The organism is Pandoraea pneumonica (assembly GCF_902459645.1).
Taxonomy (GTDB): domain Bacteria; phylum Pseudomonadota; class Gammaproteobacteria; order Burkholderiales; family Burkholderiaceae; genus Pandoraea; species Pandoraea pneumonica.
The window spans coordinates 114,127-171,797 of the sequence record NZ_CABPSK010000002.1 but is presented as its reverse complement, the minus strand read 5'-3'; the positions used below and the strand labels follow the sequence as shown (position 1 = coordinate 171,797).

The window sequence follows — 57,671 nt, the reverse complement described above, 5'->3', positions numbered from 1 at the left end:
GCAGTTCAGCGCCGACGTGGGCCTCGACGAGGGCGACGTCTTCCGGGTTGAGCAACAGGCGCGGTGAGCCGGTCAGCGGATCGTTGGCGAGCAGGTCGCGCACGATCGGCAACAGGGTCTCGGGGCGGATGGTCAGGGTTTGACGCAGCGCCTGACGCGCGATGTCGAGTGCGAGTCCAAGCAGCGGCTCGGCCACTTCACGGTCGATGCTATTCACGGCGTCGCCGAACGCATGCGCGATGTCGGCGAGTTGTGCGGCGCGGGCCTGCACTTCGCTTTGGCCTGCGGCTTGTCCGGCGGCGTAGCCTTCGGCGTGACCGGTGGCAAGGCCTTGTGCGTGCCCTTCGGCGCGCGCTTCTTCACGCCATGCGGCGATTTGCTCGACAAGCGCGGGATCGTCGAGCGGGCTCGGCGGTTTGGGTTGCGGAGGCGGCGGGGGCGGCGGCGGGTCGAACGAGGCCATCTCCCAGCGTTGCCAGGCGGAGAGGCGTTCTTTCGGGATGATGGTCGACATTCGCGCGGGCCCCGTTCGGTTACACGTACGCGTCGTCGCCGCGGCCGCCGATCATGATGGCGCCCTGATCGGCCAGGCGCCGCACCACTTGCAGCACCTTCTTCTGTTCGGATTCGACTTCCGAGACCCGGACCGGGCCGCGCGACTCCAAGTCTTCGCGCAACAGTTCGGCCGCACGGGCCGACATGTTCTTGAAGAACTTCTCGCGCAGTTCGACCGGTGCGCCCTTGAGCGCGATGATGAGCGACTCGGACTCGATTTCCTTGAGCAGCACCTGAATGCTGCGGTCTTCCACGTCGAGCAGGTTCTCGAACACGAACATCTCTTCGACGATCTTCGCCGCGAGGTCCGAGTCGTAGTTGCGTACGGCTTCGATGACCGACTCTTCGTGCACGCCGCCCAGATAGTTGAGGATTTCAGCAGCCGTGCGAATGCCGCCCATCGGGCTGCGTTTGATGTTCTCGCTGCCCGAGAGCAGCTTGGTGAGCACGTCGTTGAGTTCGCGCAGCGCCGCGGGCTGAATGCCGTCGAGCGTGGCGATACGCAGCACCACGTCGTTACGCAGGCGTTCGGTGAAGAGCGCGAGCACTTCCGAGGCCTGATCGCGGTCGAGGTGGACCAGAATCGTGGCGATGATCTGCGGATGCTCGTGGCGAATGAGTTCGGCGACGGCCGTCGAATCCATCCACTTCAGGCCTTCAATGCCGCTGGTGTCGCCGCCTTGCAAAATGCGCTCGATGAGACCGGCGGCCTTGTCGTTGCCGAGGGCCTTGTTGAGCACCGAGCGGATGTATTCGGACGAGTCGAGCGAGAGGGCCGAGTGTTGTTCGGCTTCGAGCACGAAGTCTTGCAGCACGTCGGCGATCTGGTCGCGCGTGACCTGGCGCAGCGAGGCCATGGCCGCGCCGATCTTTTGCACCTCGCGCGGGGCAAGGTATTTGAAGACTTCGGCGGCTTCGTCTTCACCCAGCGACATCAGCAGGATGGCGCTGCGTTGGAGTCCCTCAGCTGCGCTCATCGCCACCCACCCATGATTTCACTACCGTTGCCACGATCTTCGGATCCTGTCGCGCGACTTGACGCGCGTACTGCAAGTTGCGCTCGTAGGCGCTGATTTCATTCTTGGCGCCGGGGCCGTCTTCGCCGTCGGCACTGCCTTCGCTGCTGCCCGCGGCACCACCGGCCAGACCGGCCATGGTCGGCTCGGCAGGCGGGGGCGGCGCCAGATACTTGCGAATGCCCGGGCGTACCACACCAAACCACAGATACAGACCGATCAGGCTGATCAGAACCCACTTGCCGACCTGCTTGGCGAGTTCGATGTTCTGACGCTGACGCCACCACGGCAGGTTGGCTTCCGGATCTTCTTCTACCGTGAACGCGCTGTTGACGATGTTCAGCGTGTCGCCGCGCTGGCCCGAGAAGCCGATGGCTTCCTTCGCCAGATTCTGAATCTGGTCGAGCTGGGCTTGCGTGAGCGCAACCATCGCGGGCTTGCCCTTGGCGTCGTTGCCCGGACGGTAGTTCACGACGATGGCGGCCGACAGGCGCTTCAGACCGCCCGTGGCTTGCTGCACGTGGCGAATCGTGCGATCGACTTCGTAGTTGACCGTGGCGTCCTTGCGGTCGCTGCGCGGGCCTTGCGGGGCGCTGGCGGCACCCGGGGCCTGGCCTTGCTGCACGAACTGGTTCTGCTGCTGCGTGATCGGGGCGGTGGCCTGACCTGGCGGCTGGTTCGAGAGCGCGCCCGGCACGCCACCGGCCGGATTAGCACCGATTTGCGTGGCTTCGCTGCTTTGCTGGCTGCGCACGGCTTGTTCGCCTGCGTTCGGCTTGTAGTTCTCGGACGTTTGCTCGACTTGATTGAAATCGATGTCTGCGGTGACTTGCGCGTGCACGTTACCGGCGCCGACGATCGGGTTCAGGATCGCCTCGATGCGGCGGGCGTACGACTGCTCCAGTTCACGCACGTACTTGAGCTGGCTAGCGTCCAGGCCAAGCGCGTTGGCGTTTTGGGCCGACAGGAGGTTGCCGTTCTGGTCGAGGATGGTGACGTTCTTGACCGGCAGTTCCGGCACGCTGGAGGCCACCATGTGAACGATGGCGCTCACTTGGCCGTCGTCGAGCACGCGGCCCGGGTAGAGCGTGACGAGCACCGATGCGCTCGGCTTTTGTTGTTCGCGCACGAACACCGACGGCTTCGGAATGGCCAGATGCACGCGGGCGGCTTGCACGGCGGAGAGCGACTCGACCGAGCGGGCGAGCTCGCCTTCGAGGGCGCGCTGGTAGTTGACCTGCTCGGCAAACTGGCTGATACCGAACTTTTGGTTGTCCATCAGTTCGAAGCCGACCAGACCGCCCTTGGGCAGGCCTTGGGAGGCGAGGCGCAGACGCACGTCGTGCACTTGCTCGGACGGCACGAGAATGGCGCCGCCGCCTTCGGCGAACTTGTACGGCACGTTCATCTGTTGCAGCGACGTGATGATGGCACCGCCGTCGCGGTCGCTCAGATTGCTGTAGAGAACCTTGTAGTCCGGGGTGCGGCTCCACAGGAATACGGCGATCAGTAGCGCGACGAGGGCGGCACCGCCGATGAGCAGCGGCAAGCGCTCGCGGGAGCGCAACTGCGTGAGCAGCGGCGGCTTGGCGGCGACGTCGGCCGTCTGGGTGGCGGCGTTCATGCGCGGCTCCACGCCAGGGGCGTCAACAATGCGGTCATCGCGGTGGAAGTGCTCACTAACATGCGACAGAATTCTCCGGGTACGCGTGGCATCGTGAGCGCGTTAAGGAATGGAAAGGTCCGCTTCCGAGTACGCACGATGCCGATGGTCCTGATTATTCGACGCCGAATATGGAATCGTTTTGAGGATTAGGCGGGTGTTTTGCCGCTAATTAAGGTATTGGGGGCTTGCCACAGGGTGGTAAGCTCCGACGTGACTGATAAAAGGCAAACCAGTGGGGACTGCGCGATGGCGCGGGCGGCTGGCGCCAGTTAAGGACAAAAGACCATGGCCATTCCGGGGATCGAATCGGTATTGCAGAAGCTGGGCAGCGTTGCGTCGCAGGCAGCGGGCTCGGTGCTGGGCACGTCCAGCGCGACGGGCGCGGGTGCCTCGTCGGCGACTGGCGGCTTCGCGTCGGAGTTGGAAGCGTCGCTCAAGCGCGTGTCGGCTTCGCAGAACGGTGCCGAGGCGCAGGCCAAGGCGTTCGAGATGGGTGAGCCGGGGGTTGGGCTGAACGACGTGATGGTCGATTTGCAAAAAGCCAACATCGGCTTTCAAATGAGCCTGCAAGTGCGCAACAAACTCGTTTCGGCCTACACAACCGTGATGAATATGCAGGTGTGAGGTTAGGCGCGCGGGATTGCGTGTAGAGCGGTGGTTAGACGCTCACGTCGCGCTCAGGTTGAGAAAGGCCCCGTCGAATGGCGGGGCTTTTTTATTAAGAGTTGAATTCGAGAGGCTCCGATCGGCGACGCGCGACGTCTCCAATATGCTTCTCGATGCCGCCCAAATGGGCTAGGGAGAGAGCGCTCTCGCGCTCAATCGATAACGGGTGCCGTTGGTTAGTCAGCCGCCGCACATAGCCGTAGATCCGGCATGACTCGTTTCAGGAATTCATGGAACCGGGGCACGGTGAACGCCGCATCGCCCTGCGGGTCGCTGTAGAGCATGCCTTTCGTGATGAGATCGTTGCGGATGCGCTCAAGCGTATCGACGGGCTTGCCCAGTTCGGCGGCAACGTCATCCGAATAGTGCGGACCCTCGCCTAACTCGGCCATCGCACGGAGGTAACGTCTCTCCGCCACAGTTAGACGATTGAAGCGGAAACGATAGAAGCTCTTGTCCAACGCATCGATGGCTTCGCCTGACGCATTCGTGACATGTGCCGCCGTGATGGGACTCTGCTTCGCAATGCGCCAAGTGTGCTTTCCCCACTGTTGCAGGAAGTAAGGATAAGCACCCGTTTGCTCTACGATGGCGTCGAGTGCGTCCGGTGTTATCTCGACACCTTGTCGCTCAGCAGGTCCGGAGATGGCGTCGCGAGCATCGACCTCCGAAAGCGGCCCGATGTCGGTGATCTCGAACATCCGCTCCGCGTAAGACTTTGCGTCACCGATCAAGCCGATAAGCTGGGGAAGCCCTGCGCCGACGAGGATGACCGGCAATTGCAATTGGCCACATCGGTGGAGTGCGTAGAGGAGGGCCGCCATCTCATGCTTCGGCATGCATTGCAGCTCGTCAATGAAGATGGCAAGTACCGTTTTCGCGGAGCGAGCGGCGTGTCCCGCTTCTACGAGCAATGCGCGCAGGTCCGTTTCTAGATCGCCACTGTCAGCCAAGCCAGCTTCGGGTGCGTAGTCCAAGCCGACTTCGATGTCGCGATAGGTCACCTTCAAACCTGAAACAAAACCTGCCAGTGCACGAAGACCGCGAACGACGGCGTCTTTTGCTGACTGGACCTGACTCATTCTTATCAGGGCAAGGCGCAGTTCTTTCGTCAGCGACGCAGGCAACGATTTAAACTCCGGTGCCTCAAGATGAACGGTGATCGCGCCCTGTTGCTCGGTGTCGTACACCATGCGCTCAAGCAGTACGGTCTTACCGACGCCACGAAGGCCGATCAGCAATTGACCGTTGGAATGGCGACCGATGCGCAGGCGCTCGATGCAGTTGTGCAGATTTTCGCGAACAGCGTCGCGACCAGCGAGGGTAGGCGGCGGTGTGCCAGCGCCGGGATTGAACGGGTTGTGGGTGATTTGCATGGGGCGGCCCTATCAGCGAGTCATGTCGGAACGACGCGCGCTTCGGTCAGGCACCGAAACGCGCGAAAGACATGCTAGTGATGTGAGACGCGCCATGCCCAAAGGGCGGCGCTTAGGATTGACGGCGATGCAGCGGAAAGCCGCATGAATGCTCGTTTTGCGAGCGGTCGCTTTCTATCGAGAACGGAAAGAAATCGGACTGTTCACGATGCGCGCCGACCGGCGAGACGCATCGTGTCGCTGAACTCAGGCGTCGTTGCCGGATGTGGTTTGTGGTGCAGCGGGCGCAGGCGAGGGCGCAGCCGTTTCCGCCTGCGGCGGCAACATGCCCGGCGGCAACTGTGGTGGCTTACCACCGCGCCCAGCTTCCAGTTTGTAAAGCCACGCGAGCAGTTCCGCCACGGCCTGATACAACTGCGCCGGAATGCGCTGGTCGAGGTCGACCTGCATGAGCAAGCTCACCAACTCCGGCGACTCGTGCACATACAAGCCATGTTCGCGCGCCGTGCGCACGATGGTCTCCGCGAGCAAACCGTAACCCTTGGCCACCACACGCGGTGCCGTGTCCTTCGCGCCATAAGCCAGCGCGACCGCTGTGCGGCGTTCCGGTGGCAGCGTCATACCGTGCCTCCGTCGGTGGTCGACTCACCCGTCGATGCAAGCGGCACCGGTAACTCGGCGGCGCTCTCACTCGCCACTGCGTTCGCGTCTGAAACTGCCGCGCTGCCCGCCGAATCAGCCGCCGCTTGGGCTTCGATTGCCCCGAACGACAACTGACTCGCGATCAGCCCGACCGCCGCCAGCCGCTGCCGCAGATCCTCGCCTTCCCCTGCCAATGCCGAAGCCGAATCGTTGGAATCCGCCAGCACGCGTGCCTGCAACTGTTGTCCCGACAAGCCCAGCGTCACGTCGACCGTGCCCAGCAACGGCAGCGTCAGACGCAAATGCGTATGCCATGTCGACGGCGCAGCCGCTTCGCCAGGGGCTTGCTGCGACGCGCGCTCTTCCACTTGCCACTCCATCGGCGCGCCCGGCCACGCCATGCCATTCCACTGAAATTGCGGATTGACCAGCATGTCGAGTTGCTGACGGACCAGCGTCACGCTTTCGGCAGGGGCATTCGCCACAGCGGCAATCGCACCCGCCGGACCATGCGTTTGCGCGTTCGCAGAAGACGAATCGCCGCCGCTGGCAAGCAACGCATCGGCTTCGCGTCCCGTCGGCAGCACGCTGCTCGTCGTATGCGCCACGCTCGCGGCATGCGCGAGCGCGGTGGCGGTATTCGGCAAATTGGCGCTCGCATGCAAGCCACCATCGGCTGCGTCCGCCTGTGCGGCAACGCCCGGCTGCGCGGGATTAGTCGATGCGGCGGGGGCTGCCGCCGCCGTCGGCAATGACCCGACACCCAGCGTCGGCCAGCCAGTCGCGAGCACAGATTCGCCGCCAGCAGGACCCAGCAATCGGGTGAGCGGACCGGGGCCCGGCAACGTCGCATCGGCCCCTGCGGCGCGCAATTGCGCAGCGAGATTCGCGGAAGCGGGCCAGCGCAACTGCGGCTCGGCCTGCAACTGCTCGAACGAGCGGCTGCCCGATGCCCATTGCGCGAGATGCGACTCGTAGAAAAGCCCGCTCGTCGAGAGCGCTTCCTTGAGGGCGGCCGCGACCAACGGTGCCAACGCAGGCGCACCCGTGCCCGGCGCGGCAGGCCAAACCGGCGTGCCCGCTTGCACCGGGCCGGGGGAATCGGGGGCCAATCGAAGAATGGTGTCGATCGTGCGCGCAGCGGCCGAGAGCGTGGCCTGCTGCACCGGCGTAGGCACGCGCGAGGGCGTTTGCGCAGGCGCATTGCCGACGCCGACAGCACCGCGAGACGTTTGGGTAGAGAGATCGGCGGGCGCGGAGGTCGCATCGCCCGCGGGGGGCATGCCGGCCACGGCGCTGGGCGCTGCCGACGACGAGACGCCCTGCCCGAAGCCGAGCAGCGAATCGAGCCGCCGCGCGAGGGTGGCGGCGACTACCGAGTCGAGACCGGCCATGCCGTACTCCGTATTCCGTATTGCGTGTTGCTAAATGACAGGCGGAAGACGCCGCGAGGCGTACGTCAGGCGCCCAGATTCAGGCCGTAGACTTCGTGCAAGGCACGTTGACGGCGCGTGCTGTTGATCATGGCATCGAGATGCGCCAGACGCGGCACCGCGAGGTCGCGAATCGCAGCATCGTCCGCCAGAATCCGACGAATGATCGCATGTTTGCGTGCACGCTCGTCTTCGCTGAGCGGCAACGCGGCGTCGAGTTGCTTGATCGCGTCGACCTGCGCGCGATATTGCGTCTCGAGATCGATCAGGGCATCCCAGTCGCCTTCACGGGCGACGCCGAGCATCCGCTCGGTGAGGCCGGCAATGCTTTCGTAGCAGTTCAGCAAGGTCGTGGCTTCATTCATAGCGCACTCCGGTGCCCGCCTGTGCGGCGGGGGCACCCGTGCCGGCAGCCGGCGTAATTTCTCGCCAGGCCGATGCAATCGTGTCGAGCAGGGTGTCGACTTCTCGTACTTTGGCCACGTCGTTCTCGAGATTCGCCTCGAGCAGACGCCGCCCCATGTAGTCGTACAGATCGCCCAGATTACGGGACAGTTCCCCGCCGACTTCCATATTCAACCCGTCGCGCAGGCCGCCGATGATGCCGATGGCCTTCGAGAGCGCCTGGCCCCGATCGGCGATGCGGCCGTCTTCAAAATGCACGCGTGCTTTGGTGAGGGCCGCTTTGGCACCATCGAACAGCATCATGATGAGCTGGTGCGGACTCGCGGCAATGACGCCCGTCTCGAGCCCAACCTTGCGATACGCGTTGGCGGCGTTTTGACCGTACATGACTTTCTCCGGAGCGCGGGCGCGGTGGCGCGTGCCGTGCGCTTACTTCGAGGACGACGACGAAGACGACGAACCACCGAGCACCTGCTTGAGGTAGTCGCTGGTGTTTTGCAGCTTGGCCATCGTTGCATCCAGTGCCGTGAACTGGGCGAGATAGCGGTTCTGCATCTGCGTCATCTGGTCTTGCCAGTCGCTCTCCTGCTGCTGCACCTGCTTGATGCTGGCGTTCAGGTTCGACTGGGCCGTGCTGATCGCGCCCTTCGCGCTCAGGAAGTTGCTGACCTGGTTCGACAGCAACGATGCATAGCCTTGCGAAAAGTTGATCGTGCCGCGATTGCCAAGGTTCGTGCCGGTGACCTGGATCTTCAGGCCATCGGTCTGCGAACCCGCCGCGCCGGTCAGGTACTGACCGCTGCCCGTCGCAATCACGCCGCCGATCGAGCCGCCAACGTCCACACCATCGGTGCTCGGCGACACGCCGGTGCCGAACAGCGCCGTCATCGCATTGCCCGACGTGACGCGCACGTTCGAGGCCGAGCCATAACGGTTCGACGTGATCGAGAGAACGCCGTTGGTTTGCTTGACGGTCACCGACGATCCGTTGGTGACGAACTGCGAGTTCCCGTTGATGGCCGCTTGCAACGCCGATGCCATCTTATCCGGCGTGTAGATGCCGTTCGGGATGGTGATCGACGTGCTCTTACCGTCGACCTGCACCGTCAACGTGTTGTTGGTGCCATCGATGATGGTGTTCGCGCCAAGCGTTGCGTTCGACGTGAGCGTGCCCTGGGTTGCCAGGCGCGTAATCACCACGTCGTACTGACCCGGCTGCGTATTGCTGGTCGAGCCTTGGTAGCTGATCAGGCTGTCGGTGGTCGTGCCGTTGGTCGCCAGCAGCGAGGCGAGCTGAGCGAACCCGCCCGAAGCGATGGCCTTTTGCAGCTTGGTCGAGTCGACCGCGAGCTGGCCCGAGGTATCGGTGGCGCTGCCGGTGCCGTCGCCAGCCTGGAACGTCACGCCGATATCGGCCAGCGATGTCAGCACCGACCCCGAGACCCCCGGCAGCTTGCCGTTCAGGATCTGCTGGATCTGCGTGGTGATCATCTGCGTGGTCGTGTCGCCGATCAGCGGACCGTTGTTGTTCGAGGTGCTACCCGGCGTGGCGCTCGACTTGTCGAAATACGTCAGCTTGCCGATGGCCGATTGCAGCGTGTTGTACGCCGTGACGAAATCGTTGACCGACTTGCTGACGCCATCGCTGTTGTTGCTCACGCTGACCGTGGTCGAGCCGGTCTTGAGCAGCGTCATCGACAGACCCTGCACGGCGCTCTTCACGGTATTGGTCGGGCTCGATACCGCCAGACCATTGATGGTCAGGTTGGCGTTCTGGCCTGCTGCGGTCTGCGTCAGGTTCTGCGTGCCGGTCGGGTCGTACGCCAGCATGTTCGTGAGCGTGCTGTCGCCGCCTGCTGCGACGTCGACTTTCATGCTCATCGTCTGACCGGTCTGCGTCGACGTCAGCACCAACCGGTTCGGCGTGGCGCTGCCGTCGTTCACGATCGTGGCCGTCACACCGCCGTTGGCGGCGTTGATGGCGTCGCGAATGCCTTGCAGCGAGTTATTCGTGTTGGTGATCGTGACGCTAAACGGCGCCTGCTGCGCGTTCGGCGAGAAGCTGGCGCCGGTGTACGTGCCGTTGGTGAGCGTGCCGCCCGAGATCGTGCCGAAGCTGAAGGTCAGCTTGGTGGACGTGCCGCTACCGATCGAGGCGGCGGGGTCCGACACGCCAGACGTCGTCAAGCTCTGCGCTTGCGCCAACTGGGTCGTGTTGATCGTGTAGCTGCCCGCTTTCGCCGTGGTATCTGCCGACGCGGTCAGGAACGTCGCGTCGCCCGGCGTAGCCGTCATTTGCAAGAACGACGATGCCGAGGACAGCGCCGACAGCGACGTTTGGAACGAACTAAGTGCCGATTGCAGACTGCCGAGTGCCGATACCTTGGTCTGGTAGCTGGCCTCTTGCGACTTGAGCAAGTTGAGCTTTTGCGTGGCCGGCTGCATCAGACTGGTGACGAGCGCGTTGACGTCCAGCCCGGAGCCAATGCCCGGTGACGAAATAGAGCCCGTTGTAGAACTGCCGGTGGATGCCATAAATTGCTCGCTCTTTAAATTGGTTGCTCAACGCGCAAAACGCCGGCGCAAAAAAGATTGCCTTTGTAATGCTTGCGGCGACGCCCCCCGTGAAGGTGGCGCCGCCGGCGGCCCGGCCGAGTTGCCGCCGGGCGTTACACCATGCCAAACAGGCGCTTTACTGGAGAAGCTTCAGCACTTGTTGCGGCAGTTGGTTTGCCTGAGCCAGCATCGAGATGCCTGCTTGTTGCAGAATCTGCGACTTGGTCAGGTTAGCCGTTTCAGCAGCGTAGTCGGTGTCTTGCACGCCCGAACGCGCCGAGGTCAGGTTTTGCGTCGTGGTCGACAGGCTCGAAATCGTCGACTGGAAGCGGTTTTGAATTGCGCCCAGGGTCGATTGCAGCGTGTCGACGGTGCCGATGGCCGAGTCGATTTGCGACAGCATCAGCGTGGCGCTGTTGACCGTCTTCACGTCGGCTTGTGCCAGGCTACCGCTCGTAGCGTAAGTCGTAGCTGCCGTCGGCAGGCCCAGCTTGGTCAGCGTTGCCGCCGTACCGCCGCTGATCTGGAACGACGAACCCGAGCTCAGGTGCATCTTGCCGGCGGTGTCGACATACGCGTTCACGCCGCTGTTCGACGAGTTGATCGCGTTGGCCAGGTCGGTGGCGCTGTTCATCTTGCCGGTGATGTTGGTTGCCTTACCGTTCACGGTCAGGACCAGGTCGCCAGCAGACAGCGTTTGCGAGAACGTCGAAGCGACGGCGGTCGACGTGGTCGTCGAGCCAGCAACGCCAGCGGCCACGGCCAGACCCAGCGTGGTGGCGTCGGCGCCAGCAACGGTCATCGTTTGCGTCGGATCGGTGTTGGTGAGCGCGATTTCGCCAGATGAGTTGACCGAAGCGACGTTGCCCGTGAAACCGGCGCTTTGTGCAGCCGTGTTGATGGCCGTTGCCAGGTCTGCCGAGCTGTTGTACGTGCCGGCCTTGACGTTCACTGCCGTGCCTGCGCCCAGTTGGACGGTCAGAGCAGCAACGGTGAAGCTCAGCGGGTTCGTCGACGAGGTCGTTTGTGCGACCGAGCCGATGCTGGCGATGGTCATGCTTTGTTGCAGGTTGACCGAGATGGTCTGACCAGCGTTAGCACCCACTTGGAAGTTCGCCGTGCCCATCGAGCCGTCGAGCACGTTCAGGCCGTTGAACGACGTTTGCGTGGCCAGGCGGTTCACTTCAGCCAGACGCTGTTGAACTTCTTGGTCCAGTGCAGCGCGGTCCGAAGCCGAGTTCGTCGAGTTGGTCGACTGAACAGCCAGCGTACGGATACGTTGCAGGTTGTCGGTGATCGACGACAGGGCGCCCGCAGCGGTTTGCACCAGCGAGATACCGTCGTTGGCGTTGCGCTGAGCTTGCTGCGTGCCGTTGATCTGGGCCGACATACGGTCCGTGATCGCGAGGCCAGCGGCGTCGTCAGCCGCGCTGTTGATGCGCATACCCGACGACAGACGGGTGATCGAGGTCTGCAGGCCCGATTGCGACGTATTCAGGTTACGTTGAGCAACCAGCGAGAAGATATTGGTATTGATGACAGATGACATTTAGCCACTCCTTTCCCAAAATTTTTGGCTCCGGCTTAAGCGCCGTAACTTTGGCTCACCAGCCAATCGCCGAAAGCCGCCGTTGTAGGGGATATCGGACGGCCTTTGGGAAAATTTAGGGTGGTTTTGCAAAATGCTCTGCCGCCCCCCATCGACTGACCCTGTCGATGTCGGAAAAACGCTAGTAAGCCAGTCTACAAAATTCCTCCACGATTGATCCGACAAGGAAAGGGGCAAAGTGCCGCCTATTCATGTCCGGTAAGGCTCGGAGAGGTGACGGCCTGCGCTGCACACTGTGATGAGGGCGATGTGCTTCGCGTCGCGCGGCATCGCCGGGAATGGCGCGCAAAAATATTTTTCGGGGGGATGAAAAAATATTGCCGCCCGAGGGCGGCAATCGTGATGTGGCGGTTTGCGCTTACTAACTTAGGCGCACACGGGGCCCATTTCGGCACTGACCAGGCCGTGTTGCATCACGTAATACGTGAGCTCGGCGTTGTTGTTCAGTCGCATCTTCTCGAGCAGGCGGGTGCGGTACACGCTCACGGTCTTCACCGAGAGCGAGAGGGCGTTGGCGATGTCGGTCAGGCGCTTGCCCGAACCAATCATGCACAGCGTCTGGTATTCGCGATCGGACAAGCGCTCGTGCGGCGGCTGGTCGGCGTCGGGGCCTAGATAGTCGGCGAGCGTCTCGGCCACCATCGGGCTCACGTACTTGCGGCCTGCGGCGACCTGCCGCACTGCGGAGACCAGTTGCTGGGCGTTTGAACGTTTGCTCAGATAGCCGGCTGCGCCAGCTTTGAGCGCGCGCAAGGCAAACTGGCCTTCGCCGTACATGCTGAAGATCATCACCGGCAGGCGCGGGTGTTTGCGCCGCAGGGTCTTCAGAATTTCGAGACCGTTCGTGTCGGGCAGCGAAATATCGAGCAGGACGATGTCCCACTGTGCGGCGTCTGTCATTTCCAGCGCTTCTGCGCCGCAATCGGCTTCGCCGATGACGGCGATGCTCCCGCTATCGGAGAGCAACTGCCGGACGCCCTGGCGCACGATGGCGTGGTCGTCGACGATGAGCACTCTTAGCGTCATGATGCGTATCCGTGAAGGGCAAGCGATTCCGGGACTTCAAGACCGGCAGCGAGCGCCGCTGTCGGGGCCGACAGGATCTGGTGCCAGGGAAGACGTGCGCTCACGAGCGTCCCCGATCCTTGAACACTGCCAATGCGTAGCGTGCCGCCGAGCGCCGTACAACGCTCGCGCATGCCCACCAGTCCGAAATGTCCGTGCTTGCGACGCGCGCCGCGGGCTACGCCGCAACCGTCGTCGGAAATCGTAAGTTTGAGTGAACGATGACTGCTGTCGAGCGCCACGACCACGCGCGTTGCGCGTGCGTGCCGGGCGACATTGGTCAGCGCTTCCTGGGCAATGCGGTACAGCGCAAGCATCGCGTCAGGCGTGAGATGGGTGACACGCTCGCGCGTGACGTCGTCGCAACGCCAAATGCACGTGAGGCCGCCTTGCTCGCCGAACCCGCGCAACCAGGTGCGCAGCGCCGGGACGAGCCCCGCGTCGAGCACCGGCGGACGGTGACGGCCGACAAGCTCGTCGGCGGCATCTTGTGCCGCGTTGGCGGCGTGCTGAATCTGGGTACAGAGGGATTGCCATTCGGCGGCGTCGCTGGGGGCGCGCGTCGACAAGCGTGCGACCACCAGTTGCAAGGCCGTGAGTTGGGCGCCCAGCCCATCGTGCATCTCTTGCGCAATGCGCGTGCGCTCGGCTTCGCGGGCGGCGTCGATCTTTCGGGCTACCGATTGCGCGAGCGGACGTGCCACGGCAGCGCGCGCGGGTCGAGAGACCGGCTCGGGCGGCAACGCCGCGCCGCTTGCGGCGGGCTGATCCGATACCGGCGTCACGGCGCGCGAGTGCAACGCGTCGTCAAGCGACACGCGACGTCTCGCAGCCTGTGCGGCAGGATCGACGAGATACGGCATGGAGGCAAATCCCTGAGAGAAAAAGTCTCTTGCCGCAACCCACGCGGCGAGACCCACATTCAATTTAACAAACTTTACATTTCGTCACAATTACACGCGGCGGGCACCCACGTGGTTGACAGCGAGGTGTAACTAATTGATTTGGATCAAGAAGTTTCCACTTGCTTGAGGAGGATTCTGCGAAGACCCCAAATATATCAGGGTTTGTCCTAGCGCATCCAGTCGAGCGTATGTTTCAAACGACATGTTCGATCTAAACGATTGTAACGCCTTAATTTTCGGGGTGACTTCATACAGATGTTATTTTCTTTCAGCGATTCGCCCGGGTTTACCTGCGCCTTATCGGTAACGGCTTCGCCCTCGTGTCACCGATTAGGCGTTGCTTTCGGCCTCCGAACTGAGGGGTAGCGATACCGTCACGATCAGGCCGCGGCCGTCGTCGCCCGGGGCGAGCGTCACGGTGCCGTGGCTGGCGGCGACGATCTCCTTGACGATGGCAAGCCCGAGGCCGGTGCCCGGCTGGCCCGGCGGCGCGTTGCGGTAGAAGCGTTCGAATACGCGCTGGCGCGCTTCGGCGTGAATGCCCGGTCCGTTGTCGATGACGCTGAGTCGCGCGACGTTGTCCGCGCTGTCGATGGCCACGGTGACGCGTCCGCCCTCGTGGATGTAGCGGATCGCATTGTCGACAAGATTCATGACCATCGCATGAAAGAGCCCGCTATTGCCCGCCACCCAGACGTGCGTGTGGGCCGATTCGAACCCCAGATCGATGTTGCGCCGTTGCGCCAGTGCCACCAGTTCTTCGAGCACGCCCGCGGCCACGGCCACCAGATCGACGCGCGAACGCGAGAACGCCGGCGTGTCGGCGGCCTCGGCTTGCGAGAGCAGCAACAGCTTGTTGGTCAGATCGGCTAGCCCCTGGCTGCTGGTCTGCATGGCGGTGAGCACGTCGGCGAGTTGGGCGCGGTCGTCGAGTTGCGCGGCAAATTGAAGCTGCGTGTCGAGCAGCGTGAGCGGGGTGCGCAACTGATGGGCTGCGTCCGCCACGAAGCGCCGCTGCTGTTGCGCCTGCGCGGAGAGCCGCTGAATGCACAAATTTATAGCATCGACGATCGGGCGAAGTTCGGTTTGCAACTGCCCGGCGCGAATCGGCACCAGTTCCTGCGGCGAGCGTCCGGCCACTTCGTCCTTCAGTCGGATGAGCGGATGCAGTTCCACCGTCAACCCGATGAGCACCAGCAACGCGGCCAACGCGGCCATGGCGATTTGCCGATGCAGCGACGGCTCCCACAGTTCGGACAGCATCCGGTCGTGCGCGTACATCGTCTCGGCCACGACCACCGCCACGCGGTGCGGTTCGCCCGAGTCGTACATCGTGCGCACGAAGCTGATCACGCGCAGGGGCTCGTCGTTGAAGCGGATGGTCGAATAGCTGGGCACCGTGGCCGGGAACAGCGGCGGATGCGGAAAGTCGGGCGGCCCGGCGAGCAGTTGGCCGTTTTCGGTGATCACCTGATAGAACACACGGTCGTGTTCGGGCGAAGCGAATAGCTCCAGCGCCGACGGTGGCACGTTCGCGCGCAGGGCGCCGTCCACCCACGCGATCTGGCCCGCGATGACCTGCGCTGACGTGAGCAACGCCCGGTCCTGCACGAGTTCCGCGGTGTCGTGGGCGCTGCGATAGGCCAGCCAGCCGCTCGCGCCGATGTAGAGCGAGAGCGGCAGCATCAGCCACATCAGCAATCTGACGCGAAGGCTAAGCATCTTTTTCGCGCAACAGATAGCCCAGCCCGCGCAGGGTCATGATGGCCGCGCGGCTCGGCTCGAGTTTTTTGCGTAGGCGGTGGATATAGATCTCGATGGCGTCGGCGCTCGGCTCGTCGTCCAGACCGAAAACGCCGTCGACGAGCGCGCTCTTGGCCACGGTCTTGCCCTGCTTGCGCATCAGAATTTCGAGCACGGCGTGTTCGCGCGAGGGCAGCGCGAGCGGTGCCCCCGCAATCGTGAACTGGCGCGTACCGGCGTGGTAGCTCAGGTCGGCGCACACGAAGTCGGCGCTTTGCTCCGGCGCATGACGGCGCGCGAGCGCCTTCACGCGTGCGATGAGTTCGCGCACTTCGAAAGGTTTGACGAGATAGTCGTCGGCCCCCGCGCCAAGGCAGTCGACCTTCTCGTCGACCGACCCGCTCGCCGTCAGGATGATCACCGGCACGTTGTTGCGTCGCTCGCGCAGCCGACGCAACACGTGCTTGCCGCCGAGCTTGGGCAGCATGAGATCGAGCAGCACCACATCGTAAGTTTCCGTTTGCAGCAGACGGTCGGCCGCGTCGCCGTCACGCGCCGCGTCGACGGTGAAGTTGTCGTCGCGCAGCATGCGAGCGAGCCAATGGGCGAGGGTGTCGTTATCTTCGATCAGCAGCAGTTTCATGACGGTCGAGCGTAGGGCTCTCGTGAAGCACATCGGTGCGCATTAGCGCGCCCCGGAGTGTGCCCGCAGTGCCGTGTCACGCCAACAGCGGGTAAACACCCCCCTGTGGCGAGCGAAAACCTGCATGGGGCGAAAGCTTGATGAAAGCTTCGTTTTTCTACAATCCGCCCATGGCAGATGAAAGGATCGCTGCCCTGGCTTTGCGGCACTTGTGCGCGAGGCCTGCCGTCACCGCTCAGCGGGTCGGCCCATTATCCCTAAAACAATGGAGACACCACAATGCGAGCAAGCCTTGGCCTGCGTCTGCCGAAAGCCCTTGTGAAACCCGTCCTCGCCAGCGTGTTCGGCGCGGCATTGGCCATGGCCAGCGCACCGGGCTTTGCCGCCGACAGCGGCAAGGTCACGATCATGGTGGGCGGTATCACGAAGATGATCTATCTGCCGGCCAAGCTTGCCGAGCAACTGGGTTACTTCAAGGAAGAAGGCCTGAACGTCGAGCTGCTCTCGCAGCCCGCCGGCGTGGACGCAGAGAACGAACTGCTCGCCGGTGCCGTGCAGGCCGTGGTGGGTTTCTACGATCACTCGATCGACTTGCAGAGCAAGGGCAAGGAAATTCAGGCGATCGTGATCTTCGGTCAGGTGCCGGGTGAAGTCGAACTCGTCAACGCGAAGAGCAAAGACACCATCAAGAGCATGGCCGACGTGAAGGGCAAGACCCTTGGCGTGACCGGTCTGGGCTCGTCGACCAACTTCCTCACGCAATACCTCGCCGCGAAGCACGGTATTCCGTCGTCGCAGTATTCGGTGCTGCCGGTGGGCGCGGACAACACGTTTATCGCCGCCATCAAGCAGAACCGCATCGACGCGGGCATGACCACCGAGCCGACCGCCTCGCAGTTGCTCAAGACGGGCGACGCCGCTGTGCTGGTCGACATGCGCACGATGGAAGGCACGGTTGCCGCACTCGGCGGCGCTTACCCGGCATCGAGCCTGTACGTGCAACGCGCGTGGCTCGACAAGCACAAGCCCGAAGCGACCAAGCTTGCGCGTGCGTTCGTGAAGACGCTGAAGTACATCAACACGCACTCGGCGGCCGAGATCGCCGACAAGATGCCGAAGGACTACTACGGCAACAACAAGGCACTGTATGTGCAGGCGCTGCAAAATTCGCTGCCGATGTTCTCGCCGGATGGCCGCATGCCCAACGGTGGCCCCGAGACCGTGCTGAAGGTGCTCGCCGCGTTCAACCCGAACGTGAAGGGCAAGCACATCGATCTGTCGAAGACGTACACCAACGAGTTTGTCGATCAGGCGAAGTAATTGATTCGCCGCGATTGCACCACTCGCACCTCTTGACCCTGTAGTACCGGCGCGCGGTCAGTCAGACGCGCAGCCCACCGAGCCGCCCACACCCGACTTCCGTCAGGTGTGCGGGCTGGCTCACCCCTTGAAAATGACGCGCAAGCGCAAATGGCACCTAGGGCCTGTTCCCCCTAATTCCGGGCTCGTGTTGCCCGGCCAAAGGGGCGAGCGCAAGGAATGAGCCGAAGTGAATATCGGGAATATTCGCGAGGGTCATGACGCAGCGATCGCCCCTTTGGGTGGGCAACCCGGAGGGAACGTGCCCTACCGGCCGTCTGGCGGCGTTGCCCGCAGCTTGCTTGGAGCGACCAAGCGGCGCTGCGGGCGCCTTGCCAGCCAGCCGGTAGAACACGTTCACGAGCCCGGAATTAGGGGGAACAGGCCCTAACAACGTACCAGAGGAGCTGGGCATGACTCAGACGATTAGCCAGACCAACATCCCCACCGCGCAGGCGCCGTCCCGTGCGGCTAGCGCAGTCTCGCGCGACACCCCGGCCATCGAGTTCGACAACGTGTCGTGCCGCTTCATCTCGCCGGACGGCAAGGCCACCATTGCGCTGCGCAACTTCAGCATGTCGGTGGCGCGCGGCGAATTCGTCGCCATCGTCGGCCCGACCGGCTGCGGTAAGTCGACCACGCTGTCGATGATTACCGGCTTGCTGCGTCCGACCGCGGGCAGCGTGCGCGTGATGGGCCAGCCGGTGAACGGCATCGACCCGCGCATCGGCTTCGTGTTCCAGAACGACGCAGTGTTTCCGTGGCGCAGCGTGCGCGAGAACGTGGCGGCGGGCCCGCTGTTTCGCGGTCAGTCGAAGGACGCCGCTTACGCGCTCGCCGATCAGTGGATCAAGCGCGTAGGGCTCGACAAGTTCGGCAGCCATTACCCGCACCAACTCTCGGGCGGCATGCGCAAGCGCGTGGCACTGGCGCAGACGTTCATCAACGGCCCGGAAATTCTGCTGATGGACGAGCCGTTCTCCGCGCTCGACATGCAGACGCGCACGCTCATGCAAGACGAGCTGCTGCAACTGTGGTCGTCGACGTCGGGCTCGGTGGTGTTCGTCACGCACGATCTGGAAGAAGCGATTGCCCTGGCCGACCGGGTGTTCGTGCTGACCGCGCGTCCGGCAACGCTCAAGAACGTGTACACGATCGACCTGCCGCGCCCGCGCGTGATGTCGGAGATTCGTTACGAACAGCGCTTCATCGATATCTCGCGCGAGATCTGGGCGGATCTGCGCGAAGAAGTGAAGATCGGGTGATGTTGCGCCCCGGCATCGTCGGGGGCAATCAAAGTGAATTGAAGGGTAGGCGCAGCCGCGCGTACCCATGCCGTCAGGAGGAGGGCATGAACATGAGTGAACAGGCCATGCTGGCAGGGTTCGGCGACGCCGATCTCGCGCGTGAAGAAGCCGCGGCGCAACGCCGCATCAAACAACGCCGTGCGCTGGTGATTTTTCTGCGCGTGGCGATTCTGGTGATCGGCCTCGGCGGCTGGGAAGTGGCGGCGCGCATCGGCTGGATCGATCCGTTCTTCTTCTCGCAACCGACGCTGATCGTCGAGCAGATTTACGACTGGTGCGTGAATGGCACGTCGCAGGGGCCGCTCTGGGCGCAGGTGCTCGTCACGTTGGAAGAGACGGTGCTGGGCTTTCTCATCGGTGGCGTCGCGGGGGTGATTTGCGGCATCGTGCTGGGCCGCAACAAGCTGCTCTCGGATGTGTTCAGCCTCTATATTCAGATCGCGAACTCGATTCCGCGCGTGGTGCTCGGTTCGATCTTCGTAATCGCGTTCGGGCTGGGCATGGCGTCGAAGGTGGCGCTCGCCGTGGTGATGGTGTTCTTCGTGGTGTTCGCCAACGCGTTTCAAGGCGTGCGTGAAGCCGACCGCTACATGATTGCGAATGCGCAGATTCTGGGCGCGTCGCGTCGTCAGGTGACGATGGCGGTGGTGATTCCGTCGGCGCTGTCGTGGATTCTCGCGAGTCTGCACGTGAGCTTCGGCTTCGCACTGGTCGGTGCCGTGGTCGGTGAATTCCTTGGGTCGAAGCAGGGTATCGGTTTGCTGATCTCGACCGCGCAAGGCGCGTTCAATGCCAGCGGCGTGTTCGCGGCGATGATCGTGTTGGCGGCGGTCGCGTTGGGGGCGGACTATCTGCTCACGTCGCTCGAGAAGCGTTTGCTGAAGTGGCGTCCGGCAGCGTTCAGCAACGAGTAAGACACGTTAGCCGGTGCTGACCGGCGGGCACAAAAAACGGCGCCACCCTTTGCGGGGTGGCGCCGTCTTCCTTTGGAGCATCGTGAGCCCGACGGCTCAGCGTTAAATCTTCAGCTTGGTGACCTTCGTGCCTTCGACATTCAGGTTCGCCATCAGACCGGCGTTGGTCATGATGATCACTTCCACCGGCGAGGTGGCGGTGTTCAGGTCGACCGCACCGTTCGCACCGATCTTGACCACGGCGACGGAGGCATCGGCCCCGGCCGTCCAGCCGTCGGTGCGCTGGAATTTGTCGAGCGCGTCTTGCGTCATGAACAGGAAGATCACAGCCTTCGATTGCGCGCCGATTTGCAGGCCGAACGATGCCGTCACCGTGTTGTAGTAACCCTGCGTGGCACCGCCTACGCGCAGTGCGCCTTCGCCGTATTCGCCGCCCACGACGAAACCGGCTTGCAGCACCGACGGGAACACGAGCACGCCACGGGCCTTGCTCACCAGCTCGCGCGAACCCTTGACCGTGGTGTACATCTTGTCGAGTGCGCCGTTCACCGAAGCGTCGATTTCACGGCGCTTGTTGGCGTTGACCGAGGGGGAGCTATCGCTCTTGTCGGCTTGCGACGGGCTGGTCGTCGAGCAACCGGCCAGCGCGAACGCGGCGGCGGCAACGGCGACGGAAGTTTTCATCAGGAAATCGCGTTTTTGCATTTTCTCCCTCCAGAAGCATGGGCCGCACGGACAGGCTGCGGCTTGGATGCGGATAAAAACGTCATGTCGTGGCAGGCGCCCGGATAGATCGGCGGGGGCGGCCCGCAACGACGGTGAAGCGGATGATGAGGTCGATGCTTCGGCATCCGAGAGATGCCGCCTCTGGCACCGGGCGATGGTTCGTTCCACATCGCGATGGTGGCCGACAGTGCGTCGACATGACGTCGATTATGCGGCGTCTACGGCCGTTGTCAAGAAGATCGCGCGACAAAATACGCTAACGTGCGCGCTTCTTGCGTCAACTTGTAGGCGCCTGCCTACGTGCACTTGCGCATGTATTCTTCCTTGAGCGCTTTGCGCGGGTTGGTGCGTGTAGGAATGTCGATACGGTTGCCGTTCGGTTGCACGACAGGGCGGTCTCGGGTGTAGACCGGCTTGTCGGGGGTGTTAGCGATCTTGTCGGCGAGCGCTCGGCATTCTTCGCGTTGCGTCGGGCTCGCCTCCGTCGCCGTGGCCGCTTGTGCTGCGGCCTGATTACGGGCGGCCTGCGAGCACTGGTCGGGGGGCAATGCGCGGCCCACGCTATCGAAGCAAACCGGGGTTTGGGCAAGGGCGAAGCCGCTGGTGCCAAGCATGACGAAGGCGACACCGGCTCGCAAGAGGGTGCGCAGCCCTTTAGCGCTCACAACGGGATGCCCGAGACGGAAGTGCGGGGCAAATGAGACAAGCGAGCCAACCGACGCAGAAGGTGGCGAAGCGGAGGCAGTAGACGACGCGGGTGAAGCGGCGAGGCGTGAAGCAGAACTAAGCGGCAGATCAGACATCGGGGACAGCGTGGCGGTGCAGCGGGGCATCGTCAATCTCCTCAATGACAGCACGCCCGCGTATGCGCGGGTGGGCCTATTCTGGCACCGTGCCGGGCGGGTTGTCGATAGCTGCGACGCTTGCCGCGACATCGAGTCGCGCCGCCAGCCGCCCCGGCCGGTCGGTGCGCAACTCCAGCCGATAGCCCACGCCGTAGATCGAGCGCACGATCTCTTCGTCGGGGCGAATGGCTTGCAACTTGCGCCGCAAGTTCTTGATATGACTGTCGACAGTTCGATCGGCCACCACACGATGATCGTCGTACATACGATCGAGCAGATGGGCGCGCGGGAACGTCTTGTCGGGGTGGCTGGCGAGCGTGGCGAGCAGGCGCAACTCCACCGGCGTGAGCGGCAATTCGTGGCCATCGAGCCGCGCGTGATGCCGTACGGCATCGATCACGAGCGCCGGTTGTGGCGGCGGCACTTCAGGCGCTGCCGTGGTCGTGGCACTCGCAGGGCCGCGCACGCGCCGCAGAATGGCTTTGACGCGCGCGACCACTTCACGCGGACTAAACGGCTTGCAGATGTAATCGTCGGCGCCGAGCTCCAAGCCGAGCAGCCGGTCCGTTTCGGCCGCCCGCGCGGTGAGCATCACGATGGGCACTTCCGAGATTTCGCGCACGACGCGGCACACTTCCAGGCCGTCCATGCCGGGCAGCATCAAATCGAGCAGGATGAGGCGCGGCTCGGTCGTGCGCACGGCGGGCAGCACGTCGCGGCCGTCCGACAGAATGCGGCAGGGCATGCCCGCGACGCGCAGATACTCGGCGAGCAGCGCGGCGAGTTTCGGCTCGTCCTCGACGATCAGAATCGGCGCGGTATCGGCAAGTGTCATGACGTCGGTCGGTGAGCGCAACGGGGCGCCCTTGTCGGCAAGTGTCTGCAAAGCGAGGTTCATTGCGGGCGGTGTCAACAAAGGGTGGTCAGTGTGCTGCTGCTAAAGGCTGTGCCGGGGGCGGCGTCGTTCGCCGTACTACCGGCAAGACCGGTGACGGGCGCGCCGAACGTGCCACTGAGCGTGCCGCCCAGCGAACTTCCCAAGGCGGTGCCCAGTGCGCCATTGAGCGCCGAGAGGCACGACGTGTTGCGATGGCACGGCAGCACGATGGCGAGTGCGAGTCCGCCCAGCGGCGAATGTCGCGCGATGATCTGGCCGCCGTGCGCTTCGACGATGTGTTTGCACAAGGCCAGTCCGAGCCCCGCGCCGCCACTGCGGCGGCTGCGCGACGCTTCCACGCGAAAGAGCCGCTCGAACAGACGCGGCAACGCATCGTCGGGCACGCCAGGGGCCGAGTCTTCGATTTCGAGCCGCAACTGCGCGCCGCTCGACGACAGATACACCCGCACCGCGCCGCCGCCGTCGGTATAACGCAGCGAATTCTCGAACAAATTGCCGAGCAACTGCGTCAAGCGATGCAGGTCGCCATCGACGGTGAGTACGGCGTCAGGCAGGTGCACGGTGAGCGTGATGCCCTTGGCCTCGAACCAATCGCGAAAGGCCATGACGGTGGTCGCGACACGCTCGGTCATGTCGACAGGCGCGAACTGATACGTGAGTGCGCCGATGTCGGAGAGCGAGAGTTCGTAGAGGTCGTCGATCAGCTTTGCCAACAGCGAGACCTCGACGCGCAGCGACGCCAACGCGTCTTGCGTGAGCGGGCGCACGCCGTCTTCCATGGCTTCGATTTCGCCGCGCAGCACCGAGAGCGGGGTGCGCAGTTCGTGCGAAATATCGGCAAGCAGATCGCGGCGCAACTGGTCGTTGTGCGCGAGGGTGTCGGCCAGCCGGTTCAGGTCGGCCGCGAGGCGTGCCAATTCGTCGGCCCCCACCGTCGGGGCGCGCACGCTGTAGTCGCCCATGGCCATGCGGTGCGTGGCTTCTAGCAGCGGTGTGACGGGCACGAGCAGGCGTTGCGCGACGCGAATGGCGACAGCCCCCAGCGTCGCGACACCGAGCAGCGCGAGATAAATCAGGTTGTCCCCGGCGAGCCAACTGTGTCCGTTCAGCGCGGCACGCACGACGACCGTCGTGGCCGCCATGGTGACCAGGCCGGTCGCGAAGATCGCGAGAAACAACTTGCGCGTGATGCCGGAGTTCATGCGTGGCCTGGTCGGGTGGCGTGGTTAATCAAGGTCAAGGTGTCGGGGCGGCGTCACCTCGTCTGACGAGCGAACGCCCGACGGGACGATTCCGTCGATGGCGCGCCATTTTCTCAGCTTCACAGCAACGCGCGCCGTGCCTCCACAAATTTTCCACGATTTGTGCGCACTGGCTGCACGCCCTGTTTTTACTATTCCTTACGAAGCTGGCCGAAGTGCCATTTCCTCACTCTTATCGATGACAACCGGGCGACCAGCCCGGTCAGGGCGCGGGGGCGCCACACCATGTCGAAACTGTCGATGCTTCGTCGCGCTGCGGCGCGTGGCCTTGTTCTGACGTCGGTGTCCCTTGCCATGGCCGGTTCGCTGTTGCTCAGCGCCTGTTCTAGCGGCGGCGTGGCGCCCACGCCGATGGCCGTCATGCCCATGCCGCGCGTGACTAACGTGCAAACGGCGGGCTCGATCTATCAGGCGACCACCGCCACCAACTGGTTCGAGACACCGGTGGCCCATCGCGTGGGCGATTTGCTCACGATTCAGGTGGCGGAGACCACGACCGGTACCAACAAGGCGCAGAGCAACGTGACGCGCAACGCGAGCGTCACGGCCAAGAGCGCGAAAGACAACGGGGCCGATTCGCTGCTCGAACGGTGGTTCAACATCGGCTCGTCGGCCAGCGCCTTCCAGGGCAACGGCACGACGAGTTCGAGTTCGGCGATGACGGCCACGATCGCGGTGGCCATCGTCGAGGTGCTGCCCAACGGCGCGTACGTGGTGGGCGGTGAGAAACAAGTGATGCAGGGGCGCAATTTGGAGACCTTCCGTTTCACGGGCGTGGTCAACAAGTTCGACATTCAGCCGGGCAACGTGGTGGCGTCGAGCAAAGTTGGGCAGGCGAAGGTGGCGCGGGTGGAGGACGGTCAGGTCGCCGATGGGGCGAATGGCGGCTGGCTCCAGCACGTGTTGCTGGGTGTGTCGCCTTTCTGATGAAGCGCCTCGCGGCGGTGCTGGCGTTGGCGGCGGCGGCCAGCGCGATGTTGGGCGGGTGTCTGTTCGCGACGCCCGTGCCGGTAGTGGCGGCGCAGGTGGCGGCCAGCGTGGTGACGACCGGGGTGGTGCTGGCCGACCAGTTGCCGTCGGTCGTGCCGCCGACACAACCGGCCGCCCCCGAGTTGATGAGTCGCAACCTGTGTATTGAGTTGGGCTCGGATGGCGTCTCGGATTTATTACCGGCGATTCAGGGGCGCCTGCAGGCCTACGGCATCGTGAGCACGATTTACAGCCCCGGCACATGGCCGACCGGATGCGTGGTGCTGAACTACACGGTGCGCCGCGCCTGGCGCAATTCCCTGTGGGGCAGTGCGCCGAGTGAGTATCTTGCGTACGCGACGCTCACGCTCAGTCAGAACGGCTCGGTGATGAATACGGTGTATTTCGACGGCAGAACGTCGACCGTGGAGTCGTGGTCCGGCGCAAATGCACGGATGGCGCAACTGGTGGACCGGCTGGTGGTGTTTTGATTTGGCGCGCCCGACTGGAATCGAACCAGTGACCCTCGGCTTCGGAGGCCGATACTCTATCCCCTGAGCTACGGGCGCTGTGCAGACCACCGGTATGAATGCGCGAACGCGCGGGCCGGCGGGCAAAGACGTGCAAGCATAGCGGTTTTGTCGTGCGCCGTCCATGCCTGGCGCATCGTCGTGCCCCACAATGCGGCAATTCACTACGGGATACGCATCACGCGCGGTTTTGCTGTGCATGCAACGCCATCCCCCTTCACGCACAAAGCACGCGGAACACCGCTTTGGGTTTCGCGTAAGTTAGGGAAAACACGGGACTTTTGCGGCGTCTGCGCACGGCCATCGCGTGTCATCGCGGGAGTGTTTGTTGCTACAATGGCTCGTTATTTTGACCGGATGGTGCCTGCCGTCCGGTGTGACGCACTCGGTTTCCACAAAAACTATTGAGAGATCCCGCATGAGTGAAGCACATAACGAGCATGAGTCCCTGATCAAAACACCAAAGCAGCTCATCGCCGCAGTTATTGCAGGTTTTCTGGTACCGATTGTCATCATCGTCTTGCTGGTCAATTACGTGGGCAACAACGCCCTGACCGGCGCAGGCAGTTCCGCCATGACCGAAAAAGCCATCGCCGAGCGCATCGCGCCCGTGGCCAAGGTCGAAGTCAAGGATGCCAACGCACCGCGCGTCTATCAGACGGGCGAGCAACTCTACAAAGCCGTTTGCGCCGCGTGTCACGCCGCAGGCACCGCCGGTGCCCCGAAGGTCGGCTCGGCCGACTGGGCGCCGCGCATTGCGCAGGGCTACGACGAAATGCTCAAGATCGCCCTGGCCGGTAAAGGCGCCATGCCCGCGCGCGGCGGCACCAGCCCCGACGACGTGACGGATTACGAAATTGGCCGCGCCATCGTCTACATGGCCAACGCCTCGGGCGGCAAGCTGCAAGAACCGGCTGAGCCAGCACAACCGGCGTCCGGTGCCACGGCTGCCGCACCGGCTTCGGGCGCAGCGCCCGCTGCCGACGCTGGCTCAGCCGCTGCTGCTGCCGCAGCCATGGCGTCCCTCAAGACCGCCGCCCCGGCCGCCGCTGGCGCTGGCAGCAACCTTGAAGCGGGCAAGAAGCTTTACGACACGGTTTGTATGGCGTGCCACGCGTCGGGCGTGATGAACGCCCCGAAGTTCGGCGACAAAGCCGCTTGGGCACCGCGTATCGCCACCGGTATCGACACGCTGCACAACGCCGCGCTCAAGGGGCTGAACGCCATGCCGCCGAAGGGCGGGGCTGCCAACGCTTCGGATGACGACGTGAAGGCTGCTGTCGACTATATGGTCAGCGCCGCAAAGTAAGTCTGCGCACACGCTGTCGCTGCAAAAGAAAATCCCCGCCTCGGCGGGGATTTTTGCTTTCTCGGACTCGTTGCTTGATCGACTAAGCGCGTTGCCGTTCGACCGACATGTTGCAGTGCGTCAGACGTTCACGCACAACGCGGGGTCGAACTCGACATTCTCGACACGCCCTTCAAAACAATAGCCACGCGGATTGCACAGCACGCGCGTGCGCCCGACGCGGTAATCGAACGAATCGTGCGTATGGCCGTGCACCCACAATGCGGCGTCCGACTGGTCGACGAACGACGTCAAATCCGAAATAAACGCCGGATTGACGGGCGACCCGGCAAAGCGTGGATGAATACTCTGCGGCGTCGGTGCGTGATGGGTGACGACGACGGTCGGGCCGTCGTGCGGATCGGCCAGCGCCCGGCGCAGCCACGCCACGTTCTCGCGGCACAGCGCGGCGCTATCTTCCGGGGTGAAAAACGGCAGATCGGACCACGGCGCTGCCGGATCGCCCACGCGAATGCGCGTGAAGTCGCGCACGAACTTGCGGGACTCCTCGATCACTTCGTCATGCTTGCCTTCGGCGTCGTACAGCGCGAAATCGCTCCATAACGTCGTGCCGATGAAGCGAACGCCGTCGATCGTCACGGCACCGCGTTCCAACACGTGAACATTGCTGCCCGCGGCAAGTTTGCGAATCTCGGCAAGCGTACCGGCGAGCGTCGCGCCGTAGAACTCGTGATTGCCAGCCACGTAGATGACGGGGCGCGGTAATTGCTTCGCCCACTCAATGGCTTGCGCCGGTCGGCTGATATCGCCAGCGAGAATGGTGACGTCTGCCACCACGTCAGGTGTCGCCAGCGGGGCGACGGACAAATGCAGGTCGGACAGGATATGCAGTCTCACACACACGCTCCACAAAGCTTGAGGATCGGTGCCGCACACTCGCCACGGCAGGGGTGCATGTGACGCATCACGAGAGACGTTAAAGCGGTGTGGGCATTGGACCGAAATCGACGCAATTAGCGTACCGTTTCGTCCGTTTTTTACCGACTATCACCCGCGCCGCGCCGATGGTCAAGATGTCTTTGTCATCGAAAGAATGCGCTCCTATAGTGAAACCTCACCTGACGAGTGGAGGAGAGCCTATGCGCAAGTTGTTGGTTGTCGCTGTGCTTGGTTTAGCCGGTCTGGCAGGCGTGATGGTGGCGTCGAGTCCGGCAATCGCGTGTAGCCAGACGTCTACGGGCGGTGGCAAATAGCAGCAAGCCTTGTCTTTACTGCGCGCCCTGCTGCCGCTGACAGCCCCGGCCGGACGCCGCTGAATCCTCAGGCCAGCCCCCCGCATGCGGGGGGCGACTCGTTTACCGGGGATGTTTATGCGGACGGCGTCTTGTTCGTGCCACCCGCCAGCATGGCCTTGAGGCTGGCAAGCCGGTCCTTCGGCGACATGGGGGCGTCTTCCGGCGGCGGTGGCGGCGCTTCGTCGAGTTGCATTTCCGGCACGAATCGCGAGACTTCGCAGGTGTAAGTTTCGCGCGCGCGTTTGCGCTTCTTGCACCACGACAATTGCAGCGTGCGTTGCGCACGCGTGATGCCCACGTACATCAACCGGCGCTCTTCCTCGATCTTTTCGGCGGTCACTTCTTCGTCTTCCCGGATGTGCGGGAGGATGCCTTCCTCCATGCCGACCAGAAATACGTGCGGATATTCGAGGCCCTTCGATGCGTGCAACGTCGACAGGCGTACCGCATCGGGGTCGTCGCCGTCGCGGCCTTCGAGCATCGACATCAGCGCGATGGTTTGCGTGAGTTCCATCAGGCTCTTGGCATCGTCGTCGGCGTCTTCATCGATGTTGTCCAGCCCGGTCGCGGCGTCTGCGCTGCCGCGCGTACCTTTGCGCTTCATCCATTCGAGGAATTCGAGCACGGTGGTCCAGCGCGACTGCGCCTGCCGCTCGTCGAACGTGTCGTAGAGGTAGGCCTCGTAGTGGATGCCTGCCATCAGGTCGTCGATGACTTCGTTGGCCGGGTCGCGCGCCGCTCGCGCCGTAATGCGTTGGATGAAATCGCAGAACGCGCGCAGCGGTTCGAGTTGGCGCGGCTGCAAACGGGCTTCGACGGCGCCCATGTAGACCGCTTCGAACAGCGACACCTTCGCTTGCCCCGCAAACCCGCCAAGCACTTCAAGCGTGGTGCTGCCTACGCCCCGGCGCGGTGTGGTTACCGCACGGATGAACGCGGGATCGTCGTCGGGGTTGGCCAGCAGGCGCAGATAGGCGCACAGGTCCTTGATTTCCGCCTTGTCGAAGAACGACTGGCCGCCCGAGAGCACATAAGGAATGCGCTCGCGGCGCAACACCTGTTCGAAGATACGGGCCTGATGGTTGCCGCGATACAAGATGGCGTAGTCGCGAAACTCCGCGCGGCGCTCGAACTTGTGCGCCGACAGGCGGAACACGACCGACTCGGCCTCGTGCTCTTCGTCGTTCGCCGGGGTGACGGTAATCGGGTCGCCAAGGCCGTGTTCACTCCACAGCTTCTTTTCGAAGATTTTCGGATTCTTCGCGATGACGTTGTTTGCGGCGGTCAGAATGCGCGAGGTCGAGCGGTAGTTCTGCTCCAGCTTGATGACCTTCAGCGTGGGGAAGTCGACCTGCAACTGCTTGAGATTCTCGAGCGTCGCGCCGCGCCAGCCGTAGATCGCCTGATCGTCGTCGCCCACGGCCATGAACGCGGCGCGCGGGCCGGCCAGCAGTTTGAGCAGCAAGTACTGGCAGGTGTTGGTGTCTTGATACTCGTCGATCAGCAGATAGCGCAGCTTGTTCTGCCAGCGCTCGCGCACCTCTTCGTCGCGCGCAAACAGTTCGGCCGGTAGCCGGATCAGGTCGTCGAAGTCAACCGCCTGATAGGCCTGCAACGTCGCCATGTAATTGCGATACACGACGGCGGCCTGATGCTCGTCGGCCGTCTCGGCGGCAGCGAGCGCCGTCTCGGGCGTGATCAGCCCGTTCTTCCAGAGCGAGATGGCCGTCTGAACCCCGCGAATCATCGCTTTGTCGGTCGTGCCCAGTTGCTCTTGAATGAGGCCGAAGCAATCGTCGGCATCCAGAATCGAGAATTGCGGTTTGAGGCCGACGTTTTCCGCCTCGCGGCGCAGAATCTGCACGCCGAGCGAGTGGAACGTACAAATCGTCAACTGATTGACCGGCACCTTGCGGCCTTCTTTGCCGGGCGTGGTCAGCGTCTTGCCTTCGAGTTGCTTGGCGACGCGCTCGCGCATTTCGGCGGCGGCCTTGTTGGTAAAGGTGACGGCGGCGATGTGCTTCGGCTCGAACCCCTTCGTCTCGATGAGCCACGCAATTTTCTGCGTGATGACGCGCGTCTTGCCGCTACCGGCACCGGCCAGCACGAGGCAAGGACCGTCGAAATAGCGCACGGCTTCGTTCTGAGCAGGATTGAGCGGAAAGGACGACATGGTGTGAAGCGATGGGGTGAGGGCGGCGGCCGGCCGGGTGCTCGCGAGGGCACTCCGTGGCGGGCTCGCAGGAGGTGGGCAAGTCTAACATGGGGCGTGTGCGCGGAAATGACATCCCAGCATCCGCCATCGTGAAACGCTCGCCGTGCCCGAACTGTGGGGCGGTTGCGACGTTGCCGCGATGCGGCGGGTGGCGTCACTGGCGTCCACGCACGGGGGGTGCCTATAATAAAAAACGTTGCCATCGTGGTGAGGTCGCCGTGCAATGTCCAACCTGTGGGACGAACAATGCGACGAGTGCGCTGCGCTGCAAGCAGTGTGGCGCGCCCCTTGTGGATGCTGAGCCGGGTTTCGGGGAAGGCGCGATGGTACCTACCGGTGCCGAAGCCGTTCTCCCCCGTCGCCTGACACGCCGCGAACGTCGCGAGCAGCGTCAGCGCGACGGCGAACCGGGCTGGATCAACGGGGCGCTCGTGATCGGGACGGCGCTCTTCGCCGCCATCGCGCTCGTCGGCATCTGGTGGAACCTGCGCGCGCCGTACGTCGACCCCACGCCGAAATCTGCCGACGCGATTACCGTCGCGCCCTTCAACAACGGTAGCAACACACCGGCGCTTAACGCGTCGGGCGATGCGAACGCCGCCGCACCGGGCACTGCCAGTGACGCTGAATCGGCGGCGCTCGCCCGAGCGCAGGCGCTTGCGGCGGTCGACGCTGCGGCTTCGGGGGCAGCGGCTGACGTTGCCTCTGCATCTGCGGCACCACTGACGGCGTCCGCCGCCACGGCGGCCCTGACGGCGGCTGCCACGTCGACGATGTCGCCCCCGTCCACACCTGCACCAGACGACATGATGACGTTGCTCAGCCGTCGCGATGCAACGAATGCCGCGCGACCGGTGCCGAACCCCGACCTGCCTGCCCATCTCGACAACAGCGACATCGGCCAGATTGCGGCGGCCGACGCGGCGCGCGCGCCGGTAGCGGCATCTAGTCCATCCACCGCCTCGGTTCCTGGCGCTGCCAACACGATTGCCGCCGCACTGGCGCAGTGCGACAAATACCGATGGTTCGAAGTGATTCCGAAACAGCGCTGCATCTGGGCGGTTTGTAACGGCCGATGGGGGCGCGACGGTTGTCCGGCGGGGGTGAATCCCGGGGAGTCGCACTAGGCTCGCTTGCCCCGAATTCCGGGCAGCCCGGAGGGAACGCGCGCTACCCTTTTTCACCAAATTGACAGCCCCCGGCTTTCCCCGTAAAGTGCGCGAACGCGGTCGGGAGAGCGCGCCGGGAAGCACATGCTGGCGCCGCCGAAGGGGTAATACCCACAAACTCTCAGGCATCAAGGACCGTCCGCGCCGAAGGCATCGCCTTCGATCTCTGGAGAGCGGCTGTGGCATGACATGTGTCGTGCGGACAGCCCACCGAAGGGGCTGGCATCTCAGTGAATACCGAGACTGCCGGGCAATCTCTCAGGTACCAAGGACAGAGGGGTCATCTCGCCAACTGGCATCGCGCCGGGCAAGTGCATTCGCACATGTTCCTCGCGCACGTGCCGGTCGTCGAGATGACCCCTTTTTGCATTTTCGGACACTGTTTTTCCGAAATCCCTGGATTCTGAGGCTTCGATGACCGATCTCAAACGCACTCCGCTCAACGATACGCACCGCGCCGCAGGCGCCCGCATGGTCGACTTCGGCGGCTGGGACATGCCCGTGAACTACGGCTCCCAGATCGAAGAGCACAACGCCGTTCGCACCGACGCCGGCATGTTCGACGTCTCGCACATGTGCGTGGTCGATCTGCACGGCCCGAGCTGCCGCGAATTCCTGCGCTTCGCCGTGGCCAACAACGTCGACAAGCTGCAAACCCCGGGCAAGGCGCTCTACACCTGCATGCTCAATCCGAGCGGCGGCGTGATCGACGACCTCATCATCTATTTCATCGCTGAAGACTGGTTCCGCATCGTCGTGAACGCAGGCACCGCCGACAAGGACCTCGCCTGGATCGGTCAGCTCAACGCGCACGGCGACTACAGCCTCACGATTACCCCGCGCCGCGATCTGTCGATCGTGGCCGTGCAAGGCCCGAACGCCCGCGCCAAGGTCTGGCAAGCGGTGCCGAGCAGCCAGGCAGCGAGCGAAGTGCTCAAGCCGTTCAACGCCGCTTTCGTCAAAGACACGCCTTTTGGCGAGTTGATGATCGCGCGCACGGGCTACACCGGTGAAGACGGCTTCGAAGTGATCGTGAATGCCGACCACGTGGCTGCCTTGTGGCAAGCGCTGGTGGCCGTGGGTGTACGTCCGGCGGGTCTGGGCGCACGCGACACGCTGCGTCTGGAAGCCGGCATGAACCTGTACGGTCAGGACATGGACGACGACACCTCGCCGCTCGACGCGGGTCTGGGCTGGACGGTCGAAAAGGAAAGCGAGCGCACGTTCGTCGGTAAGGATTCGCTGCTCACGCGCGGCCAGACGTGGCGCTTTGCGGGCCTCGTGCTCGACGGCAAAGGCGGCGTGCTGCGCGCGCATCAGGTCGTCGTGACGGACGCTGGCGACGGCGAAATTACCAGCGGCACGTTCAGCCCGAGCCTTCAGCAGTCGATCGCGTTTGCGCGTCTGCCGAAGGGCGTGCCGGACGGCGCGCTCGTGCACGTACAAATTCGTGACAAGCAATTGCCCGCACGTGTGGTCAAATTGCCATTCGTGCGTCACGGCAAGGCCGTGGTGGCGTGAGCGGTAGCGCTCACACCTGCGCGGTTGGCGACACGACAGACTCTCAATAAGACACCCCAATACTGAAACCGGAGCGTCACAAATGGCGAATACCCCCGACAACCTGAAGTACGCCGAGTCCCACGAATGGGCTCGCCTCGAAGCCGACGGCACCGTGACCATCGGCATTACCGACCATGCGCAAGAAGCGCTGGGCGACGTGGTCTTCATCGAGCTGCCGGACACCGGCCGCACGGTCAAGGCACAGGAGCAAGTCGCGGTGGTCGAGTCGGTCAAGGCCGCCTCGGACATCTACGCCCCGATCGGTGGCGAGATCATCGAGACCAACAGCGAAGTGGCCGGCTCGCCGGAGCAAATCAACAGCGATCCGTACGCCAACTGGCTGTTCCGTATCAAGCCGGCTGACGTGAAGGAACTCGACGGTCTGCTCACCGCCGAGCAGTACAACGCCGGCCCGGGCGCGTAAGCCTCGAAGCCGCAGCGCCCCGGTGCCAGGGTGGCGATCGCCGAGATCCCCCCTTTCACCGGGCGCAACGCTAAGCAACACATTGCCGTAGTCACTTGCCGTGACCGAACGAGAGATCTGACCCATGAATGCCATGACCGACCTGCATCAGCCGCGCCGCTCGCTCACCGAGCTGGAGCAGCGCGATAACTTTTCTGCGCGCCATATCGGCCCCGACAGCCCCGAACAGCAAGCCATGCTCACCGAGCTTGGCTACGCGTCGCGCGCCGCGCTCATCGATGCCGTCGTCCCGGCCTCGATTCGCCGCGACGGCCCGCAATTCGCGGCCGCACTGGGCCAGTTCGCTGCGCCGAAAACCGAGTCGCAAGCCATCGCACAACTGCGCGCGTTGGCCGACCAGAATCAGGTCTTCAAGTCGTTCATCGGTCAGGGCTACTACAACACGTTCACGCCGGGCGTGATCCTGCGTAACGTGCTCGAAAACCCGGCCTGGTACACGGCTTACACGCCGTATCAGCCGGAAATCTCGCAAGGCCGTCTCGAAGCGCTGCTCAACTATCAGCAGATGGTGATCGACTTGACGGGTCTGGCCATCGCCAACGCGTCGATGCTCGACGAAGCCACCGCTGCCGCTGAAGCGATGACGCTGGTCAAGCGCACGGGTAAGTCGAAGTCGAACACGTTCTTCGTGGCCGACGACGTGCTGCCGCAAACCATCGAAGTGGTGCAAACGCGCGCCAAGCCGCTGGGTATCGAAGTGCAGGTCGGCCCGGTGGCCGCCGCAGCCGATGTCGATGCCTTTGGCGTGCTGGTGCAATACCCGGGCGTGGGCGGCGACGTGCGCGAGTACCGCGCGCTTGCCGATGCGATCCACGCCAATGGCGGCATGCTGATCGCCGCCGCCGATCTGCTTTCGCTGACGCTGCTGGCGCCCCCGGGCGAGTGGGGCGCCGACGTCGCGGTGGGTAACAGCCAGCGCTTTGGCGTGCCGATGGGCTTTGGCGGCCCGCACGCGGCGTATCTGGCGACGCGCGACGAACTCAAGCGCTCGATGCCGGGCCGTCTGGTCGGCGTGTCGGTGGACACGCAAGGCAAGCCGGCGCTGCGTCTCGCCCTGCAAACGCGCGAGCAGCACATCCGTCGCGAGAAGGCGACCTCGAACATCTGTACCGCGCAGGCGCTGCTCGCCATCATGGCCAGCATGTACGCCGCGTATCACGGCCCGCAGGGGCTGCGCATCATCGCGTCGCGCGTGCATCGTCTGACGGCAGTGCTCGCGGCCGGTCTCGCGAAGCTGGGTGTCGCGCCGCGCAATGCCACGTTCTTCGACACGCTGACGGTGCCCGTCGCCGGTCGCGCCGACGCCGTGCACACGGCTGCCGTGGCGCGCCGCTTCAACCTGCGCCGTGAAGACGCCGACATCGTGGGTATCTCGCTCGACGAGACCAGCACCCGCGACGACGTGATCGCGCTGTGGGACGTGTTTGCCGAAGGTCTGGGCAAGAGCGCCGGTTCGCTCGACTTCGATGCGATCGAAGCCACGGTGGCCGATGGCTTCCCGGCGGCGCTCGCGCGTCAAAGCGCGTACCTCACGCACCCGGTGTTCAACCGCTATCACTCGGAACACGAGATGCTTCGCTATCTGCGCAGCCTCTCGGACAAGGATCTCGCACTCGATCGCACGATGATCCCGCTGGGCTCGTGCACGATGAAGCTCAACGCCACCTCGGAAATGCTGCCGGTGACGTGGCCCGAATTCGGTCAGATCCACCCGTTTGCGCCGACCGCGCAGACGGAGGGCTACCGCACCATGATCGACCAGCTCGAACAGATGCTCGTCGCCGCGACCGGCTATGCCGCCGTGTCGCTCCAGCCGAACGCCGGTTCGCAAGGCGAGTACGCGGGCCTGTTGATCATTCAGGCGTATCACGCCTCGCGCGGCGAAGCGCATCGCGACATCTGCCTGATTCCGGCCTCGGCTCACGGCACCAACCCGGCATCTGCGCAAATGGCCGGTATGCAAGTGGTCGTGGTGGCGTGCGATGCCAACGGTAACGTCGATCTGGCCGACCTTCAGGCGAAGGCCGAGCAGCATCGCGACCGTCTGGCCGCAATCATGATGACGTACCCGTCCACGCACGGTGTGTTCGAAGCGGGCGCACGTCAGATTTGCGAGATCGTGCACGCCAACGGCGGTCAGGTGTATGTCGACGGCGCGAACATGAACGCGATGGTCGGCCTGTGCGCACCGGGCGAGTTCGGCGGCGACGTGTCGCACCTGAACTTGCACAAGACGTTCTGCATTCCGCACGGCGGTGGCGGCCCGGGCGTGGGGCCGGTGGCTGTCGGTGCGCACTTGGCGCAGTTCCTGCCGAACCAGCGCTCGACCGGTTATTCGCGCGACGCTGACGGCATTGGTGCCGTGTCGGCCGCGCCGTACGGTTCGGCGTCGATTCTGCCGATCTCGTGGATGTACGTCGCGATGATGGGGGCCGCTGGCCTGACGTCGGCCACGGAAACCGCGATTCTCAACGCCAATTACCTCGCGAAGAAGCTGGCGCCGCACTATCCGGTGCTCTACTCGGGCCCGGGCGGGCTGGTCGCGCACGAGTGCATTCTCGATCTGCGTCCGCTCAAGGAAACGAGCGGCATTTCGGTCGACGACGTGGCCAAGCGCCTGATGGACTTCGGCTTCCACGCCCCGACGATGAGCTTCCCGGTGCCGGGCACGCTGATGGTCGAGCCGACCGAATCGGAATCGAAGCACGAGCTGGATCGCTTCATCGAAGCCATGGTCGCGATTCGCGAAGAAATTCGCGCGGTGGAAGAAGGCCGTGCCGATCGCGAAGACAACCCGCTCAAGCACGCCCCGCACACGGCAGAAGTCGTCACCGCCGACGAGTGGCCGCATGCCTATGCGCGCAGCCAGGCGGCGTATCCGGTGAAGGCACTGCGCGAGCGCAAGTACTGGCCGCCGGTGGGTCGTGCCGACAACGTGTACGGCGACCGGAACCTGTTCTGCGCCTGTGTGCCGATGAGCGACTACGAATAAACGTCGCGAAAATTCGACAAACGGGGGCCGGCAGAAACATTGCTGGCCCCTTTTTGTCTCTATAGATGTCACGCGAATGCGTCAGCATGACGGCGCTCGCCGAGTCTCAAGTCAGTTCTAAAAATTCAGGAAAGCCCCATGGCCGTTTCAGTTTTCGATTTGTTCAAGATCGGTATCGGACCGTCGAGTTCGCATACCGTGGGTCCGATGCGCGCGGCGTTGATGTTCGTGCAGGGGCTGGAACGCGACGGTCTGCTGCCGCAAGTTGCCTCGTTGCGCGCCGAGTTGTACGGCTCGCTCGGCGCGACCGGCAAGGGCCACGGCACCGATAAAGGCGTGCTGCTCGGCTTCATGGGCGATGCCCCCGATACGGTCGATCCGTCGACGATTGCCGATCGTCTGGCGACGTTGCGCCGCGAGAAGGTGCTGTCGATTCTCGGCAAGCACGAGGTGCCGTTCGTCGAGAAGGAGCACATCGTGTTCTATCGCCGCGAAGCGATGGCCGAACACCCGAACGGCATGAAATTCCATGCGTTCGACGGCGCGGGCAACAAGCTGCGCGAAGGCCGTTATCTGTCGGTGGGCGGCGGGTTCGTGGTGACGGCGGGTGCGTCGAACGCGCAGGTGCTCTCGGCGCACGATCAGTTGCCGTACCCATTCCGCACGGGCAAGGAATTGCTGGAGATGTGCCGCGAGAGCGGCAAAACCATCGCGCAACTGATGTGGGAGAACGAGAAGGTCTGGCACAAGGAAGAAGACATCCGCACCGGCCTGATCAACATTTGGCACGTGATGCAGTCGTGTGTGACGCGCGGTTGCGGCATCGGTAACCCGGAAGCCGAAGGCGAACTGCCGGGCCCGCTGCACGTGCGCCGCCGCGCGCCGGAGCTGTACCGCCAACTGACGCAACGTGCCGAACGTACGCTCTCCGACCCGCTGTCGGTGATGGATTGGGTGAACCTGTACGCGATGGCCGTCAACGAAGAGAACGCCGCCGGTGGCCGCGTGGTGACAGCCCCGACCAACGGTGCGGCGGGCATCATTCCGTCGGTGATGCATTACTACGACCGCTTCGTGCATGGCGCGAACGATCAGGGCGTGATCGACTTCCTGCTGACCGCTGGTGCCATCGGCATTCTGTACAAGCTCAACGCGTCGATTTCGGGCGCGGAAGTGGGTTGTCAGGGCGAAGTCGGGGTGGCGTGTTCGATGGCAGCGGGCGCGCTCGCCGCGGTGCTGGGCGGGACAGTCGAGCAAGTGGAGAATGCCGCCGAAATCGGCATGGAGCACAACCTCGGGCTGACCTGCGATCCGGTGGGCGGTCTGGTGCAGATTCCGTGCATCGAGCGCAATGCCATGGCCTCGGTGAAGGCTGTGAACGCCGCGCGCATGGCGCTGCGTGGCGACGGGGCACACTACGTCTCGCTCGATTCCGTCATCAAGACGATGCGCGAAACTGGCGCCGACATGAAAACGAAGTACAAGGAGACGGCCCGTGGCGGTCTGGCGGTGAACATCGTCGAGTGCTGAACGTGGTGTGACCGTCATATGACTGTCATCTTGCGGCGGTAATCTTGTCGTCGATGTCTCCTTGCCTTGTCTTTTGAGCCGCCCGGTCTTTGCCGCGCGGCTTTTTTATTGCGCATTGGGAATGCGCCTAAAGTTCATCGCCAATCTCCCCTTTCGGGCCAAATCCTTGCCAATCTGCGTCCTTTTGCCCGCCTCACGGGGCTTATACGTTGTCAACGAAAGGAGACGCAGCAATGGAGCAATGGCTCAAGCCGATGGTCGATGCCGTCGGCGGTGTGTTATCGGGATACCCCCTTGTGATCGCCTTGCTCGGGGCCGGGTTGTATTTCACGGTTCGCTTCGGCGGCATTCAGTTACGTGCGCTCTGGCATAGCGTCTGCCTGCTACGCACGTCGGGCAGTCCCTCCGGCATTTCTCCGTTTCAGGCGTTTGCCACTGGCCTGGCCAGTCGCGTCGGCACCGGCAATATCGCGGGCGTTGCGGTCGCGCTGACGATCGGTGGCCCCGGCGCCATCTTCTGGATGTGGATGACGGCGCTCGTCGGCATGGCGTCGGCCTTTGTGGAGTCGACGCTGGCGCAGGTCTTCAAGGTGCCGCACGGCGACAAGACGTTCCGCGGCGGTCCGGCGTACTACATCCAGCTTGGGCTCGGCTCGCGCGCCTTCGGCGTCGTTTTTGCCCTGGCGCTCCTCTTTACGTTCGGCTTTGCCTTCAACTCCGTGCAGTCGCACTCGATTGCCGAGACGCTCGAAGCGTCGTTCGGCTGGTCGCGCATTTGGATCGGCATCACGTTGGTGCTGATGACGGCACCGATCATCTACGGAGGCGTGCGCCGCGTCGCACGCGTGGCGCAGTGGATCGTGCCGGTGATGGCGCTGATTTATCTCGGGTTGGCGGCCTATGTCTGCATCGTCAATTTCGACAAGATTCCGGCCATGATTTCGCTGATCGTCGATCACGCGTTCGGGCTGGGGCAGGCGGCGGGCGGTGTGGCCGGTTACGCCGTGAGTCAGGCGGTTCTGATGGGCGTGAAGCGCGGCTTGTTCTCGAACGAAGCCGGGATGGGTAGCGCGCCGAATGCGGCGGCGGTCGCCACCACGAAGCACCCGGTGCAGCAGGGATTGATGCAGATGCTCGGCGTGTTTTTCGACACCATCGTCGTGTGCTCGGCCACCGCGTTCATGATTCTGCTCTCGGGGCAGTACGAAATCGGCGCGGCAGCCGAAGGCGCGGTGCTCACGCAGCGTGCACTGGCGGCGCACTTCGGCGAGTGGGCAATCATGTTCACGGGCGTGACGGTGTTCTTCCTCGCGTATTCGAGCGTGTTGGGCAACTACGCCTATGCGGAAGTGAACCTCGACTTCATGACGCAGCGTCCGTGGTGCTTCCACATCTTCCGCGCATTGGTGTTGCTGGCCGTGATGCTCGGTTCGGTCGCGAGCTTGCCGCTGGTCTGGAGTTTCGCCGACGTGGGCGCAGCGTTGATGGCCTTCATCAACCTGATTGCGATCGCGCTGCTCGCCAAGTACGCACTCGCGGCATGGCGCGACTACGCGGCGCAACGTAAGGCGGGGATTGCCGAGCCGGTCTTCACGAAAGCGTCGCTGCCGCTGGAACTGCGCGCACGCCTGCCGAAGGATGTCTGGCCGGAGCAGGCCAGTGCCAGCGACACGGCACCGGTGTCAAAGGCGGGGGCATTGCCGACAGCAGCCACAGACGCTTCGTAACGTTGCACGACCTAAGCCTGCGACGTAACGCCTGACGCGTCACGTCGCGTGCAAAAACAAAAGGGCTGGCGAATCATTCGCCAGCCCTTTTGCGTTCGTCATCGGATCTTGCACAGATCCGTCGAGACTTGCTTACTTACCGCCAACGGTTTCCAGCACGGTCCACTTGCCGTCGACCACCTTATAGACGGTGATGGAGCCGTTTTTCAGGTCGCCGACGCTGTCGTAGGCCAGCTCACGCGTGGTCACGCCGGGCATGCTGGTCTTGGCGAGCACCGGCAGGTACTTGGCCGGATCGGTCGAGTTGGCTTTCTTCATGGCCGACATCATGGCCATAGCACCGTCGTACGCATACGGCGAGTACGTTTCCGGGGCCGAGCCGAACTTGGTCTTGTAGCGCGACTCGTAAGCGGCACCGCCCGGCATCTTGTCGAGCGGCAGACCGGCGAGCGATACCACCGAGCCGTTGGCAGCGTCGCCGGCGAGCTTCAGGAAGGCGTCCGACTTGACCATTTCACCGGCCATCAGCGTCGACTTGATGCCCAGTTGGCGCATCTGCTTGGCCAGCGGGCCAGCTTGCGCGTCGGCGCCGCCGTAGAAGACGACATCCGGGTTGGAGCGCTTGATGTTGGTCAGGATGGCGGTGAAGTCGACGGCCTTATCGGTGGTCGACTCTTCGCGCACGATCTTGCCGCCGGCGGCCTGCGCGGCCTTCTTGAACTCGGCAGCGAGGCCCTGACCGTAAGCGGTACGGTCGTCGACGATGGCGATGTTCTTGAAGCCCAGCTTCTTGACGGCGAAGTTACCCACGACCGAACCCTGCTGGATATCGGACGTCATCATGCGGAACGTCGTCTTGAAGCCTTGCTTGGTGTACTCCGGTGCCGTGGCCATGGCGATTTCGGGGATGCCGGCCTGTGCGTAGATGCTGGAGGCGGGGATCGTCGTGCCCGAATTGAAGTGGCCGAGCATGCCCTTAATGCTCGAGTCGACCAGCTTCTGGGCTACCAACGAACCCTGACGCGGGTCGGCCTGGTCGTCTTCGGCTTGCAACACGAACTTCACCGGCTTGCCTTCGATGGTCGGCTTGGTGGCGTTGTACTCGTCAATGGCGAGCTGGATGCCGTTTTGCATGTCCTTGCCGTAGTGCGCCTGAGCGCCCGTGAGCGGTGCAGCAAAACCCAGCTTCACTTCTTGCGCTTGTTGCGCGTTTGCCGCGCCGCCGAACGCGATCAGACCTGCGACCGCGAATGCGCTGAGCGTAAGCTTCGATTGCATCAACCCTCTCCTTGCATGTGTATGTCGTTGAGTGGCAGGCCTGCGGGATCGCCGCGGCCCGCCTGTCTTGGGATGCCGTCTGCCACGTGCCGGTTGGCGGTGGGATGGCATTCAATCTTTATCAAACGCACAATGCGTCCGACGCGGCAGTATTGGATGGCTGCGCGCGCCGGTCAAGAGGGACATATTCCGATAGAAGGTGCTACCTGCTTATGGCGTTGGTTGCGCCGTCGGGGTGTCGGCGGCGCGGCCGGTTTCACTGCCCAAACTGCCGCCTAGGTTGCCGCGCGCGGTGCCGACGCCGCTACCAAAATCCGCTCCATCGTCCGCTGGGCTGTCCGCTTGGCTATTCGATGGGTCGCCACCCAGTTGAATCGCTCGCAAACGGCGCTCGGCCGCGTCGTAGCGGGCCATCACCTCGTGCGACGGTGCCCGGTCGAAGCGGCTCACGACGACCAGCGCCAGACCGCCCAGCACGAAGCCCGGCAGGATTTCATACAGATCGAACCAGCCGAATTGCTTCCAGATCAGCACCGTTGCCGCGCCAACCACAATGCCCGCCAGCGCGCCGTTACGGGTCACGCGTGGCCAAAGCAGGGTGGCGAGCACCAGCGGGCCGAACGCCGCCCCGAAGCCCGCCCACGCGTAGCTCACCATGCCCAGCACGCGGCTGCTCGGGTCGAGCGCAAGCAGCACCGCTACCGTGGCCACGGCCAGCACCATCGCCCGGCCAATCCAGACCAGACGGCGCTGGCTGACTTGCCCGCGCGCGAAGGTCTTGTAAAGGTCTTCCGTCAGCGCACTCGCGCACACGAGCAATTGGCACGACAACGTGCTCATCACCGCCGCCAGAATGGCCGCGAGCAGAATACCGGCGAGCCACGGCGCAAAGAGTTGCGTGGTCAGCGCAATAAAGATGGTTTCCGGGTTAGCGGCGACGCCTGCGCCCAGATCCGGCCGGGCGCTGAAGAAGGCCAGACCGAAGAAGCCGACCGCCACGGCACCGATGAGGCACAACACCATCCACGTCATGCAAATGCGCCGCGCTTTCGGAATCGCGGAGGCGGAGCGCGCCGCCATGAAGCGCACGAGGATATGCGGCTGGCCGAAGTAGCCGAGCCCCCACGCGAGCATTGAGATCACGCCAAGCGGTGCGAGGTCGCCGAACCAGTCGGTATGGGTGGGATGCACGGCGGTGACCGCCGCCACGGCCGCCGCCGGGCTGCCGTCGAGCGCAATGACGGCGATGGGCGTGACGACCAGCGCTGCAAACATCAGCGAGGCCTGCACGGTGTCGGTCCAACTGACGGCGAGAAAGCCGCCGATGAACACATAGGCGATGGTGGCGAGCGCGCCGATCCAAAGCGCCGTGCGGTACTCGAGTCCGAACATCGTTTCGAACAGACGTGCGCCCGCGACGACACCCGACGCGCAATACAGCGTGAAGAAGATGAGAATCACCAGCGCCGTGACGATGCGCAGCAGGTGGCTGCCGTCGCCGAAGCGTTGCGTGAGGTACTCGGGCAGCGTGAGCGCGTTGCCGCACTGCTCGGTGTGCACGCGCAGGCGTGCGGCGACAAGCCGCCAGTTGGCCCATGCGCCGAGCGCCAGGCCTATGGCGATCCACACCCCAGACAGGCCACCGGCATAAATGGCCCCGGGCAGGCCGAGCAGCAGCCAGCCGCTCATGTCGGAGGCACCCGCCGAGAGCGCGGTGACGAAGCTGCCGAGGCGGCGTCCGCCAAGGATGTAATCGGAGAGGTTATGTGTCGCGCGATAACCAAGCCAGCCGATGCCGAGCATCAGCAATAAATAGACGGTGAAAGTCACCGCCGTTGGGTTCCAGAGGGGCATGTTGCCTCCATGACCGGCGCCGCTGCGCGTACGGAGACATCTCCCGGCATGACAAAAGACGCTTCGACGCGCAGCAGCGACGGCTGCGGCCAGCGATACGTGTCGCTGGCATGGGTTGACCGCACAAAGACGGTGACGTGTGTCGGATGTCGGGGGTGGGCGCGAAGATACCGCGAATGCGTGCGACTGGCGCGTCTACGCCAGGTACGTAGGGGCGCAGGGTGCGGAGGAGGGGAGTGAAAAGCAGTGCGCCCCGTACCTGCCCAAAGCGGGCACGTACGGGGCGCAGGACGCAGCGGCTTGGCGAGTGCTTAGCCGATGGTCATCAGGTTGGCGTTACCGCCAGCAGCAGCCGTATTCACCGACACCGAACGCTCGCAGAGCAGGCGCTCCAGCGAGTAGTCGTCGCCAGCGGCCAGGGCTTCGGGCGCCAGACCTTGCATCGACAAGATCGGGCCGTTACGCGTGGCGATGCGACGGTTCAATGCGCGCAGTTCGTCGCTGTCGCCCTCAAACAGCACGGCGGCGAGCGACGGCTCGGCAGCAGCGTCAGCCCCTGCGGCCAGCACCGATGCGCGGCCCTTGAGCGATGCAGGCAAGGCGCTCACGAGCTCACGTGCTACGGCGCTATCGGCAAACACGGCAGTGTTGCCCGTGGCGAGGACGGCAGCCAGTTGCGTGCGGGCACCCAGCGGCGTCGCGGCCACGCACAGCACCGGGCCGCGCGGTTCCAGACCGTAGGTGTTGCGCTCGCCGGTCGGGCCCGGCAGCACAGCCGTGGCATCGAGTGCCGACGTTGCCAAATAGCGGTCGACGCGATCGATGGCGGCGGCGCTGTCGCTGAAGTTCTGACCGGCTTGATGCAGCCAGTCGCGATAGCTCACCAGCGGCGAGAGCGCAGCTTCGTTGCGATTGAGCTCCGGTGCCAGTGCGGCCGGGCGCGTCGCCAGCAGGCGCGGCAGATACATCGGACCGCCCGCTTTCGGACCCGTCCCAGACAAACCTTCACCGCCGAACGGCTGCACACCGACCACGGCGCCGATCACGTTCCGGTTCACGTAGACGTTGCCGACATGGGCGCGCTCGGTCACATAGGCGATCGTTTCGTCGATACGCGTATGCACGCCGAACGTCAGGCCGTAGCCGGTGCCGTTGATCTGGTCGAGCAGCTTGTCGAGTTGCGCGCGCTTGAAGCGGATGACGTGCAGCACCGGCCCGAACACTTCGCGTTGCAGCGACTTGAGGTCGTTCAGTTCGATGAGCGTCGGCGGCACGAACGTGCCATGGCGCGCGGCGTCCGGCAGCGGCAGTTGTTCGACCGGGAAGCCCTTGGCGCGCATTTGTTCGATGTGACGGCTGATACCGGCTTGCGCTTCGGCATCGATCACCGGGCCGACGTCGATCGACAGACGGTCCGGATTGCCGATGGCGAGTTCCTGCATTGCGCCCTTGAGCATGTGCAGCGTCTTGTCGGCGATGTCGTCTTGCAAGCACAGCACGCGCAGCGCCGAGCAACGCTGACCGGCCGAATCGAAGGCCGAGGCGAGCACGTCGTACACGACTTGTTCCGGCAGGGCCGACGAGTCGACGATCATCGCGTTCTGACCGCCGGTTTCGGCAATCAGCGGAATCGGACGGCCGTTGGCGTCAAGGCGGTCGGCCAGCGTGCGTGCGATGATGCGTGCCACTTCGGTCGAACCGGTGAACATCACGGCCTTGGTGCGGGCGTCGGCAACCAGCGCTGCGCCAACCGTCTCACCCGTGCCCGGCAGCAATTGCAACGCACCGGCGGGGATGCCAGCCGCGTGCATCAACCGCACGGCTTCGGCAGCGATGAGCGGCGTTTGCTCGGCGGGCTTGGCGATCACCGGGTTACCGGCAGCCAGGGCTGCGGCCACTTGACCCACGAAAATCGCGAGCGGGAAGTTCCACGGGCTGATACACAGCACGGGGCCCAGCGGGCGGTGCGTATCGTTCGAGAAGCCCTGACGGATTTGCGCGGCGTAATAGCGCAGGAAGTCGACGGCTTCGCGCACTTCGGCGACAGCGTTCGGCAGCGACTTACCGGCTTCGCGCACGCACAGGCCCATGAGCGTGGGCATATGGGCTTCGAGCAGGTCGGCGGCGCGCATCAGGCAGTCGGCGCGTTCTTCGACCGGCGTGGCTTGCCAGATCGGGGCGGCGGCGACGGCGTGGGCGAGGGCGGCATCGACATCTTGCGAGGTCGCTTCAATCACTTGCCCGACGGTGTCGCGCAGATCGGCCGGGTTGCGCACGAAGCGCGGCGTGCCTTCCACGCGCTCGCCGTCGGCCAGCATCGGGGCGGCGCGCCACGGCGTGCCTGCGCTAGCGAGCAGTGCCGACGACAGCGACGCGAGGCGATGTTCGTTCGAGAGGTCGAAGCCCGACGAGTTGGCGCGCGACGTGCCGTACAGATCACGCGGCAGCGGAATCTTGGCGTGCGGCGCGCCGAGCGGTTGCACCTTCTCGGCTTCGAGAATCGGGTCGGCGATCAGTTCATCGACGCTGATGGTTTCATCGGCAATACGGTTCACGAACGACGTGTTCGCGCCGTTTTCCAGCAGGCGGCGCACCAGATAGGCGAGCAGCGTTTCGTGCGTGCCGACCGGCGCGTAGACGCGGCACGGGCGGGCGAGCTTGCCTGCGGCAATCGGGCCGACGACTTCTTCGTACAGCGGCTCACCCATGCCGTGCAGGCACTGGAACTCGTACTGACCCGGGTAGTAGTTGTTACCGGCCAGATGGTAGATCGCGGAGAGTGTGTGGGCGTTGTGCGTGGCGAATTGCGGGTAGATCGCGTCCGGCACGGCCAGCAGCTTCTTCGCGCAGGCCATGTACGACACGTCGGTGTAAATCTTGCGGGTGTAGACCGGGTAGCCTTCGAGGCCGTCGACCTGCGCGCGCTTGATTTCCGTATCCCAGTAAGCGCCCTTGACCAGACGCACCATGATGCGGTGACGGCTGCGGCGGGCCAGATCGATGATGAAGTCGATCACGAACGGGCAGCGCTTTTGGTACGCCTGCACCACGAAGCCGATGCCGTTCCAACCGGCGAGGTCCGGGTCGAAGCACAGCGCTTCGAGCAGATCGAGCGAGATTTCGAGGCGGTCGGCTTCTTCGGCGTCGATATTCAGGCCGATGTCGTAGTGACGGGCCAGCAGCGCAAGCGACTTCACGCGCGGCAGCAGTTCGGTGACGGTGCGCTCGTGCTGGCTGCGCGAGTAGCGCGGGTGCAGGGCCGAGAGCTTGATCGAGATGCCCGGGCCTTCGTAGATGCCGCGCCCGGCCGAGGCTTTGCCGATCGCATGGATCGCCTGCTCGTAGCTGGCGTAGTAGCGCTGGGCGTCTTCTTCGGTGGTGGCGGCTTCGCCGAGCATGTCGTACGAGTAGCGGAAGCCTTGGGCTTCGTACTTACGGCTGTTGGCGAGCGCTTCGGAGATGGTTTCGCCTGTCACGAACTGTTCGCCCATCAGGCGCATGGCCATGTCCACGCCCTTGCGGATGAGGGGTTCGCCGCCACGGCCGATCAGGCGGGTGAGCGCCTTGGTGAGACCGGCTTCGCTGGTGGTGGTGACGAGCTTGCCGGTGATCATCAGGCCCCAGGTGGCGGCGTTGACGAACATCGACGGCGAGTTGCCCATGTGGGCGTGCCAGTCGCCCTTGCTGATCTTGTCGCGGATGAGCGCGTCGCGCGTGGCCTTGTCGGGAATACGCAGCAGGGCTTCGGCCAGACACATCAGGGCGACGCCCTCTTGGCTGGACAGCGAGAATTCGTGAATCAGGCCTTCGACGCCGCCGCCGGTGCTCTTGCCGCGCAGGGCGACGACGAGCTTACGGGCGAGGGCGGAGGCCGACGTGGCGGTGGCCGGGGCCAGCTTGGCCTGACCGATCAGCACGGGCACGCATTCTGGCTCTGGGCGGCGGTAGGCGGCGGTGATGGCGGCGCGCAGTACCGACTGGGGTTGCACGTTCTGGGCGAATTCGAGGAACGGGTGCGCGGCGGTGTCGTCGCCGTTCAGGCCGTCGATGACTTCCGTAGCGGCGTGGGTTGCGCCGTTGAGTTCGGGGGGCAGGGTGCCGCTCTCGATGCGCTCCAGATAAGCGAAGATCGCCTGTTTGATGAGCCAGTGCGGGGTGCGCTCGATTTGCTGGGCGGCCGTTTTGAGCCGGGTGCGCAGGACGTCGTCGACCTTGACGCCGAGAGTGGTGTTAGCCATGGAGGGTTACCTGATGACGCGAAAACGTGACACCCATAGAGGGGTGAATGGCGGCATCGTAACCGGGTTTTCAGGCGGGTGCAACCCGAGTCAATATTGGGGTTGCACCTTAGGGGTGGGACTTATTCGAAGTCGTAACACAGTACGTCTGAGTGAAAGAGGTAGCTCGTCAGCACGTAATTGACTTTGCTGGACCAAGTCAGCACCGCTGACCAGTCACCGGGGTCTTTGGACGACTTCTGGCCCGCACGCACTTCTTCCTCCAAAACAATGCGTGGCTCCCTAAAGGCCGTGTAGCACGGCGATGTGGTCGACGAATGCAGGGTGCAGTAGTGGTGAGGTTGCGTTCTCACACTCGCCGCCGTGCAGTTGTACAGCTTGTATTGCGTCAAGGCGAACTTGACTTGGCCCGGCGCACCCGCTGGGCCTTGATCGCCTTTATCGCCAGATTGGCCCCGGGCACCGTCCGACCCCGTGTCGCCCTTGAGCGTGCGCCACGAGCCGTGTTGGCACGCATAAAACGTCCCGCCCGCGTCCCGCCCGATTTGCCCATTGACCCGGCAAGCTTGCGAAGGATTGATCGGCTCGCCCAAAGTCAGCGTGCTTGGATTGAGCTCCGTCTGTCGTAGCGGGTCGTCACCCACCCGCACGCTGCCGCCATTTTTGACGTTCACGTCCGCGTACGACCAAACGCCCTTAGCGGCTGCGATTACGCCATCTTTTGTCTCGACGCCATCCCTCGACATGCCGTCCGGCGGAGATTTGCCGTACGCGATCAAGTTCTTCCCGGACGTGATGTTGTCTTTCGCCGCAATCGTGGATGTCGCTTCGATCGCGCCGGTCAGCTTGAGCCCTTGCTTTGCACCGATGATTTCTTTGACGTTGGCGATGTCGTTTTCACGCATATCGAGCTTGCCGGTCATCGGTTGTGTACCGTCGCGACGCAGATAGCTGTTCATCGGGCTAAGCAGATAGCCGACACGCACCGCCAGCAGTCCAGCGCGGTGTAGCGGGTTCGGCAAACGGTTCGGCGTGGTGGTGCTGCCCGTGGGCGTTTGGGGAAACGTGAAATCGCCAGGGTCGTCGTCCTTGGAGAACCCGCCATGTACGCCGATCTTGCGCACGGCGGTACTTACAGCGTTCCAGTCGGTGCGGTGACCGTAGGTGCGAGTGATCGTCTGATCGATGTAGACGACACCTCGGATGTCCCGGCTATTCGGCGGCTGGAAGATTCTGACGACGTACCGTGCGTCGGGAAGCGCGGGCGGCTTATCGCCGATGCCGGGCAGCTTCATGATGCGGATGATGTGCTCGGCGCTCAGCGGCTTGCTGCCGAGTAGCAGCATTTGCCCTTGGTAACCGTCTTTATCCTTCGTGAACTCGATCGCCCCCATGTCGCCGGCGTTTGCAATGGGTACGGGGTCCGCGCTGTTGAGTGCACTGTCGATCTCCCCGTGGTATTTCACGATGAACGACTGCACGCCGTCGCCGATCACTTTCAACGATGCGCCGACGCTCTCGGCTTTTTGCATGCGCATGTCGTGCATTTGCTGATTCATCCAGAACGTCAGCAACACGCCCACCACAGCGACCGCGATGGTTGCGCCAATCAAAAACACGCCTTTCTGTCGGCTTTGCATACGTCTCCTTACCGGTTGGTGGAGATCCGATAAGCGTTGCCGACGGCACGCTATCTCGAATCAAGGCGGCAATTCTCGTGGAGTTGCACCGCGCTGAGTGACGGAAACGGCCGGAATTGAGAGGCGGTGTGCTGTAAAGCGAAAGCTGGTTAACCGGAACCTATAGGGAGATGTCCTTCACCGGTCTTCTCGTATCCAGTCTTCGCGTGTCCTTTGGTTTCTTGCCGATGACTTCGGCGTTCATTCGCGTGTGTGAATTAATCCGGGTGTTTCCCAACCCTAAGGCGCTGGCGTGCTTCCAAAATGGCCGGTTTCAACGAGACGGCGATGACGGGTACGCGGCAGCGAGCGTGTCCCCATTGATTCGCGAGGGGGCAAGGCAATGCGGAGCAAGCAACGGGGCGTGTTTCTGATCGGCGCAACTATCGCGGTCGCTGTGGTGGGCATCCTGGTCGCGTTCTGGGGACAGCACCAGATGCAGCAGATGCGTATCGAGAAAGGCGAGCGCGTGGGGGAATCGCTGAAGGTGCTAGGCAACCATGTGCAGGATTTCATGGTGAAACACCATGGGGACATCAAGGCGCTTTTCCTGCAACGCGAGGGGGCGAGCCGCAAGATTGCTGAAAGCGGCATCGAACTGACGCGACGATATGACGTATGGCTACGCGCGAAGACCATCAGCGATTTGACGGTCGAGAAGCTCATTCGGCTGACGGGTGCTAAGGGCACTGGTTCGTCGCCGCCGTTGGCCGGGGCGGAGTATCGGATCGTCGTGTATTCCACCAACTGTGCGGATAAGACCGAGCCGTGCGATATCGACGCTGTGACATATCTCACCGCGCCGATCAAAAGCACCTACTCAAATGGCGCGGATTGGGTGGCGTCTGGCGCGGCACTGGCCAAACTCGGTGTGCTGGGCGGCATATCGCGGCAGGGCGATCCCAACGTGTTTCGGTTCCTCGACGGGAACGGCCCGGTAATCAACACGGTTCGAAACCCGGAGCGCCCCGCCATCGCCGGGCTTCTCGCAATGCGGGGCGGGTATCAGACGAGCGCGCAGGACGCTTTCTTGCGACGCGATGGCACGCGCGAGATGCAGGGCGATTTGAACTTGAGCGGCAACAACATCGTTAACGCGAAGCAAATCACCAATGTCGAGTTGGTCGATGTCGAAAAGATGACCGCCAAGACGATAACCGCCACGGAAAACATTCATTCCGATGGTCAGATCTCCGCAAAAGGCATCTTCAGCTCAGACGGCGCGACTATCACCGGAAAGTTGGAAGTCAAAAACCAAGGTGTTCACGCCGATGGGGAGATTCGGGCACAGGGGGAGCTTCGCTCGGAGGCTGGCGTTGTGCGTCTCAAGGGCGCGGTGGGGGGGAGCTGTTCGGACCGAGGTATTGGTCTCGACGAACAGGGGCGCGTGATGTCGTGCCAAAGCGGCACGTGGACGTTGGGTGCTTTGCCAAAGGATTCGACCGAAGTATCCGAAGATATTCGGAGCGAGATCGTGAAGGGGTACGTGCCCTGGGACGTCGCATCAATCACCGTCAACAATTATCGGGATTTCAAAGCGAGGTGCGAATCGACGACAACGACGGAGATCCCCAATGGATTTGCGTGTCAACTCGACGTCGTAAAGAACTACTGCGAGCAAATCCCGCGATTGAGGCAACGAACTTTTATAGGGAACGGCCGCCGCGATGTGAGCTTTGAAATACCCCCGTCAGACGGCCAAAACGGCAGTATCGCTGGCGGAATTTATAAGATCACTTGCCTAACGCCGAGAGGCGCGCCGGTTCAACTGGTCTACAGAGCCGCAAACTCGACGGGCGCCCAAGCTTTCGACAGTGTTCGTCCTGCCACGGAGGAGGATCTCCGTCGATTGATCGTTCGATCTCGCCTGCCACAAGTCAAATCGATAAAACTCTTCGAGGAATTCCGCTGCGCCTTGGGAGACGCCGGCCATATCTACAACCTCGATGAGGATAAGGACGGCCCATGGGACTACTGCGAGATGGCGTCGGACGAAGCAAAGTATCAGTGCGATTGGCCGAATCAGATGCGCGATCTCTATCGCGACATCGACTCCGGAGCATGGAAGTTCAGACTTAAGCAGCGTGGTGGTGGGGTTAAATGTGTGAAATTTGCCGAACAATAACCCCGCCACCATCGCAGACACGCTTAAACGGGATATCCCCTTACTTCCCGCCGTCGTTACCGTAAGTCTTCCCCAAATACTCAGAAATCAGCTTCACCTGATCTTCCGGAATCGGGGCGCCGTAGACCTTCACCATCTTCGTGACTTCCGCGCTCCAGAAGGCGGCGGGCATCGGCGGTTGGCTGTTGATGTAATCGACCGAATGGCACATCACGCACCATGCGCTCGTCGCTTGATAGCCCGCGAGTGTCGAGGCTTTTAGCTGCGCGGTTTCCTGCGGCAGTTTGATGTCGAGTGCATGAGCAGCAGGCGATACCAGTGCACCCAACACAAGCACCGCACCCACGCGACGGAAAATATTCGAAGTTTTCATAGTCATCTCCCGTCTCAAGCCGCAACCACGCGCACGGTTTCTACGCCATTGCGCAGATAACCGGCCGGATTCCACAACGATTGCAGCGGCTGCGCCACCCCGGCACGATTCGTTGCCCGCACCTTCAGCACGTGTTCCCCCGCCGATGACGGCACGAACGTCGCCGTCCACTCGCGGAACGAATATTTCGACAACTCGTTGCCGAGCTTCGCCGCCTGCCAGGTCTGGCCGCCGTCGCTCGAGAACTGCACGTCGCGGATGCCTTCACCGCCATCGAACGCAATGCCGCGCACGCGCACCGGTTTGCCCACCGCCACGCTTTGCCCATCGGTCAGACTCGTCACGAACGAGCGCACCGTGAAGCGCTCGATCGGCTTGGTCTTTTGCGGTGCCGTCCCCGGTGCGACGCAATTGCAGTCGTTGTCCGGAATGCGATACGCCGTGGCCATCCAGAAGCCATCGAACACCGTGTCGATCACCTTGATATCGGCCAAATGCTTGACCCAATACGTGCCGTAGTACCCCGGCACCACCAGCCGCACCGGATAGCCGTTGAGCATCGGCAAATCCTGACCGTTCATCGCGAACGCGATCATCACTTCGCCATCCATCGCGTGATCGAGGTCGAGGGCCTTCACGAACTCGGGCGTCGCCGGGATGATCGGGCGATCCAGCCCTTCGAACGTCACCTGCTTCGCACTCGCGCCAACGCCTGCCTTTTCCAGAATGCGTTTGAGCGGAATGCCCTTCCAGCGCGCATTGCCCATCGCACCGTTGGCGATCTGGCCGCCACCGACGCGCGGCTCGAAGAAGCCCCGACTGTTGCCTGAACACTGATGCACCGCCACCAGTTCCACCGGTGCGCCGAAGTCCTTCTTCAGCGACTCAAGCGAGATTTCGAGCGGTTTAGCGACGCTGCCGCTCACGCGAATGCGGTGCTTCTTGGCATCGACATCCGTCGGGATACCCGCCAAGTGATACCGCACGAAGAACGCGTCGTTCGGCGTAATCAGCCCATCGTTGAACACTTCGAACGGCGTCTCCAACTGCGGCGGACGTGCCGTCAAACGAATGAGGGGGCGCTTCTGCGGATACGCCACCAAGTCACGCTCGCCATTGGCAAATGGCAACGTCACCGTTTGCGGCGCACTGACGGCGGCGAGCGTGTCGATTGCGCGTCCGGCGAGGCTGGCACCCACACCCAGCGCACCGGCTCGCCGCAAAAAGCGGCGTCGCGACGTGGCGGCAATGGTGGATTCGGAAAGATCACCCGACGCGGACACGTCGAGTGCGGACGATTCAGGCAAAGCGGAGGCGAGAGCCGTGGGGGCGGCGCTGCGGTCGTGCGACTTCATGGAGAGTCTCCTGTAGGACGTTCTTATCGTGCTTTCAGGGTGACGCGGCAGCGCGGTGAAGCGGGTGCTGTCAGACGCGCTGCGGTGATGCGATGCGTGCCTTCGGATGCCCGCCGAGTCGCCGCGTGTGGGGACACGACGCAGGGCGAAGCATGCCCGCATCGTCGGAGATTCTGCCGATGATGTCAAATTTTCGGAACGCTATATACCGATTTATATTTCGAGAGGGTCGACTTCGAGGTGCCAGCGCACCGGCGCTTTGAGGGCGCGCAGCCCGGCCATCCAGCCAGCGAGAAACCGTTGCAGCGCGCCGCGATGCGGGCTTTCCACGACGAGTTGGGCGCGGTCGGTACCGGCGATACGCACCATCGTCATGGGCACAGGGTCCCAGAGCGAGATGCGCGGATCGTTGAGGTCAGGGCCAGCGGCAATTTCGCGGGCCTGTTTGAGGAACGCCATGGCGTCGTCGAGTTTGCGAGCCTCGGCGCGTAACAGCGCCTGATGCGTATAAGGCGGCAGCAGCGCAACGCGTCGCTCTTCCAATTGCTGCGCCGCGAACCCGGCGTAATCGTGGCGCATGAGCGACCCGAACAGCGGATGCGACGCGTAGCGGGTTTGGATCAGCACGTCGCCGGGGCCTTCGGCGCGCGCGGCGCGACCGGCGCGCCCAGCCACCTGCATCAATTGCGCGAACAGCCGCTCGGCCGCCCGGAAGTCGTGCGAGAAGAGCGCGCTGTCGGCGTTGACCACGCCCACCAGCGTGACGTTACGGAAGTCGTGTCCCTTGGCGACCATCTGCGTGCCGATCAGGACGTCGACTTCGCCCGCGTGCACCTGTGCGAAGAGCGCCTGCGCGCTGCCCTTGCGACGCGTGCTGTCAGCGTCGATGCGGGCGAGCCGCGCGTCGGGGAAGTGCTCGGCGAGTGCCTCTTCAATGCGTTGTGTGCCGCGACCGAGCGGCGCGAGATCCTGATTACCGCAGTCGGGGCAGGCATGCGGAATGCGCGACTCGGCGCCGCAGTGGTGACACCGCAGCCGGCGCTCGGGTTTGTGCAGCACCATGTGGGCGCTGCACCGGCGGCAGTCGCTGACCCAGCCGCACGCGTCGCAGTTGAGCACGGGGGCGTAGCCGCGTCGGTTTAGGAACAACAGGCTTTGTTCACCGGCTTCGAAGCGGGCTTTGATTGCAGCGAGCAACGTTTGCGACAAACCCTCGTGCACCGTGCGCTGGCGCTTGCGCTCGATATCCATGTCGATGAGCGACACGCGCGGCAGCACCGCGTCGGGCGTGGCGCGCTCGGGCATCGATAGCCGCACGTAACGGCCTTGTTCGGCCCGTCGCCAGCTATCGAGCGACGGGGTGGCCGAGCCGAGAACGACCGGAATGCGCAGCCGGTTAGCGCGCCAGATCGCGAGATCGCGCGCGGAGTAGCGCAAACCTTCCTGCTGTTTGTACGACGGGTCGTGTTCCTCGTCGACGACGATCAAGCGCAAATGCGGCAGCGATGCCATCACCGCGAGCCGCGTGCCTAATACGATACGGGCCTCGCCGCGATGGGCCGCGAGCCAGTGTCGCGCGCGCTCGCCTTCGGCCAGTCCGCTATGCAGCGTGACGAGTGTCTCGTTCGGAAAGCGCGAACGGAACACGCCTTCGAGCTGCGGTGTGAGGTTGATTTCCGGCACGAGGACGAGCACCTGCGCTTCACGCTCGCGCAACGCCTCGGCGACGGCGCGCAGATACACCTCGGTCTTGCCGCTGCCGGTCACGCCATAGAGCAGGAAGGGCGCGCAGGCGGGGATGTCGGATGCATCTGAAGCGGCGGCCGAGCCCTCGTCGGCGGCGCTGGGCTTATCCAGCGGCTGCGCGCCGGACGCCAGCAGGGCGTCGTGAATGGCGGCGACGGCGTCGGCTTGTCCGGCCGTCAGCGTCTTGGTAGCCGTGGGGCCGCTGTGGGCGTCGGTGGCTTCTTCGAATGAAGCGTCATCGCTGTCGCCGTCCTCGTCGGCATCGTCATCCTCACGCACCGCCTCATGAAACGGCACGGTCTCTACGATCACCCAACCGGCGGCCGCCCATTGTTTCAGCACATCGGCGGCCTTGGCGCAGAGTGCGCGGGCTTCGTCCGCGTCGAGCGTCCCGGCTTGCGCGAGGCCTTCGGCCAGTCGGCGCTGGGCGCGCAACCGGGCGGGGACGTTCTCCATCAACGTGTCGAGCGCGCCGTCGGCAATGCGATACCGTTGCACGCCGCGCTGGGCAAGCAACCGCGACCAGCGCATCGGCGTGCGCAAATGGCCGGGGATGGCCGGCAGCGCCACTTCGCCAATTCCGCGCTGGTAATACCGCGCCGCGAAACGCATCAGGTCGCGCCAGTCATCGCCGAGCGGCGGCAATTCGTGCCAGACAGACGTCACTTCGCGCAGCTTCGTCGGGTCGACTTCGCTGCGCTGCGTCAATTCCCAGACGATACCCACCACCTGTCGCCGTCCGAACGGCACCTGCACTAACTGTCCGAGGCTCGCCGCCTGATCGAGGCGGTAGTCGAAGAGCGTCAGTAGCGGAGTGTCGAGTGCCACGCGGGCGATCGACGGCGCACTCCCGGTGCCGCGCGGCGTGGTCGCAGCGGCATCCTCGCAGGAAGCATCCGGCGGGAGGAGAGACGGTTCGGGGAGGTCGTCGGCGCGGGTCAAACTTAAAGTGAATCCTGAGAAGTTCCGGTAAACCCCGGATTTGAGTCGGCTTTCCGGCAGCCCCGAAACGCTTGTGGATAACTATGTTGAGAACTGTGGGGATTATCTCCCGGCAGCCTCACTGCGCGGGCCTCACATCGCGCCGCGCCGTTTCTGTGCATGAATCAAAAAGGCTTTTTGATCAATAGCTTATGAGCAACGACGAAGGGTGCTTCAAAGTGCGAGACAGTTGCGGCGGCGCAGCGAGAATTTGTGCATAAGTCTTTGGGACAACTCCGCAAATTGGAGGGGTTACTCGACCCGTTTTCCCTTGACTTTGCCAACGTGTAACGGTGGTCGGGTTTGCGAGGCGAAATGCCCCGCGAACCCGCGCCGCCACGTGGCGGTACTGCGTATTACACCGGCTGGCGCAGCTTCCGGCTATGGCTATGGACTTCGTCGACGAGCGCGGCGACGTGTTCGGGCGGCGTGAACTGCGAGATGCCATGCCCGAGGTTGAAGACGTGGCCTGGTGCATTGCCATAAGCGTTGAGCAGGCGGCGGGCTTCTGCGCGAATGGCATCCGGCGACGCAAACAACGCGGTCGGGTCGAAATTGCCTTGCAGTGCACAACGATCGCCAACGCGCTTGCGTGCGGCTGCCAGATCGACGGTCCAGTCGAGGCCGATGGCGTCGGGGCCGGTGTCGGCAATGGCTTCGAGCCACTGGCCGCCGCCTTTGGTGAATACGATGTGCGGAATACGCGCCCCCGCCCATTCACGATGCACGCCAGCGAGCGCCTTCTGCATGTAAGCGAGCGAGAAGCGTTGATAGAGGCCGTCCGCTAGCGCGCCGCCCCACGTGTCGAACACCATCACGGCCTGTGCGCCGGCTTCGATCTGCGCGTTCAGATAGGCGGTTACGGCTTTGGCGTTGGTCTCGAGGATGTGCGTCATCAGGTCGGGACGCTCGTACATCATCGTTTTGACGGTGCGATAGTCGGCCGAACCGGAGCCTTCGACCATGTAGCACGCCAGCGTCCACGGGCTGCCGGAGAAGCCGATGAGCGGCACGCGGCCTTGCAGCGCGCGGCGAATCTCGGACACGGCGTCGAACACGTAGCGCAGGCTGTCGAGATCGGGGGCGCGCAGGCGGCGCACGTCGTCTTCGGTGCGCAGCGGGTGCGCGAAGCGCGGGCCTTCGCCAGCTTCAAACGACAAGCCCAACCCCATCGCGTCGGGGATGGTCAGGATGTCGGAGAAGAGAATGGCGGCGTCGAGCGGAAAGCGATCGAGCGGCTGGAGCGTGACCTCGGTGGCGTAGGCAGGGTTCTTGGCCAGTGCCAGGAAGCTGCCGGCCTTAGCGCGGGTGGCGTTGTATTCGGGCAGGTACCGGCCCGCCTGGCGCATGAGCCAGATCGGCGTGTACTCGGTCGGCTGGCGCAGCAGGGCGCGCAGGAAAGTATCGTTTTGCAGAGCTTGGGACACGTCGAGGCGGTGGTATCTGAAATTTGGGCAAGCGGCCATTTTACTCGGGTATCCGGGGCGCGGTCGCATGGGCGGACGTTATGCCGCGCATAAGTCACGCATCAGTGTGCTCAAAGCGCGCCCGGACGGCACATTTGTTGCGACCAATCGGACGCAGCGGGCATGCCCCCATTGGCGGCGGCGCACGCTGTCTTTACTATGACGGCACACTTTGCGGCGCCAGCAGGCGAGTGCCGCGAAGCCGACGATCTGCAACAGACGGATCGACCGCTAGGACAACAATCAGGAGACACGTATGAAAGGCATGATCGCGGCCGCCTCGATGGCCGTCGTGGCATTGACGGCACTGGCCGCCAACACGGTTCAAGCCCAGTCGGCGGGTGCCGCCGCGCCTTCGCGGCTCGACGACATCGTGAAGTCGGGCACGCTGCGCGCTTGCGCCACCGGCGACTACAAGCCGTATTCGTACAAACGCCCGGACGGTCAGTTCGAAGGCATCGACGTGGATTTGGTCGCCTCGCTGGCGAAGTCGCTGGGGGTGAAGCCGGAAATCGTGCCGACGAGCTGGCCCAAGCTGATGGACGATTTCACCGCCAACAAATGCGACATCGTCGTGGGCGGGGTGTCGGTTACGCTCGATCGCGCGCGCCGTGCCTATTACAGCCGTGTGGTGATGGTGGACGGCAAATCGCCCATCGTGCGCTGCGCCGACGTGGCGAAGTACCAGACGCTCGCTGACCTGAACAAGCCGAGCACGCGCGCCATCGCCAACCCGGGCGGCACGAACGAGCGCTTTGCCCGTCAATACATGCCGAACGCGACGCTCACGATCTACCCGGATAACGTCACGATCTTCCAACAGATCGCTGATGGCAAAGCCGACGTGATGGTGACCGACTCGTCGGAAACGCTGCTCCAGCACAAGCTTCACCCGACGCTGTGCCCGGTGAACCCCGACAAGCCGCTGCAATTCGGCGAGAAGGCTTATCTGCTGCCGCGCGGTGACGACGTCTTCAAGAACTACGTCGACCAATGGCTCAACCTCGCGCAGAAAACCGGCGAGTATCAGGCCGTGGTGGATAAGTGGCTGAAGTGAGTTGCCTTAGGACTTAGGCGCTTAGGTGTTTAGGTGCCTAGGCAGGCGGCGATGTGTGCACTTTCTGCGCTCACATCGCCGCGAACCGAAAACCTAATCAACCCAGCCAATCGCGCAGACGCTGCGCCGCGTCGTGCATGACCAA

Annotated in this window: 44 protein-coding genes, 1 tRNA gene and 2 riboswitches (2 of these 47 only partly in view); of the genes, 15 read left to right on the top strand and 30 right to left on the bottom strand. The window is 63.6% G+C overall.

The genetic code is table 11. The features are described 5' to 3' along the window. The 3 genes in view from fliH to fliF are tightly spaced (at most 19 nt apart) and all read right to left on the bottom strand, a layout consistent with a single transcriptional unit that may run on beyond the window. Positions 1-514: the 5' portion of a flagellar assembly protein FliH gene (gene fliH / locus PPN31114_RS09875; RefSeq protein WP_150679357.1), read on the bottom strand. 146 nt of this gene lie to the left of the window's left edge; 514 of the gene's 660 nt are visible here — the first part of the coding sequence; it begins with the start codon at positions 512-514; its stop codon lies beyond the left edge, outside the window. Positions 515-533: 19 nt separating this feature from the next. After that, entirely contained in the window at positions 534-1,532 is a 999-nt protein-coding gene (gene fliG / locus PPN31114_RS09870) for a flagellar motor switch protein FliG (RefSeq protein ID WP_150679356.1), read from the bottom strand. Continuing rightward, complete coding sequence (fliF, locus tag PPN31114_RS09865) at positions 1,519-3,195, bottom strand: flagellar basal-body MS-ring/collar protein FliF (protein ID WP_150679355.1); 1,677 nt, start codon at positions 3,193-3,195, stop codon at positions 1,519-1,521. Before fliF ends, fliG begins: the two co-directional genes overlap by 14 nt. A 327-nt stretch (positions 3,196-3,522) precedes the next feature. Between fliF and fliE the strand changes: the two genes are divergently transcribed. Further along, positions 3,523-3,861, top strand: a complete 339-nt coding sequence (gene fliE, locus PPN31114_RS09860) for a flagellar hook-basal body complex protein FliE (protein ID WP_150679354.1) — start codon at positions 3,523-3,525, stop codon at positions 3,859-3,861. A 218-nt stretch (positions 3,862-4,079) separates the two neighbouring features. Here fliE and PPN31114_RS09855 read toward each other — a convergent pair whose 3' ends face one another. The 11 genes from PPN31114_RS09855 to PPN31114_RS09805 all read right to left on the bottom strand — a co-directional run bounded on the left by PPN31114_RS09855 (position 4,080) and on the right by PPN31114_RS09805 (position 16,280). After that, entirely contained in the window at positions 4,080-5,279 is a 1,200-nt protein-coding gene (locus PPN31114_RS09855) for an ATP-binding protein (RefSeq protein ID WP_150679353.1), read from the bottom strand. A gap of 246 nt (positions 5,280-5,525) precedes the next feature. Further along, a complete protein-coding gene (locus PPN31114_RS09850) occupies positions 5,526-5,900 on the bottom strand; it encodes an EscU/YscU/HrcU family type III secretion system export apparatus switch protein (protein ID WP_150679352.1) in 375 nt (124 codons plus the stop codon). Continuing rightward, complete coding sequence (gene fliK, locus PPN31114_RS09845) at positions 5,897-7,315, bottom strand: flagellar hook-length control protein FliK (RefSeq protein ID WP_150679351.1); 1,419 nt, start codon at positions 7,313-7,315, stop codon at positions 5,897-5,899. The genes PPN31114_RS09850 and fliK overlap by 4 nt, the downstream gene beginning before the upstream one ends. A 65-nt stretch (positions 7,316-7,380) precedes the next feature. Then, complete coding sequence (locus PPN31114_RS09840; RefSeq protein WP_058376534.1) at positions 7,381-7,719, bottom strand: flagellar protein FliT; 339 nt, start codon at positions 7,717-7,719, stop codon at positions 7,381-7,383. After that, complete coding sequence (fliS, locus tag PPN31114_RS09835) at positions 7,712-8,146, bottom strand: flagellar export chaperone FliS (protein ID WP_150679350.1); 435 nt, start codon at positions 8,144-8,146, stop codon at positions 7,712-7,714. The genes PPN31114_RS09840 and fliS overlap by 8 nt, the downstream gene beginning before the upstream one ends. Positions 8,147-8,188: 42 nt before the next feature. Beyond that, positions 8,189-10,294, bottom strand: coding sequence for a flagellar filament capping protein FliD (fliD, locus tag PPN31114_RS09830; RefSeq protein ID WP_150679349.1), 2,106 nt, complete (start codon positions 10,292-10,294; stop codon positions 8,189-8,191). A 157-nt stretch (positions 10,295-10,451) separates the two neighbouring features. Then, positions 10,452-11,864, bottom strand: a complete 1,413-nt coding sequence (locus tag PPN31114_RS09825) for a flagellin N-terminal helical domain-containing protein (RefSeq protein WP_150679348.1) — start codon at positions 11,862-11,864, stop codon at positions 10,452-10,454. Between the two features lie 426 nt (positions 11,865-12,290). Continuing rightward, positions 12,291-12,950, bottom strand: a complete 660-nt coding sequence (locus PPN31114_RS09820) for a response regulator (RefSeq protein ID WP_150679347.1) — start codon at positions 12,948-12,950, stop codon at positions 12,291-12,293. Continuing rightward, positions 12,947-13,852 (bottom strand): sensor histidine kinase, encoded by a 906-nt coding sequence (locus PPN31114_RS09815; RefSeq protein WP_150679346.1) that lies wholly within the window; start codon positions 13,850-13,852, stop codon positions 12,947-12,949. Before PPN31114_RS09815 ends, PPN31114_RS09820 begins: the two co-directional genes overlap by 4 nt. 372 nt (positions 13,853-14,224) lie before the next feature. Next, entirely contained in the window at positions 14,225-15,616 is a 1,392-nt protein-coding gene (locus PPN31114_RS09810; RefSeq protein ID WP_246182492.1) for a sensor histidine kinase, read from the bottom strand. Next, positions 15,609-16,280, bottom strand: a complete 672-nt coding sequence (locus PPN31114_RS09805; protein WP_150679345.1) for a response regulator transcription factor — start codon at positions 16,278-16,280, stop codon at positions 15,609-15,611. Before PPN31114_RS09805 ends, PPN31114_RS09810 begins: the two co-directional genes overlap by 8 nt. Before the next feature lie 360 nt (positions 16,281-16,640). Between PPN31114_RS09805 and PPN31114_RS09800 the strand changes: the two genes are divergently transcribed. From PPN31114_RS09800 to PPN31114_RS09790, 3 genes are all read left to right on the top strand, one after another. Next, on the top strand, positions 16,641-17,600 hold the full coding sequence (locus PPN31114_RS09800) for an ABC transporter substrate-binding protein (RefSeq protein ID WP_246182561.1): 960 nt from the start codon (positions 16,641-16,643) through the stop codon (positions 17,598-17,600). A gap of 452 nt (positions 17,601-18,052) precedes the next feature. Next, a complete protein-coding gene (locus tag PPN31114_RS09795; protein WP_246182491.1) occupies positions 18,053-18,904 on the top strand; it encodes an ABC transporter ATP-binding protein in 852 nt (283 codons plus the stop codon). An 86-nt stretch (positions 18,905-18,990) separates the two neighbouring features. Continuing rightward, complete coding sequence (locus PPN31114_RS09790; RefSeq protein ID WP_174987893.1) at positions 18,991-19,860, top strand: ABC transporter permease; 870 nt, start codon at positions 18,991-18,993, stop codon at positions 19,858-19,860. A gap of 102 nt (positions 19,861-19,962) precedes the next feature. On the opposite strand, the gene PPN31114_RS09785 is transcribed toward PPN31114_RS09790, so the two are convergent. The 4 genes from PPN31114_RS09785 to PPN31114_RS09770 all read right to left on the bottom strand — a co-directional run bounded on the left by PPN31114_RS09785 (position 19,963) and on the right by PPN31114_RS09770 (position 23,531). Next, positions 19,963-20,565 (bottom strand): BPSL1445 family SYLF domain-containing lipoprotein, encoded by a 603-nt coding sequence (locus tag PPN31114_RS09785; RefSeq protein WP_150679343.1) that lies wholly within the window; start codon positions 20,563-20,565, stop codon positions 19,963-19,965. A gap of 317 nt (positions 20,566-20,882) precedes the next feature. Then, on the bottom strand, positions 20,883-21,200 hold the full coding sequence (locus PPN31114_RS09780) for a hypothetical protein (protein ID WP_150679342.1): 318 nt from the start codon (positions 21,198-21,200) through the stop codon (positions 20,883-20,885). Between the two features lie 265 nt (positions 21,201-21,465). Then, positions 21,466-22,266, bottom strand: a complete 801-nt coding sequence (locus tag PPN31114_RS09775; protein WP_150680340.1) for a response regulator — start codon at positions 22,264-22,266, stop codon at positions 21,466-21,468. A 74-nt stretch (positions 22,267-22,340) separates the two neighbouring features. Beyond that, positions 22,341-23,531, bottom strand: a complete 1,191-nt coding sequence (locus PPN31114_RS09770) for an ATP-binding protein (RefSeq protein ID WP_150679341.1) — start codon at positions 23,529-23,531, stop codon at positions 22,341-22,343. A gap of 285 nt (positions 23,532-23,816) precedes the next feature. On the opposite strand from PPN31114_RS09770, the gene PPN31114_RS09765 reads away from it, so the two are divergent. Together PPN31114_RS09765 and PPN31114_RS09760 are read left to right on the top strand one after the other, a co-directional pair. After that, positions 23,817-24,518: a flagellar basal body L-ring protein FlgH gene (locus PPN31114_RS09765; protein WP_150679340.1), complete on the top strand. Its 702-nt coding sequence runs from the start codon at positions 23,817-23,819 to the stop codon at positions 24,516-24,518. Further along, positions 24,518-25,051, top strand: coding sequence for a hypothetical protein (locus PPN31114_RS09760; protein ID WP_150679339.1), 534 nt, complete (start codon positions 24,518-24,520; stop codon positions 25,049-25,051). The genes PPN31114_RS09765 and PPN31114_RS09760 overlap by 1 nt, the downstream gene beginning before the upstream one ends. Positions 25,052-25,053: 2 nt before the next feature. Here the strand turns inward: PPN31114_RS09760 and PPN31114_RS09755 are convergent. Continuing rightward, positions 25,054-25,129, bottom strand: a tRNA-Arg gene (locus PPN31114_RS09755). Between the two features lie 379 nt (positions 25,130-25,508). Between PPN31114_RS09755 and PPN31114_RS09750 the strand changes: the two genes are divergently transcribed. Then, on the top strand, positions 25,509-26,399 hold the full coding sequence (locus tag PPN31114_RS09750; protein WP_150679338.1) for a c-type cytochrome: 891 nt from the start codon (positions 25,509-25,511) through the stop codon (positions 26,397-26,399). Positions 26,400-26,519: 120 nt separating this feature from the next. Here the strand turns inward: PPN31114_RS09750 and PPN31114_RS09745 are convergent, their stop codons facing one another. Together PPN31114_RS09745 and PPN31114_RS09740 are read right to left on the bottom strand one after the other, a co-directional pair. Further along, positions 26,520-27,296, bottom strand: a complete 777-nt coding sequence (locus PPN31114_RS09745; RefSeq protein WP_150679337.1) for a metallophosphoesterase — start codon at positions 27,294-27,296, stop codon at positions 26,520-26,522. A 471-nt stretch (positions 27,297-27,767) separates the two neighbouring features. Continuing rightward, positions 27,768-29,867 (bottom strand): UvrD-helicase domain-containing protein, encoded by a 2,100-nt coding sequence (locus tag PPN31114_RS09740; protein WP_150679336.1) that lies wholly within the window; start codon positions 29,865-29,867, stop codon positions 27,768-27,770. 365 nt (positions 29,868-30,232) lie between these two features. Here PPN31114_RS09740 and PPN31114_RS09735 point away from each other — a divergent pair, with 365 nt between their 5' ends. The 6 genes from PPN31114_RS09735 to PPN31114_RS09710 all read left to right on the top strand — a co-directional run bounded on the left by PPN31114_RS09735 (position 30,233) and on the right by PPN31114_RS09710 (position 39,374). Next, entirely contained in the window at positions 30,233-31,036 is an 804-nt protein-coding gene (locus PPN31114_RS09735; protein ID WP_150679335.1) for a hypothetical protein, read from the top strand. Between the two features lie 93 nt (positions 31,037-31,129). Continuing rightward, positions 31,130-31,226: riboswitch (glycine riboswitch) on the top strand. A gap of 8 nt (positions 31,227-31,234) precedes the next feature. Further along, a riboswitch (glycine riboswitch) is annotated at positions 31,235-31,363 on the top strand. 129 nt (positions 31,364-31,492) lie between these two features. Beyond that, positions 31,493-32,599: a glycine cleavage system aminomethyltransferase GcvT gene (gene gcvT / locus PPN31114_RS09730; protein WP_150679334.1), complete on the top strand. Its 1,107-nt coding sequence runs from the start codon at positions 31,493-31,495 to the stop codon at positions 32,597-32,599. Between the two features lie 82 nt (positions 32,600-32,681). Next, complete coding sequence (gene gcvH, locus PPN31114_RS09725) at positions 32,682-33,065, top strand: glycine cleavage system protein GcvH (protein WP_150679333.1); 384 nt, start codon at positions 32,682-32,684, stop codon at positions 33,063-33,065. A 124-nt stretch (positions 33,066-33,189) separates the two neighbouring features. Next, positions 33,190-36,117, top strand: a complete 2,928-nt coding sequence (gene gcvP, locus PPN31114_RS09720) for an aminomethyl-transferring glycine dehydrogenase (protein ID WP_150679332.1) — start codon at positions 33,190-33,192, stop codon at positions 36,115-36,117. Positions 36,118-36,255: 138 nt separating this feature from the next. After that, positions 36,256-37,647, top strand: a complete 1,392-nt coding sequence (locus PPN31114_RS09715; RefSeq protein WP_150679331.1) for an L-serine ammonia-lyase — start codon at positions 36,256-36,258, stop codon at positions 37,645-37,647. A 233-nt stretch (positions 37,648-37,880) separates the two neighbouring features. Next, entirely contained in the window at positions 37,881-39,374 is a 1,494-nt protein-coding gene (locus tag PPN31114_RS09710; RefSeq protein ID WP_150679330.1) for an alanine/glycine:cation symporter family protein, read from the top strand. A 132-nt stretch (positions 39,375-39,506) separates the two neighbouring features. Here PPN31114_RS09710 and PPN31114_RS09705 read toward each other — a convergent pair whose 3' ends face one another. The 4 genes from PPN31114_RS09705 to PPN31114_RS09690 all read right to left on the bottom strand — a co-directional run bounded on the left by PPN31114_RS09705 (position 39,507) and on the right by PPN31114_RS09690 (position 48,384). Beyond that, positions 39,507-40,652, bottom strand: coding sequence for a branched-chain amino acid ABC transporter substrate-binding protein (locus tag PPN31114_RS09705; RefSeq protein ID WP_150679329.1), 1,146 nt, complete (start codon positions 40,650-40,652; stop codon positions 39,507-39,509). Between the two features lie 210 nt (positions 40,653-40,862). Next, on the bottom strand, positions 40,863-42,506 hold the full coding sequence (gene putP / locus PPN31114_RS09700) for a sodium/proline symporter PutP (protein WP_246182490.1): 1,644 nt from the start codon (positions 42,504-42,506) through the stop codon (positions 40,863-40,865). A gap of 311 nt (positions 42,507-42,817) precedes the next feature. Further along, complete coding sequence (putA, locus tag PPN31114_RS09695; protein WP_150679328.1) at positions 42,818-46,744, bottom strand: trifunctional transcriptional regulator/proline dehydrogenase/L-glutamate gamma-semialdehyde dehydrogenase; 3,927 nt, start codon at positions 46,742-46,744, stop codon at positions 42,818-42,820. A gap of 122 nt (positions 46,745-46,866) precedes the next feature. Next, entirely contained in the window at positions 46,867-48,384 is a 1,518-nt protein-coding gene (locus tag PPN31114_RS09690; RefSeq protein WP_150679327.1) for a hypothetical protein, read from the bottom strand. A 382-nt stretch (positions 48,385-48,766) separates the two neighbouring features. On the opposite strand from PPN31114_RS09690, the gene PPN31114_RS09685 reads away from it, so the two are divergent. Then, positions 48,767-50,548 (top strand): hypothetical protein, encoded by a 1,782-nt coding sequence (locus tag PPN31114_RS09685; RefSeq protein ID WP_150679326.1) that lies wholly within the window; start codon positions 48,767-48,769, stop codon positions 50,546-50,548. 40 nt (positions 50,549-50,588) lie between these two features. On the opposite strand, the gene sorB is transcribed toward PPN31114_RS09685, so the two are convergent. From sorB to hemE, 4 genes are all read right to left on the bottom strand, one after another. After that, on the bottom strand, positions 50,589-50,921 hold the full coding sequence (gene sorB / locus PPN31114_RS09680; protein ID WP_150679325.1) for a SorB family sulfite dehydrogenase c-type cytochrome subunit: 333 nt from the start codon (positions 50,919-50,921) through the stop codon (positions 50,589-50,591). Positions 50,922-50,935: 14 nt separating this feature from the next. Continuing rightward, positions 50,936-52,276 carry a SorA family sulfite dehydrogenase catalytic subunit gene (gene sorA / locus PPN31114_RS09675; protein ID WP_150679324.1) on the bottom strand — a complete coding sequence of 447 codons (1,341 nt, stop codon included), beginning with the start codon at positions 52,274-52,276 and terminating at the stop codon, positions 50,936-50,938. Between the two features lie 213 nt (positions 52,277-52,489). Beyond that, on the bottom strand, positions 52,490-54,964 hold the full coding sequence (locus PPN31114_RS09670) for a primosomal protein N' (RefSeq protein WP_150679323.1): 2,475 nt from the start codon (positions 54,962-54,964) through the stop codon (positions 52,490-52,492). Positions 54,965-55,359: 395 nt separating this feature from the next. Further along, positions 55,360-56,430, bottom strand: coding sequence for a uroporphyrinogen decarboxylase (hemE, locus tag PPN31114_RS09665; RefSeq protein WP_281350962.1), 1,071 nt, complete (start codon positions 56,428-56,430; stop codon positions 55,360-55,362). A gap of 322 nt (positions 56,431-56,752) precedes the next feature. Here hemE and PPN31114_RS09660 point away from each other — a divergent pair, with 322 nt between their 5' ends. Continuing rightward, complete coding sequence (locus PPN31114_RS09660) at positions 56,753-57,526, top strand: transporter substrate-binding domain-containing protein (protein ID WP_246182560.1); 774 nt, start codon at positions 56,753-56,755, stop codon at positions 57,524-57,526. A gap of 97 nt (positions 57,527-57,623) precedes the next feature. Here PPN31114_RS09660 and PPN31114_RS09655 read toward each other — a convergent pair whose 3' ends face one another. Beyond that, on the bottom strand, positions 57,624-57,671 hold the 3' portion of the coding sequence (locus PPN31114_RS09655; RefSeq protein WP_150679320.1) for an alpha/beta hydrolase. The gene runs 885 nt beyond the window's last position; the window shows 48 of its 933 coding nt (coding positions 886-933); the start codon falls outside the window, past its right edge; it ends in the stop codon at positions 57,624-57,626.

What these genes read in the sequence shown, in the direction of transcription:
- PPN31114_RS09825 (WP_150679348.1), bottom strand. Translation starts at nt 11,864, where the DNA reads ATGTCATCTGTCATCAATACCAATATCTTCTCGCTGGTTGCTCAACGT.
- fliG (WP_150679356.1), bottom strand. Translation starts at nt 1,532, where the DNA reads ATGAGCGCAGCTGAGGGACTCCAACGCAGCGCCATCCTGCTGATGTCG.
- PPN31114_RS09815 (WP_150679346.1), bottom strand. Translation starts at nt 13,852, where the DNA reads ATGCCGTATCTCGTCGATCCTGCCGCACAGGCTGCGAGACGTCGCGTG.
- sorA (WP_150679324.1), bottom strand. Translation starts at nt 52,276, where the DNA reads ATGAAGTCGCACGACCGCAGCGCCGCCCCCACGGCTCTCGCCTCCGCT.
- fliK (WP_150679351.1), bottom strand. Translation starts at nt 7,315, where the DNA reads ATGGCCGGTCTCGACTCGGTAGTCGCCGCCACCCTCGCGCGGCGGCTC.
- PPN31114_RS09770 (WP_150679341.1), bottom strand. Translation starts at nt 23,531, where the DNA reads ATGAACTCCGGCATCACGCGCAAGTTGTTTCTCGCGATCTTCGCGACC.
- fliF (WP_150679355.1), bottom strand. Translation starts at nt 3,195, where the DNA reads ATGAACGCCGCCACCCAGACGGCCGACGTCGCCGCCAAGCCGCCGCTG.
- PPN31114_RS09800 (WP_246182561.1), top strand. Translation starts at nt 16,641, where the DNA reads ATGGCCAGCGCACCGGGCTTTGCCGCCGACAGCGGCAAGGTCACGATC.
- PPN31114_RS09840 (WP_058376534.1), bottom strand. Translation starts at nt 7,719, where the DNA reads ATGAATGAAGCCACGACCTTGCTGAACTGCTACGAAAGCATTGCCGGC.
- PPN31114_RS09775 (WP_150680340.1), bottom strand. Translation starts at nt 22,266, where the DNA reads ATGACACTTGCCGATACCGCGCCGATTCTGATCGTCGAGGACGAGCCG.
- PPN31114_RS09685 (WP_150679326.1), top strand. Translation starts at nt 48,767, where the DNA reads ATGCGGAGCAAGCAACGGGGCGTGTTTCTGATCGGCGCAACTATCGCG.
- PPN31114_RS09760 (WP_150679339.1), top strand. Translation starts at nt 24,518, where the DNA reads ATGAAGCGCCTCGCGGCGGTGCTGGCGTTGGCGGCGGCGGCCAGCGCG.
- PPN31114_RS09850 (WP_150679352.1), bottom strand. Translation starts at nt 5,900, where the DNA reads ATGACGCTGCCACCGGAACGCCGCACAGCGGTCGCGCTGGCTTATGGC.
- PPN31114_RS09690 (WP_150679327.1), bottom strand. Translation starts at nt 48,384, where the DNA reads ATGCAAAGCCGACAGAAAGGCGTGTTTTTGATTGGCGCAACCATCGCG.
- gcvP (WP_150679332.1), top strand. Translation starts at nt 33,190, where the DNA reads ATGAATGCCATGACCGACCTGCATCAGCCGCGCCGCTCGCTCACCGAG.
- putA (WP_150679328.1), bottom strand. Translation starts at nt 46,744, where the DNA reads ATGGCTAACACCACTCTCGGCGTCAAGGTCGACGACGTCCTGCGCACC.
- PPN31114_RS09795 (WP_246182491.1), top strand. Translation starts at nt 18,053, where the DNA reads ATGACTCAGACGATTAGCCAGACCAACATCCCCACCGCGCAGGCGCCG.
- PPN31114_RS09805 (WP_150679345.1), bottom strand. Translation starts at nt 16,280, where the DNA reads ATGAAACTGCTGCTGATCGAAGATAACGACACCCTCGCCCATTGGCTC.
- PPN31114_RS09660 (WP_246182560.1), top strand. Translation starts at nt 56,753, where the DNA reads ATGGCCGTCGTGGCATTGACGGCACTGGCCGCCAACACGGTTCAAGCC.
- PPN31114_RS09740 (WP_150679336.1), bottom strand. Translation starts at nt 29,867, where the DNA reads ATGTCGTCCTTTCCGCTCAATCCTGCTCAGAACGAAGCCGTGCGCTAT.
- PPN31114_RS09750 (WP_150679338.1), top strand. Translation starts at nt 25,509, where the DNA reads ATGAGTGAAGCACATAACGAGCATGAGTCCCTGATCAAAACACCAAAG.
- PPN31114_RS09765 (WP_150679340.1), top strand. Translation starts at nt 23,817, where the DNA reads ATGTCGAAACTGTCGATGCTTCGTCGCGCTGCGGCGCGTGGCCTTGTT.
- sorB (WP_150679325.1), bottom strand. Translation starts at nt 50,921, where the DNA reads ATGAAAACTTCGAATATTTTCCGTCGCGTGGGTGCGGTGCTTGTGTTG.
- PPN31114_RS09810 (WP_246182492.1), bottom strand. Translation starts at nt 15,616, where the DNA reads ATGCTTAGCCTTCGCGTCAGATTGCTGATGTGGCTGATGCTGCCGCTC.
- PPN31114_RS09705 (WP_150679329.1), bottom strand. Translation starts at nt 40,652, where the DNA reads ATGCAATCGAAGCTTACGCTCAGCGCATTCGCGGTCGCAGGTCTGATC.
- PPN31114_RS09855 (WP_150679353.1), bottom strand. Translation starts at nt 5,279, where the DNA reads ATGCAAATCACCCACAACCCGTTCAATCCCGGCGCTGGCACACCGCCG.
- fliS (WP_150679350.1), bottom strand. Translation starts at nt 8,146, where the DNA reads ATGTACGGTCAAAACGCCGCCAACGCGTATCGCAAGGTTGGGCTCGAG.
- PPN31114_RS09820 (WP_150679347.1), bottom strand. Translation starts at nt 12,950, where the DNA reads ATGACGCTAAGAGTGCTCATCGTCGACGACCACGCCATCGTGCGCCAG.
- fliD (WP_150679349.1), bottom strand. Translation starts at nt 10,294, where the DNA reads ATGGCATCCACCGGCAGTTCTACAACGGGCTCTATTTCGTCACCGGGC.
- PPN31114_RS09710 (WP_150679330.1), top strand. Translation starts at nt 37,881, where the DNA reads ATGGAGCAATGGCTCAAGCCGATGGTCGATGCCGTCGGCGGTGTGTTA.
- PPN31114_RS09790 (WP_174987893.1), top strand. Translation starts at nt 18,991, where the DNA reads ATGAACATGAGTGAACAGGCCATGCTGGCAGGGTTCGGCGACGCCGAT.
- PPN31114_RS09785 (WP_150679343.1), bottom strand. Translation starts at nt 20,565, where the DNA reads ATGCAAAAACGCGATTTCCTGATGAAAACTTCCGTCGCCGTTGCCGCC.
- PPN31114_RS09735 (WP_150679335.1), top strand. Translation starts at nt 30,233, where the DNA reads ATGGTACCTACCGGTGCCGAAGCCGTTCTCCCCCGTCGCCTGACACGC.
- putP (WP_246182490.1), bottom strand. Translation starts at nt 42,506, where the DNA reads ATGCCCCTCTGGAACCCAACGGCGGTGACTTTCACCGTCTATTTATTG.
- gcvH (WP_150679333.1), top strand. Translation starts at nt 32,682, where the DNA reads ATGGCGAATACCCCCGACAACCTGAAGTACGCCGAGTCCCACGAATGG.
- PPN31114_RS09715 (WP_150679331.1), top strand. Translation starts at nt 36,256, where the DNA reads ATGGCCGTTTCAGTTTTCGATTTGTTCAAGATCGGTATCGGACCGTCG.
- PPN31114_RS09780 (WP_150679342.1), bottom strand. Translation starts at nt 21,200, where the DNA reads ATGCTTGGCACCAGCGGCTTCGCCCTTGCCCAAACCCCGGTTTGCTTC.
- gcvT (WP_150679334.1), top strand. Translation starts at nt 31,493, where the DNA reads ATGACCGATCTCAAACGCACTCCGCTCAACGATACGCACCGCGCCGCA.
- fliE (WP_150679354.1), top strand. Translation starts at nt 3,523, where the DNA reads ATGGCCATTCCGGGGATCGAATCGGTATTGCAGAAGCTGGGCAGCGTT.